This is a genomic window from Clostridium sp. Marseille-QA1073 (assembly GCF_054863625.1).
This window is the reverse complement of the sequence record NZ_JBSVQM010000013.1, coordinates 1-57,671: the sequence shown is the minus strand read 5'-3', so window position 1 is coordinate 57,671 and position 57,671 is coordinate 1. Positions and strand designations below refer to the sequence as shown.

Sequence of the window (57,671 nt, the reverse complement as noted above, 5' to 3'; positions counted from 1 at the left end):
GTAAGAACAACAAGAAATTATATAATAAAACAAAACAATCTAACTATACCAGTTAATAAGGTAGAATATTCTAGCTCTGCTGGACAATATGTAGCAACATTAACCACATCAGACTTCATTGAAGAAGGAGAATATAGTCTGCAATTACAAAATATAAAAGATGCTACAGGAGTCCCATTAAACTCTCCAGCAATACCAATATTTATAGAAGAAGGAACTTTAATAAGGCCAAATATTGATTATCCAATAAAGGTTGTTGATAAAAATACTATAAGTAATCAAAAACAAATAATTATAACTTTTGACAAAAGAATGAAGAGAGATACTATAATTAAAGATAATTTTAGTATAATAGGTAATGATAATAGTAAAGTTGTAGAGGTAGAAAGTGTTACTTATTCTGAAACTAGTAATGAGTATAGAGCTATTGTAAATACTAAGGACTTTTTAAACAATGGAAAGTACAGAATAACAATCAAAGACGTAAGAGATTATTCAGGAGTAAGAATTAAAGAAGTTAGTGAACCTTTTGAATTAAAGAATATTAAACCTACTATTGGGGAAGTTAGAGTTAGACCAGATGATTCAAAAGTAGATATTATATTTACTCAAGCTGTAGAAGAGAATATCGCTAAAAATATTAAGAATTATAATTTAGTACTTAATGGTAAAGGAAAAATGACTATAAGAGATGATATTGAAGTTAATAATAATAAAGTAACATTAACAATAGTGGAACCATTAGAAGAAGGTAAATACACTCTTGATGTTTATAATATTAAAGGGGAAAATGACCTTGGTATGCTTAAATCTAAATATAATTTTGAGTATAAAGATGGTAAAGTTGAGTTACTACCTTAATCTAAAATTTATATAAAAAAGCTTAAAAGCGTGATAAAATCACGCTTTTTTTATGCGTTTATTTCTTTTATGTATTTTTTACTAGCAAATTATATTGTTAGTTTTTATAGGAAGTTACCATGTAACTTGAAAAATAAATTAATTTTAAATTTCTCAGCTATTGCTGAGAAATATCCAAAATTGCGAATTTTGCATTGTGAACTGTGAATTAAGTTAGAAAGTTTTACTTACAAAAAAATAATATAACTAAGAGAAAATGTCACATTTGGATATAAATTTACATAGTATATATAGAAAAACTGAGTGTTTTTGTCAATTAATGTAAAAGCAGGGGGACAATAATATGAGTAACTATGATAACAATATCCATAATATAAACGATTATAGTAACAATATACAAAATTTAGATAGTAAAACTAGAAAAAAATTAGAAAGGTTAGCTGAGTTGCTAACTAAGTATGAAAATCAAAGTAATAAAAATATAAAACATCATAATCCTTGTAAAGATCCTTGTAAAGATCCTTGTAAAGATCCTTGTAGAGATCATTGTAAGGAGCATTGTGAAGATCATTGTTGTGATGATATATGCTGCATTCCAGGACCACAGGGACCAGAAGGTCCTGCAGGACCACAAGGTCCAATGGGGCCACAAGGATGCCCAGGACCGAGAGGATGTAAAGGAGAAAGGGGTCCAACAGGCCCAACAGGTCCAACAGGCCCAACAGGACCAACAGGACCAACAGGCCCAACAGGCCCAAGAGGAGCAACAGGTCCAACAGGAGCGACAGGAGCAACAGGCCCAACAGGACCGACAGGAGCAACAGGTCCAAGAGGAGCAACAGGAGCAACAGGGGCAACAGGGGCAACAGGCCCAACAGGACCAACAGGACCAACAGGACCAACAGGCCCAACAGGTCCAACAGGTCCACAAGGCCCAACAGGAGCAACAGGTCCACAAGGCCCAACAGGACCACAGGGAGCAACAGGCCCAACAGGCCCAAGAGGTCCAATGGGTCCACAAGGAGCAACAGGACCAACAGGAGCAACAGGTCCAACAGGACCACAAGGGGCAGTAGGACCACAGGGACCACAAGGAATAATGGGACCACAAGGTGAAACAGGAGCACAAGGTCCAGTAGGACCACAAGGCCCAGCAGGAGCACAAGGAGTAACGGGGCCACAAGGACCAGGTGGACCAGCAGGACCACAGGGTACAACAGGACCACAAGGGGCACAAGGACCAATAGGAGCACAAGGGCCACAGGGAGTGACAGGACCACAGGGACCAGCAGGACCACAGGGAGCAACAGGACAACAAGGACCGGCAGGACCAATGGGACCACAAGGACCAGGTGGACCAACAGGACCACAAGGGCCAGCAGGACCAGCAGGAGCACAAGGAGCAACAGGACAACAAGGACCAGTAGGACCACAGGGATGTCCTGGGGTAGCAGGGCCAACAGGACCACAGGGACCAGCAGGACCAGCAGGACCGCAAGGGGCAACAGGACAACAAGGACCAGTAGGACCAATGGGACCACAAGGACCAGTAGGACCAACAGGACCACAGGGACCAGTAGGTGCGCGAGGAGCAACAGGTCCACAAGGTCCACAAGGACCAATAGGCCCACAAGGACCGCAAGGTGTAACAGGACCACAAGGATTACAAGGCCCAGCAGGCCCAGTAGGCCCAGTAGGACCACAAGGAGTAGCAGGACCAGCAGGACCAATGGGACCACAAGGACCACAGGGAGTAACAGGAGTACAAGGAGCAACAGGTCCACAAGGACCACAAGGTCCACAAGGAATACAAGGACCAGTAGGTCCAACAGGCCCAACAGGAGCAACAGGAGCAGCACCAACAGGAGCGTTTATTGCGGTAGTTGCTAATTTACCTTCAACTACTGAAAGTATTGGACCAAATAATAATATAGTATTTAATGAAGACTTAATAATTTCTCAAGGAATGGCAATATCATTGCCAGATTCAGTAATTACTATATTTGAACCAGGGACTTATTATGCAAGCTGGAATATTATAAATGTATCATCAAGTAGACCAGTAACTGGACTATATATAAATGGAATACTTGTTGGATCAACTGCTTCAAATCAAAATGGAGCTTCTGTTGCTGGAACTACAATATTCCAGATATCAGCACCAAGTGTAGTAGAATTAAAAAATATTAATATAGAAACGCTAATTATAGGAAACGTGGCTACAAATGCTTTTGCAGCAACTTTAACAATTCAGAAGATATTAAGTTAGCAAGGATAATAATTAAAGAAAGTAGTTTTAAACTACTTTCTTTTATATTAGCGCTATATTTTAAGGTTTAAAAAGTAACATTTATACATTTAAATCATAGTATATATAGAGGATATAGTTAAATATTAATTATTTTATTAATATAGTAAACTAAATTCTTAAAGAAATTGATTAGATTATTTAATGTGGAATGAGGAAGGTTTCAATAGTAATTGCAAATATATATAAATTTATTTTAGTTAATTATAGATAATAGGATATCTGAAATAAAATACACTAACAGATTAGTTGGTGATTTTTTAGATACCTGAGCTGAATAAATAACAGATTTGATATAGATGGAAGTATACCTATGTATAAAAATATACTAGTAGTAATTAAGATGAAATTATAATAAATAATATTATTAATAAATATGAAATACAAAAGAATAGATTAGTAGAATCAGTATAGAATGAGTAAAAATCATTGAGAAACTAAATTTAGGCATTTAAAATAACTAGTTCAAGATGCTATGGATATTTTGTGCTAGATAAGAAAACATAATGGTTCATGGTAGGTTAGGTTATGAGTAAATTATGTTGGCTTAGTATTATGCACAATAGGTTAGCATACTGACTAGCTATTTCTAAAGATTCCTTATATAGTTTTCTAAAGGTTCCTCCTAAAATAGGATTATATCATGATAACCCTTGGATTTATGTTATAAGACTATATACAGGTTCTAGAATTGAGATACAGCTAAATATCTCTTTGAGAGAAACTATTTCCTTAGAAATGTATTTTAAAGGTTAGAAAGGTTTCTTTATATAGTATCAGAGAATATAAATATTGCTTATGAAATGTTGATTTGTGGTACTGGTAAAGCTGATATTGTTGTCATAATTTAAAAAGCAAATAACTATAGTCTATAAAATAGTTATATAGACTATATTGATCCTTTTAAGGTATTGACTTTAGTCAATACCTTTTTCAATTAACAATTGTGGATATTTTTTAGTAGAAGCGGAAAAATTTAGAATTGATTTACTGTAGCGGCGAACAGTGTTCGCCATAAGATCCAAATCTATTCCCATTTAATGTTTAACTTTTAATCTTTGAGAAGTAGTTATTTATAAAATTAAGAGAAATATAGTAGGTTATTATAGCAATAGATTTTAAGAAAAATTTAATAATATTTTAATTAGAACTTAAAAGTAACGTTTTTTATATTTATATCATAGTATATAGCAAGTATAAAATAAATTTAAAATATAAAATTAAGTTATTTATGAGAAATATGTTTAAAGAAAGAAATTTTCTGTAGATAGTTATCATAACTAACTTTAAAGATATAATTCACTTATTGAATAATTGTATATAAAGCAGCTTCAAAATAACTAGTTAATATACTAGTTTATTTTATGCACACTTTATGGTTAGAATATGGTGATATTAATTTATCAGAACTGCAAACCTGTTTGATATAAGATATTCTATATATTTTAACTAGTTATTTAAGAAGTATAAAAAATTTAAAATAACAGGGGGAATAGTTATGTGTAATAGTTGTAAACATCATCACAAGTGCTGTTGTGAATGGCGTCCTTGCTGTGAATGTCATAAATGCCATAAATGCTGTGAGCCTTGCTGTAAATGCTGCAAGCGCTGCTGTTGTAAATGCTGCCATTGCTGCAAATGCTGCAGATAATATAAATTATAAGAAAATAAAAAGAGGTATTGTTGTAAACAATACCTTTTTAAAATTTATGGAAATTTATTAGTTTCCATAAGATAGATTAAAAGTTATAATATTATTCATATAAGATTAATAATAATCATAAAAAATTTAATAAAATAGGATAAAATTAAGGAAAAATAAAGGATTTTTTGTGTTTATGTAATATTATATAAATTGTAGAAGGTAAACTTAAAAGGAGATGATTAGATGGTTAACAATAGAAAAGTTAAGGTGTTAGTTGCTTTAACTATAGGGACATTAATATCCACTACTTTATTAAATGGAGTTAGTGTTTATGCTAATAATATTGAAGGAAAAGCTACTTCAGTAATTACTAATAGATTACCAGCAGACAATAAAGGAGATAGATATGATACAGCTATAGCCATTTCTAAAAATGGATGGGCTAATGGTTCAAATACGATAGTATTAGTTACTGGTGCAGATTATCCTGATGCCCTTAGTGCTACACCTTTAGCTAAGAAATATAATGCTCCAATACTTTTAACAAAAACCAATGAAGTTCCAATAAATGTTTTAGAAGAAATTAAGAGATTAAAGGCAAATAAAATAATAATCGTTGGGGGAAATGGTGTTATTACAGATAAAGTAGAAGAAGAATTGAAATCTGTAGTTAAAAACGTTGAAAGAGTTAAAGGTGAGGATAGATATGACACAGCAGTTAATGTGGCTAAGATATTAGGTGTTGAAAATGGCGTGGCAGTAGCTTATGGATTAAATTACTCAGATGCATTATCTATAGCACCATTAGCAGCAGGGCTTTCTATGCCTATACTTTTAACAAAAACCAATGAAATGGATGAAAAGGTTCAGGAACTTATTAAAGATAAAAATATTCCAGTGAGTTATATAGTTGGTGGAGAAGGAGTTATAAGTAACTCTGTTATGAATAAATTTAAAAATCCTAAGAGAATTTCAGGTGCTAACAGATATGAAACAAATGTTGAAATATTAAAATATTTTGCTTCTAAGCTGAATTATGACAAAACTTATGTAGCAACAGGAATGAATTATCCTGATGCATTAGCTGGAAGTGCACTAGCAGCACAAACAAATTCACCTTTGATACTAACTAATAATAATGTTATCGAAAAACCTACACTAGAACATGCTAAGCTTCAAATGTCTAAAGAAATATATGCTTTAGGAGGTTCAAGTATAGTTGGAGATAATGTGCTTCAACAACTGAAGACAGATATGGGATATGGTAATATCAGTCACATAGATACTCAAACTGTAGAGGCAAAACATAAGTCTACATTTGAATTGCCTAAAACTGTAGTTGCAACTTTAGAGGATGGTAGAAAAAAAGAGGTTACGGTTAAGTGGACAAACAGTATAGCAGATACTTCTGTAGTTGGAGTTAAGAGCTATGAAGGGTTAGCAATGGATAAGCCTGTTGTACTAAATGTTAAGGTAGTTCCATACTTAGAAAAGGTTAATGATTTAACTGCTGTAATAGGAAGAGGAGATAAATATACGTTCACTACTACGGTACAAGGAATCATGAGTGATGGGACAACAAAAGATTTTAAAGTAAATTGGGATAATACCGATATAAACTCAAATACTCTTGGAAACTATAATTTTACCGGAATAGTTGAAGGAGAAAATAAGCAAGTTAAATTGACAGTAACTGTAAAAGAAGTTTTTAAAGTTATAGATATAAGATAGTGTAGTTATAGGGTTCCACAATGGAAGTTTAACTTATACATGATTTTAATTTCCACAACAAAAATTCTTTTTTCATCCTTAATTTGTAAGGAGTTAAGTTGTTTTTATAGAAAATATACTCTGGAACTCTATAATTATTTATCGATGTATTAAGTTAATTTGCTTATAAATAGTAATATGATTAAGTTATTTGAAACCATTAAAACATTACCTAAAGATTCTGTATCTTTAATAGAAGATAGAAAATTAGTAAAAGGATTTACTTTAATAGTTATAAAGGATTGTATTTCTAATATTGAAGGGTATAGCGAGTACTCGACTATAGCGTTTAGGGGCGCCTTTGTAAGTAATAATAAAGTTAAATCTCTATATCTTTTAATTAAAATTAGAGGAAAATATAAAGATGGTTATTATTCAGTTTGGTTTAATTATAATGATGCATACTCACTAAAAATTATGATTAACTTAACAAAGCAAAAGAAACTTTTAATATTACTAGTAGATAATGATAATACAATACAAAAGACAATTACTTTAGAAAATACATTAAAAGACTTCTTTAAAGAATATCTAGATAGATGTTCAAGTATAAAATGCAGATGGACTAAAAGAAATTTTGAAATTTTTCTTAATTCTGTAAGAAAACAATATCCTGATAATGTACTAATGTGGGAAAAATTAGAATGGGACATATAGAAGACGTGACAAAGTCACGTCTTTATTTAATTGAGATTTAATAATTAAGAATGAAGAATTTATAGATAATTTTCCCTTATAAGAGAAGTTTTTAATTGATTTATTTTTAAAGTGACATAATCACTTTTATTAAGAACCTATTTTAAGAAATTAGTTTGTTAAAACTAATTTCCTCCGCATTGTCAATTGTTCATCATCAATTCTCAATTGATTAAAGATATGGAGATAGATTATTTAAAAAAAAACTAATGAAGCGCTTACTACTTTTTTCATTCACAATTGAGAATATTTTTATTATAAACTAAAAATTAAAAATTAGTTGATTGTCTTTGAAGTCATTTAATAACTTCATATAAAAACTAGTAATTCTACTGTAAATAAAAAAGTCTAAGAAATTAACTTGTAAGGATTAATTTTAAGCATAATTGTGAATTTTGCATTATTTTAAGTTGTGAGTTGTTTTAAAATTTCAATTGATTAACTATTATTTCATAAAGATCATATTTTGTCGAAAAAAAATATTTGTTAAAAGTTAAATGATTTAGTTGTATTTAGAAGAATATATGAATATAATATTAAAGGTGCGAATTATAAAAATATTATTTGGAAATATTTATGTAAATTAAAATTTTACAAAAAACTATAATAAACTACAACATGTCGAATATGCTGTAAAAATTCAATTTATATTGTCGAGAATATAAGAGAAATTTATGAATAATTTATTAAATGTTAAAGTAAAATAAAATTTTCAGAAAATATGATTGATTTTTTAAATTATAAATAATATAATATAATACATAGGGTGGACATAATATGTTCACAAATTATTAAAAATTAAATATTGTTCGTAAATAGAGGAGCGAGTGAATGGTAGTATATATATGCTAAGGAAAGGAACTTCCGATGATATATGCGAAGGATTTACACGCCGAAAGGGTATACTTGTTCTTAAGTATATTACTTGGGGATAGGAAGCAAATTTTCTATCACTGTCATAAGATATTATGATGAGCTATTTATGTGATGAGGATGAGAAATTTTCGTTACATCTATAGTCCATTATATAATTAGGATTGTTTAAGGTACTGAAAGTTTCAGTACCTTTTATTTTTAAAAAAATTAACAGGGGGTACTAAAAATGAAATCAGTAATAAGATTAAGAATGAGTGCACATGACGCACATTATGGTGGAAACTTAGTTGATGGAGCTAGAATGTTACAATTATTTGGTGACGTAGCAACAGAATTACTAATATTGAACGATGGAGACGAAGGACTTTTTAAAGCTTATGAAAACATCGAATTCATGGCACCAGTTTATGCAGGAGACTATATAGAAGCAGTTGGAGAAATAGTACACGTAGGAAATACTTCAAGAAAAATGACTTTTGAAGCTAGAAAAGTTATAGCTCCAAGACCAGATATAAATGATTCAGCTTGTGATGTATTAGAAGAACCAATAGTTGTTTGTAGAGCAACAGGAATCTGTGTTGTTCCAAAAGATAAAAAAAGAAAATAGTAAAAGACTAAAAATTCTTTGTAATTAAAAAAATGCAGGGAATATTGCAAAAGATTTGTTAAAAAAATAACAATATTATCCAATGTGGGAGGAAAAGAAAATGGAAAAATTAATTATTGCTGCAGCAATATGTGGTGCTGAAGTGACAAAAGAACACAACAAGAATGTTCCTTACACTGTTGAAGAAATTGGAATTGAAGCTGAAAAGGCTTACAAAGCTGGAGCTAGTATAATTCACTTACATGTAAGAGAAGATGATGGAACTCCAACTCAAGATAAAGAAAGATTCAGAGCTTGTATCGAAGAAATTAGAAGAAGATGTCCAGATGCTATAATTCAACCTTCAACTGGTGGAGCAGTAGGAATGACTAATGAAGAAAGACTTCAACCAGTAGATTTGCGTCCAGAAATGGCAACATTAGATTGCGGAACTTGTAACTTTGGTGGAGACGAAATATTTGTTAATACTGAAAACACAATAAAAGAGTTTGGACAAAAAATGATAGAGCTAGATGTTAAGCCAGAAATCGAAGTTTTCGATAAGGGAATGATAGATATGGCTATAAGACTACACAAAAAAGGATACATAAAAGCACCAATGCATTTTAATTTTGTTATGGGTGTAAACGGTGGCATAAGTGCTGAAATGAGAGATTTTGTATTCATGAAAGAAAGTATTCCAGCTGGAAGTACTTATGTAGTTGCAGGGATAGGAAGAAATGAATTCCCATTAGCTACAATGGCGATATTAGATGGTGGACATGTTAGAGTAGGTTTTGAAGATAATGTTTACGTATCAAAAGGTGTTATGGCTGAGTCTAATGCAGAACTAGTTGAGAAAGTTGTAAGAATTGCTAAAGAACTTGGAAGAGAAGTAGCTACTCCAGCTGAAGCAAGAGAAATACTAGGACTTAAACCACTTAAATAGTTTGACATTAAAATTAACATAAATGTTATCGTTTTAAAGTAATGTTGAATCTTTAATTATTGTAATTTTATCATCAATAATTAAGAGAAAAGAATTTTGTATGAATTTAGCGTGCAAATTTCAAGTTGTGCTAACTATCTTGATTGTAAATTAAATTAGATAATTTAAGCTTCAACATATTTAAAACGTAATCTTAAGAAAAATACTACTTTACAATTTAAATTTTAAAATTTAGAGGAACATAGGGAAGGAGAGCTAAATTATGAAAAAAGGATGTAAATATGGAACTCACAGAGTTATAGAACCAAAAGGTGTTTTACCACAACCAGCGCTTAAAATAGACAATGACATGGAGATTTACGATAATGAAATACTTATCGACGTACAAGCTTTAAACGTTGACTCTGCAAGCTTTACTCAAATAGAAGAAGAAGCAGGTCATGATATAGAAAAAGTTAAAGCTAAAATACTTGAAATTGTTGCAGAAAGAGGAAAAATGCAAAACCCTGTAACAGGATCAGGCGGAATGTTAATAGGAAGAATAGAAAAAATTGGTGAAGCTTTACAAGGAACAACAGATTTAAAAGTTGGAGATAAAATAGCTACATTAGTTTCATTATCTTTAACTCCATTAAAAATAGAAGAAATAGTAGATGTTAAACCAGATATCGACAGAGTTGAAATAAAAGGAAAAGCTATATTATTTGAAAGTGGAATATATGCAAAACTTCCAGAAGATATGGAAGAAACATTAGCATTAGCAGCATTAGACGTTTGTGGAGCACCAGCTCAAGTTGCTAAACTTTGTAAACCAGGCGAAGCTGTATTAATTTTAGGTGGAGCAGGAAAATCAGGAATGCTTTGCTGCTACGAAGCTGTTAAGAGAGTTGGACCAACTGGAAGAGTTATAGCATTAGTAAGAAACGAAGAAGAAGCTTCAAGATTAAGAAAATTAGACTTCGGACCAAGACTACACATCGTTATAGGAGATGCTACTAAACCAGTAGAAGTTATGAATCATGCACTTGAAAACAACGAAGGAAAAGAAGTTGACGTTGCAATAAACTGCGTAAACGTTCAAAATACAGAAATGTCAACAATATTACCAGTTAGAGATGAAGGAACAGTTTACTTCTTCTCAATGGCTACAGGATTTGCTAAAGCAGCACTAGGAGCTGAAGGTGTAGGTAAAGACGTAACTATGATGGTAGGTAATGGATACACTAAAGGACATGCTGAGATAACATTAGAAGAATTAAGAGAAAACGCAAACTTAAGAAAAATGTTTGAAGAGCTATACGTTTAATTTAAATTTCAATTTAAATAAATTTTATATTATTTAATGATGGAGGGAATATCATGATAAATAGAAGATATGAATTATTTAAAGATGTTAGCGACGCAGATTGGAATGACTGGAGATGGCAAGTAAGAAACAGAATAGAAACTGTTGAAGAACTAAAAAAATACATACCATTAACAAAAGAAGAAGAAGAAGGAGTAGCTCAATGTGTAAAAACATTAAGAATGGCAATTACTCCATATTATCTATCATTAATCGATCCTAACGATCCTAATGATCCAGTAAGAAAACAAGCTATTCCAACAGCATTAGAGCTTAAGAAAGCTAATGCAGATCTTGAAGATCCATTACATGAAGATACAGATTCACCAGTACCTGGATTAACTCACAGATATCCAGACAGAGTATTATTATTAATAACTGATATGTGCTCAATGTACTGCAGACACTGTACAAGAAGAAGATTTGCAGGACAAAGTGATGACTCTATGCCAATGGAAAGAATAGATAAAGCAATTGAGTACATCAGAAATACTCCTCAAGTTAGAGACGTATTATTATCAGGTGGAGACGCACTTTTAGTATCTGATGAAACATTAGAATACATCATAGCTAAATTAAGAGAAATACCACACGTTGAAATAGTAAGAATAGGTTCAAGAACTCCAGTTGTTCTTCCACAAAGAATTACTCCAGAGTTCGCAAATATGCTTAAAAAATATCATCCAGTATGGTTAAACACTCACTTTAACCATCCAAATGAAATAACTGAAGAATCAACTAGAGCTTGTCAATTACTTGCTGATGCAGGAGTACCTCTAGGAAACCAATCAGTTTTATTAAGAGGAGTTAACGATTGCGTACACGTAATGAAAGACTTAGTTAACCAATTAGTAAAAATAAGAGTAAGACCTTACTACATCTATCAATGTGACTTATCATTAGGACTTGAGCACTTCAGAACTCCAGTTTCTAAAGGTATCGAAATCATTGAAGGATTAAGAGGACATACTTCAGGATACTGCGTACCAACATTTGTTGTTGACGCTCCAGGCGGTGGTGGAAAAACTCCAGTTATGCCAAACTACGTTATTTCACAAAGCCATGATAAAGTAATATTAAGAAACTTTGAAGGTGTTATAACAACTTATTCAGAGCCAACAAACTATACTCCAGGATGTAACTGTGATGTTTGCACTGGTAAGAAAGAAGTTCATAAGGTTGGAGTTGCTGGATTATTAAACGGAGAAGGCATGGCTCTAGAACCAGTAGGATTAGAGAGAAATCAAAGACATAGCCACTAATATTAACTATGAACAATATTTTAGATCTTATAAAAGACTATGATAGTGTTTCCATCATAGGAATGAATAAAAATGTAGGAAAAACTACTACATTAAATCATATATTGAAGGAGGCAAGGGGCAATAGGCTCCTTGGCCTGACTTCAATAGGTCGTGATGGAGAAGAGTTAGATAGGGTTACAGCAACGGAAAAACCAAAAATATATATAGAAAAAGACACAATAATAGCAACAGCTAAACAATGTTTATTCAATAGCGATATAACAAAAGAGATTCTTAAGACCACAGGAATACATACTCCTATGGGAGAAATTGTTATTTGTAGGGCTTTAAGTGATGGTTATGTAGATTTAGGAGGACCTTCTGTAAACTCTTATATGACTGAAATTCGTGATGAACTTTTAAGCTTAAACTGTGATCTTGTAATTGTTGATGGCGCACTAAGTAGAAAGACTTTTGCATCTCCCGCAACTACAAAAGCCACTATTCTATCAACAGGTGCAGCATTATCAAGAAGCATGAGAAAAGTAGTTGAAGAAACAGTTCACACTGTAAAACTGTTAAGCTTACCCCATGAGCAAAATCAGGAAATTTTACAAATGTGTGAGAATATAAATAAAAGTACACGAATTGGTATTATAAGTAATGAAAAAACTTTTAAAGGCTTAGAAGTAAAAACTTCCTTAGAGGCGTCAAAGGAAATAGTAGAAGCCTTAGATGAAAATACCTCCTATGTGGTAGTTAAAGGCGTAGTATCTGATAGTTTAATTGAGGATATTATGAAATCCACAAATCTTTATAAAAATATAACCTTCCTTGCAGAAGATGGAACAAAGGTTTTCTTATCAAAGGATACTCTTTATAAGTTCCAAAAGCAGGGGGGAATTCTTAAGGTTATAAACCCTATAAATGTATTATGTGTTACCACAAATCCTAAATCTCCTTATGGGTATGAGTTTGATAAAGTTAAGTTTATAGAAGAACTTAAAAAAGAACTTGATATACCAGTTTTTGATGTGGTTGGAGGGTTATAAAATGAAGTTTTTAGATGATGAGCAAAGAAGGCAAATAGGGTTTAGTTTTCTCATGGAAGAGTTAGATATAACTACTTTCTATGGCGCAGAGGAAAAGAAAAAGATTAAACCTTTTAAAGTACAGGAAAAAGCTCTTTTAATAGATGAATTTGATAATTTAGAAAAAGTTATAAATTCAATGAAAGAAAATGAAGATGCCTTTAAAGATATAGGAAGAATATTTTGTAAATTTAAAGACATTAGGAATTCCATAAAGAGAGCTATGGAAATGGAAGCCTTAGATGAGGTTGAGCTTTATGAGATAAAATATTTTTCAATGCTTATAGAAGAGCTTAAGACTATAGTAGATAAGATAAAACTTGATATTAAAGAAATAGAGTTTTTCTACCTTACAGAAGTTTTAGATCTTTTAGATCCAGAGAAGAAAAGAATACCAACCTTCCATGTGTATGATAAGTATTCTCAAGAGCTTAAAGCAATAAGAGAAAAGAAAAAAGCAGTAGAAAAAAAGATATACATTTCAGATGATGAAGATGAAATATCAAAGTTAAAACAACAACGTTTAGAAATTGTTATTTTAGAAGAAGCTGAAGAACTTAAGATAAGACAAGGCTTAAGTGAAGAAATATCTAAGTTTGGGCCAAAAATAAATAAAAATTTAAAATCCATAGGAAAGTTAGATCTTATCATTGCAAAAGGCAGGCTAGCATTGAAGCATAACGCAGTCAGACCTACGATAAGTGATAATATGAAAATTGAATTAGACAATGCCTTTAACCCTGAAATTAAAAGTATTCTAAGTAAAAAAACTAAAAAGTTCACACCTGTTAGTGTTAAGCTTAAAAATGGTACAACAGTAATTACTGGTGCCAATATGGGTGGAAAGAGTGTAACTCTTAAAACTATAGTATTAAATTTATTTTTAGGACAAATGGGCTTTTTTGTATTTGCTGAGAAAGCAACATTTCCTGTATTAGATTTTATACACTTTATATCAGATGATATGCAATCTATATCAAAAGGACTTAGTACTTTTGGAGCTGAGATTATTAAGCTTAAAGAAGTTGTTGAATGTGCTAAAAGGGCAGATGGTTTTATAGCATTAGATGAATTTGCTAGAGGAACTAATCCTAAAGAAGGATTTTATTTAGTAAAATCATTAGCAACTTATTTATCTAAATTTAACAGCGTAAGTTTAATATCTACTCATTATGATGGTGTAGTAGATGATACTATGGATCATTATCAGGTAATTGGGCTTAAAAATATGGATTTTGATAAATTAAAATATAAAATAGATTTAAATAAGACTCATTCTGTAGAGATAATTCAAGAACATATGGAATATAAGCTAGAGAAAGTTTCTAAAGAAAACAAGGTGCCAAAAGATGCACTAAATATCGCTATGTTATTAGGACTTGAAAGTGACATAGTGGATATAGCAAAAACTTATTATAACGAGGAGGATGGCAATGAATAGTAAGATAAATTTAGACTGGAATTTAGTAGATAAGGCTAGACAGTCAGCAAAAAATATCGCTAAGGACACTCAAGAATTTATAGATAGACATACTACAGTAGCAGTTGAAAGAACTGTATGTAGATTATTAGGAATAGACAACGTAGATGAGTTTGGAGTACCACTACCAAACGTTGTAGTTGACAACATTAAAAATGGAAATGGATTATCAATGGGTGCTTCTAAATTCATAGGAAACGCTATGATAGAAACAGGATTAACTGCACAAGAAGTAGCTGAAAAAGTTGCTAAAGGAGAATTAGATTTAACTAAAATTCCAATGCACGATGACTTTGAAATTAAAATGGTAATTGATAAAGTTGCTAAAGAAACTGTTGAAAGAATAAGAACAAATAGAGGAAAAAGAGAAAGCTATTTAGAAAAATTCGGCGATAAGAGCGGTCCATATCTATATGTTATAGTTGCAACAGGTAACATTTATGAAGATATAGTTCAAGCTAAAGCTGCTGCTAAACAAGGTGCTGACATTATAGCAGTTATAAGAACAACAGGACAAAGTCTTCTTGACTATGTACCATATGGAGAAACAACAGAAGGTTTCGGAGGAACTTTTGCAACTCAAGAAAACTTCAGACTTATGAGAGCTGCTCTTGATGAAGTAGGAGAAGAATTAGGAAGATACATAAGATTATGTAACTATTGCTCAGGACTTTGTATGCCAGAGATTGCTGCAATGGGAGCATTAGAAAGACTAGACGTAATGCTTAATGACGCATTATATGGAATATTATTCAGAGATATCAACATGCAAAGAACACTTGTTGACCAATATTTCTCAAGAATAATCAACGGATTTGCTGGAGTTATCATCAATACAGGAGAAGATAACTACTTAACAACAGCAGATGCTGTTGAGGAAGCACATACAGTTCTAGCTTCCCAATTTATCAATGAGCAATTTGCATTAACTGCTGGTCTTCCAGAAGAGCAAATGGGACTTGGACATGCATTTGAAATTAACCCAAATGTAGAAAATGGATTCTTATATGAGCTTGCACAAGCACAAATGGCAAGAGAAATATTCCCTAAAGCACCACTTAAATATATGCCACCAACTAAGTTTAAAACTGGTAATGTATTTAAAGGACATGTTCAAGACGCATTATTCAACATGGTAACAATAATGACAGGACAAAAACTTCATTTATTAGGAATGTTAACAGAAGCTATACACACTCCATTTATGAGTGATAGAGCGCTATCAATAGAAAACGCTCAATACATCTTCAGCACAATGAAAGACCTTGGAGATGAAATTACTTATAAAAAAGGCGGAATAATGGAAACAAGAGTAGACGAAGTTTTAGGAAAAGCTACAGATCTAATACAAGACATAGAAAAAGAAGGTTTATTTAAGACATTAGAACAAGGTAAATTTGGTGGAATCAAAAGACCATTTGACGGTGGAAAAGGCCTTGCTGGTGTTGTACAGAAAGAAGAAGGTTACTTCAACCCATTTATAGATTTAATGTTAGGAGGTAACAAATAATGAGTGGCGGATTATATTCAACAGACAATAAAGATTTCGATAAAAATTTAGATTTAACTAAACTTAAGCCTTATGGAGATACTATGAACGATGGTAAAGTTCAAGTGAGCTTTACTCTTCCAGTAGAAGATAATGAAAGAGGAGTAGAAGCAGCAGTACAACTTGCAAAGGCTATGGGAATTAAAGAGCCTAACGTTGCACATCATGAAGCATTAGATAAAGAATTTACTTTCTATGTTGTTTATGGTTCTTTAACTCACACTGTAAACTATGAAGAAATTCATGTTCAAACAGTAGAAGTTGATACAATGGATATGCAAGAAGTTGGTGAATACATTAAAGAGAACATTAAAAGAGAAGTAGTTATCATAGGTGCAAGTACAGGAACAGATGCTCATACAGTTGGTATAGATGCTATCATGAACATGAAAGGTTTTGCAGGACATTATGGTCTTGAAAGATACCCTATGATAGAAGCTTACAACTTAGGAAGCCAAGTTGAGAACGAAGAGTTCATTAAAAAGGCTATAGAACTTAAAGCAGACGTTTTACTAGTATCTCAAACAGTAACTCAAAAAGATGTTCATATTCAAAACTTAACTAACCTTGTTGAGCTTTTAGAAGCTGAAGGAATAAGAGATAAAGTTGTATTAATAGCTGGAGGTCCAAGAATAACTCACGAGCTTGCTAAAGAGCTTGGTTACGATGCTGGATTTGGACCAGGAAAATACGCAGATGATGTTGCTTCATTTGCAGTAACAGAAATAGTTGCAAGAAATTTAGCATAATATAAAAAAAGAAGTGCCAAGCACTTCTTTTTTTATTGATTTTTACTAGCCATGTATTGCTAGTTTTTTATTAGAGAGGAACAGCTTAATCAATGGAGAATTGAAAATGGAAGATTGACAATTATGGCTGAAATTAATTTTACAAATTAATTTCTTTAGAAGTTATTATGTAGCTTTAAAATAAATCAGTTAAATGCTTTTTCTGTAAAGGAAAAGTTTCCATAAATTCTTTATTTTTCGTTATTAATTATTAAGAGAAGTCATTGTATAACTTTGTGAATTTAAATACAAAAAAACAGATAATTATACAATTTTTATTAAGACATATTCATAGTAGCAAGACTACCTGAATTTCCTTATTTTAGATTAATTTCGATATTATTTACACATTAAATTTAAAAATAAAATAAATGATTAAAATCAGTGAACTTAATATATATTTAAGACTATAATAGAGTGTCAAGAGAAATCATATTGTAAATAAATTGTTAATACTATATTATTAAGATATGATTCAAAATATTTAAAATATACAGAGCAAATGGGTGATAAAATTGGTTTTTTGTAATAATTTTAACAATATATACGATGAATTGCTTCTGTTCTTAGGAAAAACTCCTAAGTTAAGTAAAAATAACGAAGATATAGTTAAAACGGATAAAAATTATGATTATAATCAAATGGAAAATGATATTAAGGAATTAGCTAAAAGATATAGCTTCATAGAGGTTAATACTGCTGGAAAGAGTTTGCTTGGAAAAGAACTCTATTATTTGAAAATTGGGAATGGCAGAAAAAAAGTATTTTATAACGGTAGCCATCATGGAGACGATTGGATTACTTCACTACTTTTATTAAAATTTATTGAGAGCTTTTCATATGCTTATTCAGAGAATAAACGTATTGGGGCATATAATATCAATAAAATCTTTAATACCTGCACAATATATATACTTCCTATGATAAACCCTGATGGAGTAGATTTAGTAATTAATGGGCTTAAAGAAGAGCATCCATATTATGAACAGTTAATAAAATATAATAATGGAAGCTTAGATTTTTCAGGGTGGAGTAGCAATGCTAGAGGAGTAGATATAAATAGAAATTACGATGGAAATTGGCATAAATGGAAAGCTAGTGAGGCAAGAGAAGGAGTTTTTGGACCTAAATTTAGATGGTATAGTGGAGAATTTCCAGAAAGTGAACCGGAAACTAAGGCAGTAGTAAACTTAATCTTGCAAGAAGATTTTGATATAGTAATTTCTTATCATTGTAATGGAAAGCAAATATACTACGGACACGATGATTATAATTATCAATATAAGCATATAGCAGTTAAAATGTCTAGATTATCAGGATATAAACTAATTGATAAAGAAGTAAATTATGAATATGCTTCATTAAAATATTGGTTTATAAAAGAATTTAATAAGCCTAGTTTTAGAATTAAAGTAGGAAAATCTAATGATATATTAAGTTTTGAAGAGGCGTATAAAGAAAATATAAGAGTATTATTTCATATACCACTATTAATCAATTAAGAATTAAAAATTTATAATTAACAATTATTGAAACTTCTCCTTTACGGGAGAAGTTTTAAATTTATTAAAGAAATTAATCTCTGCTATAAGTTCTTCATTTTTAACTCTTAATTCTGAATTATATAAAAAACCGTGAATACTCACGGTTTTTTATATATGGTTTTCCCATTCCTCATATAGTGATTCTAATTCTGTTTCAATATCGCTAATTTCTTTATTTACCCTTTGACTTTCTTCAGGATTTGAATAAATTTCTTCAATACACAGCTGATTTTGTAGCTTTGCAAGTTCATTCTCAAGGGTTGAAATTTTATCCTCAATAGATTTTATATAATTTTTCTTTTCTCTTTCTAATTTTTCCTGCTCTTTTTTCTTTTTTTTATCCAGCTTCATTTGGGTTTTAGTAACGCCATCATATTCTTCTTCTACTTCAAATCTTAGAGGATTTTTCTTTTTGTCAACATAGTAGGAGTAGTTTCCTAAATATTCTTTAATTCCATCTTCCTTAAGTTCGAAAATTTTGTTTATAACTTTATTTAAAAAATATCTATCGTGGGATATAACTAAAACTGTACCATCATAGCTAAGTATTGCATCCTCTAAAGCTTCTCTTGAAACTATATCTAAATGGTTAGTAGGTTCATCTAGAAGTAAGAAATTACACTTGGAAAGCATTAATTTTAAAAGGTTAATTCTACACTTTTCACCACCACTTAAAGTTTTAATTTTTTTAAATACATCATCACCTGTAAATAAGAATGCTGCTAATGCATTTCTTATTTCTGTAGTGGTCATCTTAGGGAAGTCATCCCATATTTCATCTAAAATAGTTTTATCTTCATTTAAATTGGACTGCTCTTGGTCGTAATAACCGAGATGGACGTTTTTACCCAGAACTTTAATACCGCTATCTGAAGGTAATTTATCCATAATTATTTTAAATAATGTAGTTTTACCTCTACCATTTTCACCTATAATTGCTATTTTAGATTCTCTCTTAATATCCATATTAACATTAGTGAAAAGTGTTTTTTCTCCAAAAGATTTACTTAAGTTTTCTACGTATAGAACATCATTACCACTTTTGATTTCTGTTTCAAATTCGATTCTAGAAGCCTTTTTTTCTTTAATAGGGGCATCTATCCTCTCAATCCTATCCAAGGCTTTCTGACGGCTTTCAGCAGCCCTTATGCTTTTTTCTCTATTAAAGGATTTATATCTAGCTATTATATCTTCTTGCCGTTTAATCTCTGCTTGTTGTAGAGAAAATGCTTTTAATGCTATTTCATAATTTTTCTTCTTTAAATCTATAAAAGTAGTATAATTACCGTTATAAATTTCAACTATTCCACCAATAAGTTCTAAAGTTTTAGTGGTTACAGCATCTAAGAAAAATCTGTCGTGTGAGATTATTACAATGCTGCCCTTATAAGATTTTAAATATTCTTCAAGCCATTCAATAGCGTCTAAATCTAAATGGTTAGTTGGCTCATCCAAAAGTAGAATATCAGGTTTTGTAAGTAGTAGTTTACAAAGGGCTACTCTAGTTTTCTGTCCACCACTTAAAATATTAATACATTTATCAAAATCCTCTTCATTAAAGCCTAATCCTTTTAGAACTCTACTAATTTCTCCTTTGTAGGTGTAACCACCATTGTTAGTATAAAGTTCTGTTAGTGTGGTATAATCTTTTATTATTTTGTTATGATACTCTTCTTTAGAAGCGTCATAAGGTTCATTCATCTTTTCTTCTAAAATTTTTAGTTTCTTTTCCATATTCAATAAATTTTCAAAAACCATTAAAAGTTCATCATATATAGTGTTATCTGATTCTAGAGCAAGGCTTTGAGACAAATAACCTAACTTTTTACTTTTATCTATGAAAAGCTCCCCGCTATCATATTCCATTTGTGAGGTTAATATTTTAAAAAGAGTAGATTTACCTGCACCATTAGCACCTATAAGACCTACTTTTTCTCCATCGTTAATATTAAAACTTATATTTTTTAAAATCACATCTATCCCAAAGCTTTTATGTATATTATTACAGCTTAAAACTATCATAATTTTCACCATCCTCGCTATATTATTGTACTATGAATAATTATCAAATGCCAACTTAATAAATGGACAATTGACAATTGAGGTGGAAATTATTTTTAGGTAAAATAATTTCTTTGATCTATTTATAACTAGCAATCATATTGCTAGTTATGTGGCGAACACTGTTCGCCGCTATAGAGTTAATCTAAAATTTATCAGTGATAACTGAGAAATATCCATAATTATGAATTGTGGATTAAATAAAGTTGTGAGTTGTAAATTCTGAATTTTCTAAAATAGGAATTCCCATAAATTGACCATTGTCAATAGCTAATTTTTGATTATATAATATATAGTATTGTTATATAATATATACTGTTGTTATATAATATCATATTGTCATATTAGTATTAAATAATTGATTTTTAATACGATAAATATCAATATATCAAAAAAATAGTTCATAAAACTTAAAAATATATGACGATAAAATGAATAATTTATATATAATTTACATAATTTATTTTTAAAATACATATAAACAAATTATAATTAATATGGTAAAATAATAACAAAGTGTAGAATGGATAGAGTATACAACAAATTATTAGCTTGAGCACACACGCTAAAGGTGATACTTAACTTTGCAATATATATAAACTAAATAGGAGTTGATTACTGTGGAAAGGAAAAAAAATATATCAATGGCAGTCATAAAAAGAATGCCAAAATACTATAGATACTTAAAAGAACTAGCTAATAATGATGTGGATAGAATTTCTTCTAAAGAATTAAGTGAAAAAATAGGTTTTACTGCGTCACAAATAAGACAGGATTTAAATTGCTTTGGTGACTTCGGTCAACAAGGATATGGATATAATGTTAAAGAACTTTTATCACAAATAGGATTAATATTAGGTCTAGATAAACAATATAATACAATAATTGTTGGAGCAGGTAATATAGGTCAAGCGATTGCTAATTACACCTATTTTCAAAAGATGTCTTTTGATCTAAAAGCAATATTTGATATAAATCCAAAACTTATTGGATTAAAGATAAGAGATGTAGCAATAGAAGATATAGATGATTTACAAAGTTATATAAAAGAACATGAAATAGATATAGCTATAATTTGTGTGCCTAAGGATAGAGCACAAGGGGTGTGCGATATAATAACTACTAGTGGCATAAAAGGTATATGGAACTTTGCGCCAATAGATTTAAAGGTACCTGATGATGTAATAGTAGAAAACGTTCATCTAAGTGAAAGTTTAATGACTTTAAGCTATTTATTAAATGAACATAATGAAGAATAATTTTAATTGATAATTGTGGAATCTTCTTAGAAAAATAAGAAATTAAAATAATATTTATAAAATATTATTGGAAATTAATTCTAAGGAATTAATTTCATCCACAATTTTTCATTTTATGGAGAGTTAATTTTTAAATTATCTAACTTTAAAGTTATTATGATTAATTAACAATCTAGAATAGAGTTTAATATGTAAGTAACAATTAGAGTACATATAAAATATAGGAATTTTGGAAAAAATACACAAAAATTCCTATTTTAAATTTATATAAATTTTTAATAAAATTCGAATACAAACTTAATAACCATTATGATTTTTAATATTTAGGAAAATTTCATAATTTATGTTGAAAAAGTTTGCAAGACATAATATAATAGTGATTGAGGCATAGAATGCTTCAATCATTTTGTTTTAATTTGTTAGAATATTAACAAATTATGCAAGAAATGAAAAGAAATAATTCATGGGGAGATGGAGTTATGGATTTTAAAAACATTATCCTTGAAAAAGAGGGTAACATTGCTTTTATTAAGCTTAACAGACCAAAAGCTTTAAATGCTTTAAATTCAGAAACTTTAAAAGAATTAGATAACGCTATTGAATTAATTGAAAATGACGCTGAAATTTATGCTGTTGTGTTAACAGGAGAAGGAAAAGCTTTCGTTGCAGGAGCAGATATTTCTGAAATGAAAGGATTAAATTCGCTTGAGGGAAGACAGTTTGGAATATTAGGAAATAAAGTTTTTAGAAGAATAGAAACTTTAGAAAAACCAATTATAGCTGCTGTTAACGGATTTGCATTAGGTGGAGGTTGTGAGCTTTCTATGGCCGCAGATATAAGAATAGCTTCATCAAAAGCTAAATTTGGACAACCGGAGGTTGGATTAGGAATAACTCCTGGATTTGGAGGGACTCAAAGACTAGCTAGACTTGTGGGAGAGGGCAAAGCTAAGGAATTGATTTTCACAGGAGACCTAATTAATGCAGAGGAAGCTTTAAGAATTGGATTAGTAAATAAAGTTGTTGAGCCAGAACAGTTACTTGAAGAAGCAACTAATATGGCTAAAAAAATTGCAAGCAATGCTCCAATAGCAGTTAAGCTTTGCAAAGATGCTATAAATAAAGGTATGCAAATGGACATAGATAACGCTCTTATGTATGAAGCTCAAGTATTTGGACTTTGTTTTAGTACAGAGGACCAAAAGGAAGGTATGGGAGCTTTCATAGAAAAAAGAGATAAAACCTTTAAAAATAAATAGAAATAAAATCCGTTGATATTTATAAATTATAGGAGGAATGGGAAATGAATTTTTCTTTAACTAAGGAACAAGAATTTGTAAAACAAATGGTAAGGGAATTCGCTGAAAATGAAGTGAAGCCTATTGCCGCTGAAATAGATGTAACTGAAAGATTTCCAATGGAAAATGTAGAAAAAATGGCTAGATACCATATGATGGGAATTCCTTTTTCTACTGAATTCGGTGGAGCAGGTGGAGATAGCATATCTTATGCTATAACAGTAGAAGAATTATCAAGAGTTTGTGGAACTACAGGAGTTATAGTTTCAGCTCATACTTCATTATGTGCTGCTCCAATAGATGCTTTTGGAACTCCAGCTCAAAAAGAAAAGTACTTAGTGCCATTAGCTAAAGGAGAAAAAATCGGTGCATTCGGTTTAACTGAGCCTAATGCAGGAACAGATGCTTCTGGACAACAAACAACAGCTTACTTAGATGGAGATAACTATATATTAAATGGTTCAAAAATATTCATCACTAACGGTGGAGTTGCTGATACTTTTGTAGTATTTGCTATGACTGATAAATCTAAAGGAACAAGAGGAATATCAGCATTTATAGTTGAAAAAGATTTCCCAGGATTCTCAATAGGTAAAGTTGAGGAAAAACTAGGAATAAGAGCTTCTTCAACAACTGAGCTTGTATTTGAAAACTGTGTAGTTCCAAAAGAGAACTTACTAGGAAAAGAAGGAAAAGGCTTTAGTATAGCAATGAAAACTCTTGATGGAGGAAGAATTGGTATAGCTGCTCAAGCATTAGGAATAGCTCAAGGTGCTTTAGATGAAGCTGTTGCCTATATGAAAGAAAGAAAACAATTTGGAAAACCACTTGCAGCATTCCAAGGATTACAATGGATGGTTGCTGAAATGGACGTTAAAGTTGAAGCTGCTAGACAATTAGTTTACAAAGCTGCTTACAGAAAAGATAATAAATTACCATATACAGTAGACGCTGCAAGAGCTAAATTATTTGCATCAGAAGTAGCTATGGAAGTTACTACTAAAGCTGTTCAAATATTTGGTGGGTATGGTTACACTAAAGAGTACCCAGTTGAAAGAATGATGAGAGATGCTAAGATAACTGAAATTTACGAAGGAACTTCTGAAGTTCAAAGAATGGTTATCGCAGGAAACATCTTAAAGTAGGAGGGAAATTACGATGAAAATAGTTGTTTGTATGAAACAAGTTCCAGATACAACTGAAGTTAAAATAGATCCAAAGACAGGAACTCTTATAAGAGATGGGGTTCCTTCAATAATAAACCCAGATGATAAAAATGCTTTAGAAGAAGCAATAAGATTAAAAGATGAAAAAGGTGCTCACGTTACAGTAGTAACAATGGGACCACCACAAGCTCAAAAAGCACTAGAAGAAGCATTAGCTATGGGTGCTGATGAAGCTATATTAGTTACAGATAGAGCTTTCGCAGGAGCAGATACACTAGCTACTTCTCATGCATTAGCTGCTACAATAAAACAATTAGATTATGATATAATCTTCGCTGGAAGACAAGCTATAGATGGAGATACAGCTCAAGTTGGACCAGAAATTGCTGAACACTTAAACTTACCACAAATAACTTACGTTGAAGAAGTTGAAGTAGAAGCTGATGGATTAAAAGTTAGAAGAGCTTGGGAAGATGGATATGAATATATAAAAGTTCAAACTCCAGTTCTATTAACTGCAATAGAAACTTTAAATCAACCAAGATACATGAACGTTAAAAACATATTTGCATTAAAAGATAAAGAAGTAAAAGTTTGGACTGTTAAAGATATAGATGTAGATGTAGCCCTTCTTGGATTAAAAGGTTCACCTACAAAGGTTAAGAGATCTTGGGCTAAAGAAGCTAAAGGACAAGGTGAAGTTATAAATGTATCACCAAAAGAAGCAGCTTCAATTGCACTAGCTAAACTAAAAGAAAATCACTTTATTTAGTAGGTAGGAGGGAATTACAATGAATATAGCAGATTACAAAGGTGTTTGGGTCTTTGCTGAGCAAAGAGACGGAGAATTACAAAAGGTTTCACTAGAACTTTTAGGAAAAGGTAGAGAAATCGCTGATAAATTAGGAGTAGAGCTTACAGCATTACTTATCGGACATAACGTAGAAGGAATGTCTAAAGAATTAGCAGCATACGGAGCTGATAAAATACTATTAGCTGATAGAGAAGAATTAGCACACTATTCAACTGATGGATATGCTAAAGTTATAGCTGATCTTGCTAATGCTCATAAACCAGAAATAATATTCATAGGAGCAACTTACATTGGAAGAGACTTAGGACCAAGAGTTGCAGCTAAACTTTCAACTGGATTAACTGCTGACTGTACAGCACTTGATATAGATCCAGAAAACAACAACTTAATGATGACAAGACCAGCATTTGGTGGAAACTTAATGGCTACAATCGTTTGTGGAGATCATAGACCACAAATGTCAACTGTAAGACCAGGAGTTTTTGAGAAACTTGCAAAAGACGATTCAAAAGCTGCTGTTGTTGAAAAAGCTAACTTTGAATTAACTGCTTCAGATATCAGAACTAAAGTTTTAGAAGTTAAGAAAATAGTTAAAGAAGTTGAAGATATAATCGAAGCTGATATTATAGTATCAGGTGGTAGAGGAGTAGGTTCAAAAGAAAACTTCGCTATACTAAAAGAACTTGCAGAAGCACTAGGTGGATCAGTTGCTGGTTCAAGAGCTGCTGTTGATAACGGTTGGGTAGATAAAGCAGTTCAAGTAGGTCAAACAGGAAAAACTGTAAGACCAACAGTATATGTTGCTTGTGGTATATCAGGAGCTATTCAACACTTAGCTGGTATGCAAGACAGTAACTATATAATAGCTATAAACAAAGATGCAGATGCTCCAATCATGAAAGCAGCTGACGTTGCATTAGTTGGAGATTTCCAAAAAATTGTTCCAGAAATGGTAGCTCAATTTAAAGCAATGGAAAAATAATAAATTCATTGATGAATTGATAGAGGACTAAGCTAAAGATTAAATATTTAATTATTATGCTTAGTTCTCTTAAATAAGATATAGGCATATTCAAGAAAATAATTAATCAGTATGCTTGTCTATTTCTCGTCATACTGTGTCGTCAGAACTCCATGATAGTCCAACTATTACGGAAACCTGCCTTCTTGTCTGATGAAAAATATACTACACATCTTTGACAAGTTATTTTCTTTCGTATGGCTTACAAGTATGATATAATATTATTAACTTATTGGTTTATGATGACACCGTATTTAAAATAAGTTTTTTACAGTACCCCAATGCAAAAGCATTGGGGTATGTGTGAATATATAACTTTGACAATGTTTTAAAATAGTATTAAATATTAATTTATAACTAATGAAGAATTAAGGATGATAACAAAGAATTAGAAAATTTCACATTTAATATGAGAAATTTATGATTAATTCTGTCCATAATTCTTCATTATTCACTAGTATTAAAATTATTTTAAAACATGGTCATAAAGTTAATACTTAGGAGGTATTTAGTATGAAAAAAATATGTGTTCTTGGTGCTGGAACTATGGGTTCTGGTATAGCTCAAGCTTTTGCTACAAAAGGCTATGAAGTTATAATAAGAGATATTAAGGATGAATTTGTGTCAAAAGGAATAGCTGGAATTAAAAAGAACTTAGACAAACTAGTTTCTAAAGAAAAAATAACTGCTGAAAAAGCTGAAGACATATTGTCAAGAATAAGTGGAACAACAGATATGAACTTATTAGATGATGTTGATTTAGTTGTTGAAGCTGCTGTAGAAAACATGGAAATTAAAAAACAAATATTTGGAGAATTAGATAAAATATGCAAGCCAGAAGCTATACTAGCTACTAACACTTCATCTCTTTCAATTACAGAGGTTGCTGTTGCAACAAATAGACCTGATAAAGTTATAGGAATGCACTTCTTTAACCCAGCTACAGTAATGAAGCTTGTTGAAATCATAAGAGGAATGGCAACTTCAGATGAAACTTTTAATGCTATAAAAGAATTAACTGTAGCAATGGGAAAAGAACCAGTTGAAGTAGCAGAAGCTCCAGGATTTGTTGTAAACAGAATATTAGTTCCAATGATTAACGAAGCAGTAGGAATATTTGCAGAAGGTATAGCAAATGCAGAAGATATAGATAAAGCTATGATGTTAGGAGCAAATCATCCAATGGGCCCACTAGCACTTGGAGATTTAATAGGTCTTGATGTTTGCTTAGCAATTATGGACGTATTATATAAAGAAACAGGAGATACTAAATACAGAGCTCATAGCCTACTTAGAAAGTATGTTAGAGCTGGATACCTTGGAAGAAAAACAGGAAGAGGATTCCATAACTATAGTAAATAATTTATAAAACATAAAAAAACTAGTTCATTATTAATGAACTAGTTTTTTTATGTTTTATAAATTACATTTAAGGTTTTTATAGAGGATAATGGTGAGAAAATGGATATTATTACTCCTCAGAAGAATTAAAAAATATGTAAAAATTACCATAATGTATTGAATAATTTTCTAAATTATGATAATATTACAGCAGTAAATGAAAATGATTTTCAATATCAAATTTTGAGATTGATATTGAAAATTTTATAAATTCTACTAATTTTCTGTATCTATTATAGTTTTTACATTGATAATTGAATTTTATTGTAATTATTAAGTAGAAATTTAGGGTTATAGATTTATGGAAAAATCATAAAATAAGCAATATGGAGGTGAAAAAATTACAAACGATAGTAAAGATCAAGCTGGAATCCTTTATAAAAGCTTTCATAATTTCTAAGAGAAGAGGGGATTAAAATATGAAAAGAAGCTCAAAAATTATTTTCACACTATTAGTTGGTGCTACACTTACCACAATGAGTAGCAAATTTTTTGCTGTTGAGAGTAAAGAGACAATAGAGAAAAAAATATTATCTGGTAAGGATAGATATGAAACAGCAATAAAGGTCAGCTCAAAATGGGACAAGGCTGATAATGTAATTCTAATTAATTCTATGGCAATTGCTGATGGACTATCCGCTGCACCTTTTGCAAAGCATAAAGATGCTCCAATACTTTTAACAGACTTAGATAAATTGTCAGAATCTACTAAGAAAAGAATAAAAGAATTAGGTGCTAAAAACATATTTATTGTTGGCGGAGAAGGGGTAATATCAAAAAAGGTTGTTAAAGAAATAGAAGCTTTAGGAACCAAAGTTGAAAGAATATCTGGAAAAAATAGATATGAAACTTCAGCAAAAATAGCTAAACAATTGAATTCTGAAAAAGTTGCAGTAGTAAATGGTATTACAGGATTGGCAGATGCGCTATCAGTTGCAGCACCAGCTGCTGCTAATGATATGGCAATATTACTTACAGATGGTAGTAGCCTAGGTGAAGTTGAAGGTATGGCTAAGGGAAAAGAAGCTTTTGTCATAGGGGGAGAAGCAGTTGTATCAGAAGCTTTAGTGAAAGAATTAAATGCTGAAAGATTGAGTGGAAAAAATAGAAGTGAAACGAATGTGAAAATTATGGAGAAGTTCTATGATAAAGAAGATGTTAAAGAACTTTATATTGCTAAAGATGGTTCAACAAAAGAAAATGAATTAATTGATGCATTAGCTTTAGGTTCTTTAGCTGGAAAAGAAGGTGCTCCAATAATATTAACAGGTAATGACTTAGATGAGGCACAAAAAAACTATTTAAGAACACAAAAAAACATTAGAACTATATATGAAATTGGTGGAAGTTTAAAGGAAAATGTTATTAGAAACATAGTCAATATTTTAAATGGTAAAGAGGAAACATCAACAAAACCAACAGAGAATAATGGAGCTTCAATAAAGCCAACAAAAGATAGTGAAAGTTCAACAAAGCCGACGAAAGGCAATGGAGGTTCAATGAAGCCTATAGAAGGTAATGAGGGCCCAGCAAAGCCAAGAGAAGACAATGGGGGAACGACAAAACCTACAGAAGGTAATGGAGAATCAACAAAGCCTAATGACAGTAAAGAAGAGAATAACAATAAAAATCTTATAGATAGAAATAAATCTTCAATAATGGAAGTACATTTTGTATATTATGCAGTTTTGAGCCTAAATGAAGGTAATATAGATAATTGCAAGGTTTATATTGATGGAGATTTAGTAAAGCCTGAAAAGGTAAATACCAGCGGTACTATATTAAAAGTAGAACTTAAAGATAGTAATAAGAAAAAAATAAAAGTTGTAAAAGGTGACTTAGAAGATAATGTTACTTTAGAACTTAAAATATAAAAAAGGCTGATATAAAAATAAATATATCAAGCCTCAAGTTAAGATGTCAAAATGGACATCTATGAAAAAATATGCGATTTCATTATATCATAAATAAGTATTGGAGGATAGATAAATGAATAAAAATTCAAAGATATTGTATGCTATAGTTTTTGCTGCATTTGCAAGTAGTATACATTCAAGTATAGCGTTAGCAGCTCCAAGTGAGATATATGGTTATAAAAAGATGGATTTATTTGAATTTCATAAAACCAATTATGATAAATATGGAAACATAAGATATTCACCAGAAACTACAACTTTTTCTATAGGAAATCATGAAAAAGTTGTAGATAATAGCACTTCAGCAAGTCCAAAGACTCATTCTTTAAAAAATATAAAAGCACATTCTCAAAAGGCAAAAGTGGATGCAGTAGCCCATGCTTCAAGTGGTGGAAGTAGTGATAAAGTAGATGCTGTGGGTAGTGCTAGTGGTGGAGTTGTTGGTGCAAATATAGTTTTTGATTTTGATATGTTATCTAATGCCTTAATATTAAAACAGCTAGGATATGATATTCCAGAAGTAAATAAGGTATTGGATATATTTAATACAACAACAAGAACTCATATAGGGAAAAGAGGAGGAATAGATTTCCTTGTTGATTATGAAGATTATATGGCTAAAGCGGGAGAAGCTTATTATAATGATAAATATTTAAGCTTTGAAGAATATATAAAGAGCGGAAATTATAAAGAGAATCTTAATCGTCCATACTATTTAAAATATGTACTTGAAGATGGACTTTATGGAGAACAAATGAAACCAGAAGAGGTTTATAAGAAAACTTCACCAAAAGTTGCAGTAGATTTCGAAAATAATATAAAAGATAATACTATTACTTTAAAATTTAAAGACAATAAGGAGTGGAGAGAATCTATAGAACTAATAGAGTTAGTAGAAAACTATAATAGAAAATCATTAACCAACTATATAGAAATTAAAGATAGTGAGATAAAAATCAATACTGAAATTTTTAAATATGGAAAAAATACTATATCCATAAAGTCAAAAAATTATAGAACAGTATTAATAGAACAACCTATATACAAGGGAAAAGTAAATTTAACAGTTGATAATAATAATGTTTTAGGAAATGATATTATAGTTAGAGGTGGAGATAAAAACTATATAGAATCACTAAAGACTATAATTGTAAATGGAAATAGTTTATTGAAAGATAAATGGAAGGTAAATGAAGATAATAATATAGTTATATCGAAAGATGTGTTTTCTCAAAGTGGCATATACAATATTATCTTAAAAGCAGATCCAGAATACGTTGATAGCAAATTAAGTATTAATGTTATAAGAAAAACTAGTGATAAAGTTATTTTACATGAAGATGTAATAAATAACTTTGAAGGAAATACAATAGAAATATTCATTGAAAATTATAGTGAACAATGGGAAAAAAATATTAATGAAATAGAAGTTGGAAAATATAAATATACAACTAAAGAGATAAGCATTGAAAATGGAAAAATTATTTTGCCATCTGAATTATTTAAAGGACAAAATGGAAAGGTTGATATAAAAGTTACCTTAAAAGATAGAACAGAGCATTTAGTAGTACAAAATATATATAAAAACAACGAAAGCTTAAAAGTGCCAGAATTGACTTCTAAAAGAGTTGAGTTGGGACAAGATATAATTATAAACTTTGATAAAAATACTAAATTCCAAAAATCTATTTATAAAATAGAAAAAGTATATTCACAAAACATACCATCTTTAAATACATCATTAGAATATATAGTTCAAAATGGGAAAATTATTTTAAAGCACAATTCTAGAACATTTAGTAATAATGGATTATACAAAGTAAGAGTTTTTGCAACAGGATATGAACCAAAGGATGTAACTATTGAATTAATTAAAAATCCTCCAACTGTTTTATTACCAGCACCGCCAACAATAGGAGAAGAGTTCATGATACAAGTAAGCAGAACTACTCCAGAATATAATTGGGGAGATAATGTTAAAGAGCTTTACGTAGATGGAGAAGCATTACAAAAAGATTTACATTATACATCAAATATTGGAGGAGTTTATTTTAAAGCAGGAGCGGTAAACTATCCAGGAGAACACCTAATAAAAATAATATCTACAGGGTATAAAGACTATGAAGTAGCTTTAAGATTTAAAGATTTAGATGGAAATCTTTCAGATAAAAATCAGGTGGAAAATGTTAAGTTTAATGAAAATCTAATTTTAGGAGAAAATTTAGAAATAATATCTACAGATAAAAATTGGATTAACGGTATATATGAAGTTAAAATAAATGATAATATAATAAATAAAAACAACTATAGGTTTGAAAATAATGAGCTAGTAATTGACAATCATATAGTTACGAACTTAGGTAAAAACAAAATATCTATAAAATCAATTAACTATAAAAAAATTGAATTCGAAGTAAATGTTATAAATGATCATAAGCTTTTAAATCCTCCAACACTTAAAGAGGATATAACAGACAATACAGCTTCAAAAGAAATTGAAATAAATTTTGAAGATAACAAGACTTGGAGAGAAGGTATTGAATATATTTTAATAGATGGAAATAAGTTTTCTAAAAATGATGTTCATTTAGAAAGCGGAAAAATAATCATACCTTCAGGAATATTGACAGAAGGAAGTCACAAGATAGTTATTATATCTAAAGGATATAATAATGCAACATTAACACAAAAAATAAGTAAAATTATACCTGAGAATATTAAATTAATGCCTTCAATTATAAAAGCTGGACAAAATGTTACGATAAATTATGCTTACAGGGAAGGCTATAGTGTGGAAGAAGTTTATATCAATGGTGAAAAAATAGACATGGAAAAATACTCTGAAAAAACTTTATTTGGAGATTTACGTTTAAAAGGAGAATTGTTTAGTAAAGCAGGGCAATATTCTATAGTTATAAAATCTTCAGAATTTGTAGATAAAGAATTTTCTTTAGAGGTTAAAGGAGGAAAAACAGAAGTAGAAGATGGATTAAAAAATCCAGGTAATATTAAATTAATGTCGGAAGTTATAAATTCTAATGATAAAGCTGATATATGGATAGGACATATGAGTGAATATGAACCTACGAAGATTTTAGTAAATGGAAAAGAAATAGATATGACTAAGGACTATGAAAAGCAACATATTGGAGGCATATTTATAAATAATGTATTTAGTAAAGCAGGAGAATATAAAATAGTACTAAAAGCAGATGGATATAGAGATGTAGAGCTTAACTTAACTGTAATTGGTAATAAAAATGAAGCAAATAAAGATAATCTAAATGACGATAAAAATAAAGAAGAAGTAGAAGAATCGACCAATGAAGATATAGAAAAAATTTTAAAAGATGTACCAAGCAATATAGAATTAATGGATTCAATTATAAATGTCAATGGTAACGCTACTATATATGTAGGATATATGAGCGAATATGAACCTATAAAAGTTTTAGTAGATGAAAAAGAAATAGATATGACCAAAGATTATGAAAAACAGCATATCGGGAATCTTTATGTTAAGAATGTATTTGATAAAGCAGGAGAATATAAGATAATTTTAAAAGCGGACGGCTATAAAGATAAGGAATTAAATTTAACTGTAAAATAAAATTAAATATATTTTCTAAGAAATTTAAAATAATATTTAGGCTATTGGCAAGTTATTTTGTCAATAGCCTTATATCTTTTCAAAAAAGAATTTATTTGTTTATGTAGAGTTATTATAGTAAGATATATATGTATATAGATATATTAGTTCTAGAACTAATATAATATGAAATAATTCATGTTTTTTAGTATTATAATTAGAACTATTGAATTCATAATGCACAGTTCACAATTCACAATTGTGGATATTTCTCATTAAAAACTGAGAAATTTAAAACTATTTATTTTTAGAAGTGATGCAATTATTTGCTATAAAATATTAGTAATAATAGATTGCTAGTAAAACATTAATTCTAATTATAATTATAAATTTTATATTGTAAATTATTCATTATTTTAAGTTGTTAAAAAAGATTAAAATTATTAACTACTTATAATCTCAATTGAGAAGCGAAAAGGTATAATTTTCTAAAAATCTCTTGAAAAACTATGTAAACAAGAGTACAATATACTTGTACAAATTGTTAATTTATTATCAATATTTAGAAAATTATGAATACTATCGAGGAACAGTTATCTTTGGATAGCTGTGAAAGGGGATTAATAATGAACAGATTTACATTACCAAGAGACATCTATTATGGTGAAAACTCATTAGAAGTTCTGAAATCTTTAAAAGGTAAAAGAGCTGTAATAGTTACAGGTGGTAGCTCAATGCAAAAATTTGGTTTCTTGGATAAAGTTAAAAATCTATTAAAAGAAGCTAATATGGAAGTTAAAATAATTGAAGGGGTAGAGCCAGATCCATCTATTGAAACAGTTATGAAAGGTGCAGAAGAAATGAGAAACTTTGAACCAGAGTGGATTGTTTCTATAGGAGGAGGATCACCAATAGATGCTGCAAAGGCTATGTGGGTATTTTACGAGCATCCTGAATTAACTTTTGAGGATATTAAGGATCCATTCTCTATTCCAACATTAAGAAATAAAGCTAGATTTGTAGCAATACCTTCAACTAGTGGTACAGCAACAGAAGTAACAGCATTTTCTGTTATCACTGACTATGAAAAGAAAATAAAATATCCATTAGCGGATTATAATATAACTCCAGATATAGCTATACTAGATACTGAACTTACTATGACTATGCCTAAGATCCTAGTAGCTCATACTGGAATGGATGCATTAACTCATGCTATAGAGGCTTATGTAGCATCTAATAAATCACATTTTTCTGATCCATTAGCTATGGAAGCAATAACGATGATAAAGAAAAATATAATTGAATCTTATGATGGATGTAAAAAAGCTAGAGAACAAATGCATATAGCGCAATGTTTAGCAGGAATGGCATTTACAAATGCACTACTAGGTATAACTCACTCAATGGCACATAAAACTGGTGCAGTATTTGATATTCCACATGGATGTGCCAATGCAATATTTTTACCTTATGTTATAGATTTTAATAAAACTGCTTGTAGTGAAAGATATGCTAATGTTGCTAGAAGTTTAGGTTTAAGTGGCGAAAATGACGAAGAATTAATAAATGCATTAACAGAATGTATAAGAGAATTAAATGATGTTATGGACATACCTTCTTCATTAAAAGAATATGGTGTAAAAGAAGAAGATTTTAATAAATGGGTAGATTATATTTCAGAAAATGCAGTACAAGATGCTTGCACTGGCTCTAACCCAAGAACTGTTTCTGTTGACGAAATGAAAAAAATATTTACTTGTACGTTTAATGGAGAAAAAGTAGATTTTTAATTTAAATATATGAAATTATAAGTTATAGAAATGTATTAAGGTGTCTGAAACAAAATAACTAGTCAAAAGTGCAAGATTCATTTTGTATAAGATAGGTTGATAATTTATCTATGATGTATGATATAAAATAGGATAGCATACTGACTAGTTATTTATTGATATTTTAATCTGCAAAATTATAAATATAAAGTGACTATTATATCCTTACTTATGAAATAAATAGTTTTTAAAATATAATAAGAATAAACACACAAATAGCATCATATTGTATATAATGTAAACGTTTGTTACAAAAAAATACAAATAGTAAAAAAATTCGAATAATATATACAATTAATATTGTCTATATAAAATATAGAATATAAAATATATATAAAGTTAATATTTTGGTGAATGAGGGTTATTGGAGATATTCCATTTTATTTAATAGGGATAACCGTAGAAGAAATGAATAGTATAGCTATGGGCTATTCAGAAGCTTTCAGGTGAAGTACAATAATCGGATACCACCCTGGAGAGATCCATTTTATGGGCATCGAAGAAGAAACTCAAAATTGTTTTAATTTGTAGTTTTGGGGAAACTTTCAGATAAAAGGACAGGTGTAAATAGCATTTATTTGTGTGCCTATTTACCTATTGTCCCTTTTTTGTTGCAAAAAACATAAAGAATGTATACTATAATTATAGTATGTGTATTTAGTATGGACAGGTTATCTTTAGGTATCTAAAATAGACTATCATATTAACTAGTTTTTATTTTCAAGATACTTATTAAAATGATTAGATTTGGAGGAACATGAATATGTATAAAATAGCTGAAAAAAGGGATTTAGCACCTCAAATTTTCTTAATGAATATTGAAGCACCTAGGGTAGCTAAATCAGCTAAACCAGGTCAATTTATAATCGTTAGAATGGATGAAAAGGGAGAAAGAGTTCCTTTAACTGTTTGCGACACTGATGCAGAAAAAGGAACAGTTACAATAGTTGTCCAAACTATTGGATGTTCAACTAAAGAAATGGCAAAATTAGAAGCTGGAGATATGGTGGCTGACTTTGTTGGACCATTAGGTAAAGAATCTGAATTATTACATGAAGATTTAGAAGAACTTAAAAATAAGAAGATATTATTTATATCTGGTGGTGTTGGAGCTGCTCCAGTTTATCCACAAGTTAAATGGCTAAATGAGCAAGGTATAAAAGCCGATGTTATAATGGGATATAAAACTAAGGAAATGGTAATTTTAGAAGAAGAAATGAAAGCTGTAGCTGGAGATGTTTTTGTATGTACAGATGATGGCAGTTATGGTTTCAAAGGAATGGTAACTAATAAATTACAAGATCTAGTACAAAATGAAGGAAAAAAATATGATTTAGTTGTATCAATAGGACCTATGATAATGATGAAATTTGTTTGTAAGCTAACAGAAGAGCTTGGAATAAAAACAATTGTAAGTTTAAATCCAATAATGGTTGATGGAACTGGAATGTGTGGAGCATGTAGAGTTACAGTTGGAGATGAAACTAAATTTGCTTGTGTTGATGGCCCAGAATTTGACGGACATAAGGTTAACTTTGATGAAGCATTAAAAAGAATATCAATGTATAAAACTGAAGAGTGTAAAAAAGATAGCATAAAAGAAGGCTGTGGTTTAGGAGGTAATAAATAATGGCTATAGATAGAATGAAAAGAACTCCAATAGCAGAGCAAGATGCTAAAGTAAGGGCTAAAAACTTTGAAGAAGTATGTTTAGGATATAATGAAGAAGAAGCTGTACAAGAAGCTTCAAGATGTCTAAATTGTAAAAATAAACCATGCGTTGGCAAATGTCCAGTTGCTATAGATATACCAGAATTTATAGCTCATGTTAAAAATAGAGAATTTGCAGAAGCTGCTAAAGCTTTAGATAGACATACAGCACTTCCAGCAGTTTGTGGAAGGGTTTGTCCTCAAGAATTACAATGTGAAAGTAAATGTGTTCTTGGAATAAAGGGAGAACCTGTGGCAATTGGTAAACTTGAAAGGTTTGTTGCTGACTGGTCAAGAGAACATAATGTAGATTTAAGTAAAGATATAGAAAAGAAGAATAAAAAAGTGGCTGTTATAGGTTCAGGCCCGGCAGGAATAACTTGTGCTGGAGACCTAGCTAAAATGGGATACGATGTAACTGTGTTTGAAGCATTACATGAACCAGGTGGGGTTTTAGTTTACGGAATTCCTGAGTTTAGATTACCAAAAGAGACAGTTGTTAAGCATGAAATAAATAATTTACTTAAGTTAGGTGTAAAAATAGAGACTAACGTAATTGTTGGAAGAACAGTTACAATAGATCAATTAATAAGTGAAGAAAAATTTGAAGCGGTATTTATAGGTTCAGGTGCAGGTCTTCCTAAATTTATGGGAATACCAGGAGAAAACTTGAATGGAGTATTCTCTGCAAATGAATTTTTAACAAGAAATAACCTAATGAAAGCTTTCAAAGAAGGATATTCAACTCCAATAAAAGCAGGTAATAAAGTTGCAGTTGTTGGTGGTGGAAACGTTGCTATGGACGCTGCTAGAACAGCTTTAAGATTAGGAGCAGAGACTCACATAGTTTATAGGAGAAGTGAAGCAGAACTTCCAGCAAGAGTTGAAGAAGTACATCATGCTAAAGAAGAAGGAATAATACTTGACCTTCTAGTTAATCCAATTGAAATCCTTGGAGATGAAAATGGATGGGTTAAAGGAATGAAATGTATAAGAATGGAACTAGGAGAAGCTGATGCTTCAGGAAGAAGAAGACCTGTTGAGGTTCCAGGTTCTGAGTTTGTAATTGACTGTGATACAGTTATAATGTCATTAGGAACATCACCAAACCCATTAATTCCATCTACAACAGAAGGATTAGAGATTAATAAGTGGAAGTGTATAGTAGCTGATGAAGAGACAGGAAAAACTTCTAAAGCTAAAGTTTATGCTGGTGGAGATGCTGTAACAGGTGCTGCAACAGTTATACTTGCGATGGAAGCTGGTAAAAAAGCTGCTAAAGCTATAGATGAAGATTTATCAAAAAATAATTAGAGTGTTTAAATAGCATATTTAATAAAAATATACAAGCTTATTGTTAAGCTTGTATATTTTTTTAGAAAGTTATGATTTAAATGTTTACATAAAGATTTATATTGAATATAAAACTATTTTATTGATAAAATCAGATATAAATAACGTTGTTACTTAAAAAATAGTTTAATATAAATAAAAAGTATTTATTGCTTCTTTATTCTTCATTTTCCATTCTTAACTTTTTATAGTCTTTTATTATTTTTTCGATAAACTCTATTTGTTCTTCTTTGCTAAGTTTCAATAATTCCTTGTAACCACAGTGATAAAAACAACCATGATATGATTTTATAGGTTTTTCCGATGGTTTATGTAATCTAAGATCTAAAGGACAAGGCTGATACTTAGTATCTCTTGCTTTTAATTGATCTCTATTTATAGGATGGCTGTTTATTTCATCTATTAGTGCAATATTACCAATCTCTTCACAAAGTCCAACAAGACTTTTACCTTCTTTAACATGGTTTAATAGTTTTTCAAGAGTATAGATATATTCTTTATCTGATAGCTCTTTATTTTCCAGTGCCTTCATTTTCTCTCTCCTTTTGCTTTCGTACCACCTTATTTAATTCATAATTCACAATGCAAAATTCATAATTATGGATATTTCTCAGCGATTACTGAGAAATTACAACTAATTTTTAAAAGTTACAAGCAACTTTTTTCTTAAACAAGTAGCAATGTAATTGCTAATCAAAGATAAATTTTAAAGAAATTATTTGTCTAAAAATAATTTCATCCTTAATTGTGCATTGTGAACTGTGAATTGTGAATTAATCTAATTATATTATTATCTATAATTTTAATGATTATTAAAATTAAATTTTATTGCTTTATATCATAATTAACGCCACTATATTATAATATTTTTAAAACTAAATTTCTATGATTAGAATAGAAATGGGAATATAGGGATACAATGTGAAAACTTAATATATGCTTTAGAAAATAAATTTCTTATAAAAATAGATTGACCCCTTAGAAATTAAGGATTAGTAATTAAAAATGAAAAATTTAGGATGAAATTCACCGTTAGTGAATTTCTAAAATGGAATTTATGACTAAAACTCCAAAGGCTTTGACGGTGGAGTTTTAATCATAATTCTTCATTATTCATTCTAAATTTTTAAAAAAAATTTAGATGTCTTATATAGGAGGAAAAGTATGAAAACATTAAAGATATTTCAAGTGGATGCTTTTACAGAAGAAAAATTTAAGGGTAACCCAGCAGCAGTATGTATTTTAGAAGATGAAATAGAAGACGAAAATTTACAAGCTATTGCTAAAGAAATGAATTTATCGGAAACTGCTTTTGTTAAGGTTATAGATGGAAAGGCTTTCAAAGATGGAAAAACTTTTTCATTAAGATGGTTTACACCAAATCAAGAAGTCCCGTTATGTGGACACGCTACTCTTGCAACTTCACAGGTTATATTTGAGCACTATAACAATTATAATGAAAAACTAAATTTCCAAACTAAAAGTGGTAATCTTGTGTGTGAAAAAACATTAAAAGGTATATCCTTAAATTTTCCTCTAGATAAGCCAACAAATGTAGTCCTTGAAAATCAGTTATTAGAAGCAATGGGAATTAAAGATTTTAAAGCTTGTATAATCGGTGAGAATACAAGGAAAGTAGTTATTGAACTTAATAGTATAAAAGAAGTATTAGAACTTAAACCTAATTATGAGAAAATGAAAACTATAGCCTTTAAAACAGATATTAAAGGAGTAGGGGTTACCTGTAAAGGTAATGAGAACTATGATTTTATTTCTCGTTATTTTAATCCATGGGCAGGTATAAATGAAGACTCTGTCACTGGGTCGGTTCATACTTTACTGGCTAATTATTGGAAGGAAATTTTTAATAAAAATACATTAAAAGCATATCAAGCCTCAGAGAGAGGTGGGGAAATACTACTTAACATTTTAAATGATGATAGAGTTGAGCTAATTGGTAAGGCTGTAATTATACTTAAAGGAGAAATTTATGCAATTGAGAATTGACGATTGACAATGGAGAATTGTTGATGTTTCTCTTTTATAAGAGAAACTTTGAATTGATTTCTTTTTGAAGTTACTCATTAACTTCTTATAAAAAGCTAGCAATGCAATTGCTAGTAAAAAAATTAGTTAAAGAAATTAGTTTGACTAAAACTAATTTCAACCATAATTGTCAATTTTCCATTGTCAATCCTCAATTGTCTAAGGTTTTCTTCTTTTTAATGTGGACAAGTGATATAATTTATTTAGTTATATTAGGCATCTTCAAAAAAATAATAGATCAGTATGGTTAGCCTATTTTATATCATACTGCGTTGTCAGAACCTGATCATAGCACCACTATGAGCAGAACCTGACGCCTTGTCTGATAAAAAATATGCTAACATCTTTGGTCTATTATTTTCTTTCAGATGCCTTAAAGAAATAGAGTTTTGGGAGGAAGATTTTATGTTGTTGGATAAGGTTAAAAAATTTTATGGTAGTGAGTATGATTTAAATTGTGCTGAAACTATAATTTATGCAGCAAATGAAGAGTATAATATGAATCTTAATAAGCAAACCTTAAAGGCAATGGCAGCCTTTGGTGGAGGAATGGCAGTAGAAAGTGTTTGTGGTGTTATAACAGGTGCTATATCTGTAATTGGAATATTATTTACTGAAGAAAGAGCTCATGAAAGTGATAGAGTAAAAAATTTAACGAAGGAATATTTTGAAGAATTTACCTCAAAGTTAGGAACTGATAATTGTGCAAAATTAAAAGAAAGTTACAGGAATGATGAAGTAAGATGCTTTAAAATGATAGAAATTGGTGCTGAGGTTTTAGATGAGATAGTTATGAGAGAACTTAGGTAATTCACAATACAAAATTCACAATTATGGATATTTCTCAGTAGTAACTGAGAAATTTAAAATTGATTCCGTAGCGGCGAACAGTGTTCACCACATAACTAGCAATTGTATTGCTAATCAAAAATTTATTAAAAGAAATTATTTTGTTTAAAAATAATTTTCACATTAATTGTGAATTGTGAACTGTGAATTGTGCATTATTTTAAGTTGTCCATTTTCAATTCTCAATCGTATAACTTGTTTATTTAGTGAAAGAATTATAATATCTTATATTTACTGAAGCAAATTTTATAACAAAAGGATGTGTTATGATGGATTTTAAAGAGATTTTAGAATTTGAAGATAGAATTGTACTAAAAGGAGTTAAGAACTTTGAATTACCTCATATTTTTGAATGTGGACAATGCTTTAGATGGAACAGATTAGAAAATGACAATTACATTATGGTAGCTTATAGAAGAGTTATAGAATTAGAAAAAAATAATGATGAGGTAATAATTTATAATACAACTAAGGAAGACTTTGATAACATATGGTGTGATTATTTTGATTTAAAAAGGGATTACGGTGCTATTAAAGAAGAATTAAGCAAGGACCCATTACTTAAAAAATCCGTAGAATTTGGACATGGAATTAGATTACTTCAGCAAGAGCCTTTTGAAATAGTACTATCTTTTATAACTTCTGCAAACAATAGAATTCCAATGATAAAAAGAGCAATAGAAAATATAAGTAAGAAATTTGGAGATGAACTTCATTATAAAGGTAAAACATATTATGCTTTCCCTACACCAGAGCAACTTATAAATGCTTCACCCGAGGAAGTTGAAAGTTTAGGAGTTGGGTTTAGAGCAAAATACATAACTGATGCTATAAACAAAGTTTATAATAATGTTTATAATTTGGAAGAAATAAAAGCATTGAGTGATGATGAATGTCATGAAGCGCTAAAACAATTTAATGGTATAGGCCCTAAAGTTTCAGATTGCATAATGCTTTTCTCAATGGAAAAATACTCTGCTTTTCCTGTGGATGTATGGGTAAAAAGAGCAATGCAATTTTTCTATTTAGCACCAGATGTATCTTTACCTAAGATAAGGATCTTTGCTCGTGATAAATTTGGAGAATTATCAGGTTTTGCGCAACAATATCTATTTTACTACGCTAGGGAGAATAATATAAAAATTGAGTAGTATGAACAAGTTAGTCGATTGAGAGTTGAAAATGGACAATTGACAATTGAGGTTGAAATTAGTTTTAATCAAACTAATTTCTTCTAATATATTTTTAATAAAAGTGACTGCGTCACTTTAAAAAAGAAATCAATTGAAAACTTCTCCTATAAAAGAGAAGTATCAATAATTGTCCATTGTCAATCGTCAATTCTCAATTGTAGAAGGGATATTTATGAATTATATAATTGATAAAATAAATAAGTATAAAGGATATATTATATTAGGAATTCTCATAATCATTGGTGGTTTTATTGGTTATGAGTATTTTTTTAAATATGCTCATTTATTTAAAAATCCAGAAAAGATAAAAGAAATTATCTTATCCTATGGAAGTTATAGCATATTGATCTTTATACTAATACAAATACTTCAAGTAGTATTTTTCTTTATTCCAGGAGAGGTTATACAAATTGCAGGAGGATATGTTTTTGGTAGCTTTTTAGGAGGAATAATTTCCGTTATTGGCATTTTTCTAGGAAGCGCTATTGGGTATCTAATTGCGAGATATTTAGCAAGAGATATGGTTCGAAAAATCATAGAAAAGAAAAATCTAAAATTTTTTAGAAAGATATTAACAAAAGGTAGTAATAAAATGGTCATATTGCTTGTATACTTAATTCCAGGGATACCTAAAGATATACTAGTCTATCTTTGTGGATTATCCGATGTAGATTTTTGGGATTTTATATTATATTCAAGTATAGGCAGATTTCCATGGATAATTATTTCAGCTATATTTGGAGATAGTATAGGTGATAGAAATTATGTAACTTTAGGAAGCTTAGCAGTAATATCTATTATATTCTTTTTAATAGGAGTACTAAAAGGAAATAAAGTACTTCAATATTTACATGAAAAAAGAAAAAAAGGGAATAAATATTAAAGCATATTTAAAAATACCAGTTAGTATGCTCATTTAATTTGTATCATACTGCGTGACTAGGATCTAATGATAGCTAGAGTATAACGAAAATTTGTCGAACTGTTTAATATAAAATAAATTTTGTGTCTTTAACTAGCTATTTTATTTCATATACCTAAAATAAAAGTTGATAAAAAAATACAATTAATAGAAATATTGAGAAAAGATAAGGAAAATAAAGTTATATTAAGGAAAATTGGAATAAAGGCTGTTTTTGAAGTGTAAAGCAAATTTGATATTAATCTAAGGTTTAATTATGATAATAATAGAATTAGCACTCAATGATATGGAGTGCTAACAAGTGAAAATAAATAATTTTTATTTCATATATTTAAGGAGGGCTAAACTATGGCAATAAAACCACTTGGTGACAGAGTAGTTATAAAAAGATTAGAGGCTGAGGAGAAAACTAAGAGCGGAATAGTTCTTACGTCAGCATCAAAGGAGAAACCACAAGAGGCTGAGGTTATTGCAGTAGGCTCAGGACTTGTAGTTGACGGAAAAGAAATAAAAATGGAAGTTAAAGTAGGGGATAAAATATTATTCTCTAAATACGCAGGTAATGAAATTAAACACGAAGGACAAGAATATATCATATTAAAGCAAGAAGATATATTAGCAGTTATAGAGTAGTATTATAGAACATAGTCGAAAAATAAGCTTATAATAGGAGGTTTTTATCATGGCTAAGACAATTTTATTCGGTGAAGAAGCAAGAAGAGCTATGCAAAGAGGAGTGGATACTTTAGCAGATACAGTTAAAGTGACTTTAGGACCAAAAGGAAGAAATGTTGTTTTAGATAAAAAATTCGGTTCTCCACTTATAACTAATGACGGAGTAACAATTGCTAGAGAAATAGAACTTGAAGATGCTTTTGAAAATATGGGAGCACAACTTGTTAAAGAAGTTGCTACAAAAACTAATGATGTAGCAGGGGATGGTACTACAACAGCTACAGTTTTAGCTCAAGCTATAATAAGAGAGGGCTTAAAAAACGTAACAGCTGGTGCTAATCCAATGTTAATAAGAAATGGAATAAGAATGGCAGTAGATAAGGCTGTTGAAGAAATAAAAAAATATTCTAAGCCAATAAACGGAAAAAGCGATATATCAAGAGTTGCAGCTGTATCAGCAGCAGATGAAGAAATCGGACAATTAATAGCAGATGCAATGGAAAAGGTAGGAAATGAAGGAGTTATCACTGTTGAAGAGTCTAGAACTATGGGAACAGAGTTTGACGTAGTTGAAGGAATGCAATTTGACAGAGGATATTTAAGTTCATATATGGTAACAGACCCAGATAAAATGGAAGCTATTTTAGATGATGCATATATCCTAATCACTGATAAGAAAATCAGTAACTTACAAGAAATTCTACCAGTACTTGAGCAAATAGTTCAGCAAGGAAAGAAATTATTAATAATTGCTGAAGACATAGAAGGAGAAGCATTAGCTACATTAGTAGTTAATAAATTAAGAGGAACATTTACTTGTGTTGCTGTTAAAGCTCCTGGATTTGGTGATAGAAGAAAAGAAATGCTTGAAGATATAGCAATACTTACAGGTGGAGTTGTAATTTCTGAAGAATTAGGATATGACCTAAAAGAAGCTACAGTAGAAATGCTTGGAAGAGCTGAAAGTGTTAAAATTTCTAAAGAAAACACAACTATTGTAAATGGAAAAGGCGACAAAGAAAAAATAGCTCAAAGAGTAAATCAAATAAAAGTTCAAATGGAAGAAACAACTTCTGAATTTGACAAAGAAAAATTAAATGAAAGACTTGCAAAACTTGCAGGTGGAGTAGCTGTAATAAAAGTTGGAGCTGCTACAGAAACAGAACTTAAAGAAAGAAAGTTAAGAATAGAAGACGCATTAGCTGCTACTAAAGCTGCTGTTGAAGAAGGAATAGTTGCTGGTGGTGGAACTGCATATGCAAATGCAATTCCTGAAGTTGAAAAATTAACTTCTGATATAGCTGATATTCAAGTTGGTATTAATATTGTGAAAAAAGCATTAGAAGAACCATTAAGACAAATAGTTACAAATGCTGGTTATGAAGGTTCTGTAATTATAGAAAAAGTTAAAGGAACTGGAGCCGAAATGGGTTACGATGCATTAAGAGGAGAATTCGTAGACATGATAAAAGCTGGTATAGTTGACCCAACTAAAGTTACAAGAAGCGCTCTTCAAAATGCTGCATCAGTAGCTGCAACATTCTTAACAACAGAATCTGCTGTAGTAGATCTTCCAGAGAAAAATCCTGTTGCACCTATGGCACCAGATATGGGAATGGGTGGAATGTATTAATAAAAAAATATGGAGTTATGACGAAAGTCATAACTCTTTTTTATATATAAGAAAGTATAAAAAAATTTGAAAGCTGAAGATAAAATATAGTAGATATTTTTTATAAGCTATATTACAATAAGAACATATGTTCTATGAAGTGGAGATAAAATAATGATAAATAAAATAGGAAAAATAACAATATACGTAAATGATCAAGAAGAAGCTAAAAAATTTTGGACTGAAAAAATAGGATTTGTAGTTAAGTTTGAACAAGAAATGATGCCAGGTATGAAATGGTTAGAAGTAGGTCCAAGTGAAGATGAATTTACAACATTTATATTATATAATAAGGAAGCAATGAAGACTCAAAATCCATCAGCTAATGTTACTCATCCGTCAATAATATTAAGCACAACTGATATTGATAAGGCATATGATGAGATGAAAGAAAATGAAGTTGATTTAGGAAAGCTAATGACTATGCCTTATGGAAAGATGTTTTCATTTAAAGACCAAGATGGAAATGAGTATTTATTAAGAGAAGATAAATAGGATATTTAAAAAGTGATAAAGTTATTCTTTATCACTTTTTTAAAAATATAAATTAACACATCTTCAAATTTCTATCACATTAAGTTATCAGAACCTTTTCATAGCATGACTCATAGATTAGATTTAATGCCTTATGTAATTCAAACTATATGGCTTATATTGACCTGATATTTTATTTTATGTTTTTAAGGCTTAAACTCATTCTTAATAAATCGCTTATAAAAAAAGTTGGAGTTAATATATAAAAAAGCAAACTTATTTTCAAATTTTCCATAAGAATAAAAAAGCATTCATAAATTTTTATTTCACAGTTATAATTTAAATTAAATATAGTTATATAATTACATGAACTTTTTATTAATTTTATTCTTTTTTTATGTTGACAAAATGTTAAATATTAAATAGAATAGTTTTAATAAGTTACGGAAATAACAAAGATAGCATTAAATATTAATATATTTAACTCATATATCCCTTGAATATGGCAAGGAGTATCTACCGGAAACCAAGAATTTCTGACTATGAGTAAAATTGGTATACTTATATTTGAGTTTTTATTAATGGAGCTTTTATTGAGTACTAATTTTACTTAGAGGGAATAAGTAGAGTTAGTATTTTTTATTTGCTATGAATTTTAAATTTAAGTGTTAAGTGTATTCAATTTAAAGGGTTTAATATTAGAAGAAATTACTAAAACTTTTTTAAAATTAGATTTAGTTAATTTCCTTCATACATGGACAAGTTATTTACTGTATAAGTATGTATTATTTGTGGAATACAACTTATGAGGGAATTTAAAAATTACAATTAGGAGTGAGGATATAATGGCAAGAATATTAAAACAAGCATACACATTTGATGATTTATTATTAGTTCCAAATAAATCTGAAGTTTTACCTAAGGATGTTTCTTTAGTTACTAATTTAACTAAAAAAATAAAGTTAAATATTCCATTAATGAGTGCAGGGATGGATACAGTAACTGAATCTAAAATGGCAATATCTATGGCAAGAGAAGGCGGAATTGGAATAATACATAAAAATATGAGTATTGAGGCTCAAGCTAATGAAGTTGATAGAGTTAAGAGACAAGAAAATGGTGTAATTACAAATCCTATATCATTACCTAAGGGTAAAATAGTTCAAGATGCATTAGACTTAATGGCTAAATACAGAATATCTGGTATACCTGTTACAGAGGGAAAAAAATTAGTAGGAATTATTACTAATAGAGACATTGTTTATGAAACAGATTATACTAAAAGTATTGAGGAAGTAATGACAAGTAAAAATTTAGTCACTGCACCTCAAGGTACTACTGTGGAAGCTGCTAAAGAAATATTAAAAAAATATAAAATAGAAAAATTGCCATTAGTAGATAGTGAAGGAAATTTAACAGGATTAATAACTGTAAAAGATATAGAAAAAACAGTTAAATTCCCAAATGCAGCTAAAGATGAAAGAGGAAGACTTCTTTGTGGTGCAGCAGTTGGTGTAACTAAAGATATGATGGAAAGAGTAGATGCCTTAGTTGCAGTAGATGTTGACGTTATAACTATAGATACAGCTCATGGACATTCTAAAGGAGTTTTAGATGCTGTAAAAACTGTTAAAGAAAAATATCCAGAACTTCAAGTTATTGCAGGAAACGTTGCTACAGCTGAAGCTACAAAAGATTTAATAGAAGTTGGTGCAGACTGTATTAAAGTTGGTATCGGACCAGGATCAATCTGTACAACAAGAGTTGTTGCAGGAGTTGGAGTACCTCAATTAACAGCAATTATGGATTGTGTAGAAGAAGCAAATAAATATGATATTCCAGTTATTGCTGACGGAGGACTTAAATATTCAGGAGACGTAGTTAAGGCACTTGCTGCTGGAGCTAAGATTTGTATGATGGGATCAATGTTTGCAGGTTGTGAAGAAGCACCAGGAGAAACTGAAATTTATCAAGGAAGAAGTTATAAAGTTTATAGAGGAATGGGTTCTTTAGGAGCTATGGCGGCAGGAAGCAAAGATAGATATTTCCAAGAAGATAATAAGAAACTTGTTCCAGAAGGTGTAGAAGGAAGACTTCCATATAAAGGACCAGTTGTTGATACAATTTATCAATTAATTGGTGGTATACGTTCAGGAATGGGATACTTAGGATCACCTACACTACCAATACTATATGAAACTGCTACTTTCGTAATTCAAACATCAGCGGGACTTAGAGAGAGTCATCCTCATGATATTTCAATCACAAAAGAAGCTCCAAACTATAGTGCTTAATCATCTTAGGATGATTAAGTTCTTTAAGTCAGCCTCAATAAGATAGCTAGGAAAGATACTAGCTACTTTATTAAAGACTGCTAAAGGAGAAATCAATTTTAAGGAGGAAGCTAAAATAATGAAAAGAGAACTTATATTAGTTGTTGACTTTGGCGGACAATACAATCAACTTATAGCAAGAAGAGTAAGAGAAAATCATGTTTATTGTGAAATAGTTCCTTATACAATTTCTGCTGAGAAAATTAAAGAAATGAGTCCAAAAGGAATAATATTTACTGGTGGACCAAACAGTGTTTATGGAGAGGATGCTCCACAAATAGATAAAGATATATTTGAACTTAATATTCCAATACTAGGAATATGCTATGGTGCTCAATTAATGGCACATATATTAGGTGGAAATGTTAAGACAGCAGCAGTTAGAGAATACGGTAAAACTGATGTAAATCTTCAAATGAATAATAAATTATTTGAGGGAATATCTGAAACACAATGCTGGATGAGTCATACTGATTTCATAGAAAGTGCACCTCAAGGCTTTGAAATTATAGGACACACTAGTGAATGTCCTATAGCAGCTTTTTCTAGTGAAGAAAGAATGTTATACGGAGTACAATTCCATCCAGAAGTTCAACATACACTATTTGGTGAAAAGATGATAACAAATTTCTTATATAACGTATGTAAAGTAGCTGGAGATTGGTCAATGGCTTCTTTTGCAGAAGAAAAAATAAAAGAAATAAAAGAAAAAGTTGGAGATAAAAAAGTATTATGCGCATTATCAGGTGGAGTAGACTCATCTGTTGCAGCGGTACTAGTACATAAAGCTGTTGGAAAACAGTTAACTTGTGTTTTTGTTGATCATGGTCTTTTAAGAAAAGATGAAGGAGATCAGGTTGAAGAGATATTTAGAAAAGGCTTTGACATGAATCTTATAAGAGTAAATGCACAAGATAGATTCCTTGGAAAACTTAAAGGTGTAAGTGATCCAGAGAGAAAGAGAAAGATTATAGGAGAAGAGTTTATTAGAGTATTTGAAGAAGAATCTAATAAACTTGGAGAAATAGATTTCTTAGTTCAAGGAACTATATATGCTGACGTTGTAGAAAGTGGAACAAATACATCTGCAACAATTAAAAGTCACCACAATGTAGGAGGACTTCCAGAAGATATAACTTTTGAACTTATTGAACCATTAAGAGAGTTATTTAAAGATGAAGTTAGAGCAGTTGGAGAAGAGCTTGGAATTCCACATCATTTAGTATGGAGACAGCCTTTCCCAGGACCAGGTCTTGCAATAAGAGTCCTTGGAGAAGTTACGGAAGGTAAATTAGAAATAGTTAGAGAAGCAGATGCTATCTTCAGAGAAGAAGTTGCATTAAACGGTTTAGAAAGTGAAATATGGCAATACTTTGCTTGTCTTCCAAACATTCAATCTGTTGGAGTTATGGGAGATGAAAGAACTTACTGCCATACAGTAGCATTAAGAGCAGTTACATCTTCAGACGGAATGACTTCAGATTGGGCAAGAGTACCATATGAAGTATTAGATAAAGTTTCAAGAAGAATTGTTAATGAAGTTAAAGGAGTAAATAGAATAGTTTACGACGTAACTTCTAAACCACCTGCAACAATTGAATGGGAATAGTTTCTATATATAAATAGATGGCATAAAGCCAAACATTATCGGGGTTAAATGTATTTACTGACTTACATTTGACCTCGTTTTATTTTTTAAATGTTCATTTATATTATTTGTAATATTAAATTTATATTTTAAGCAAATAAATAAAAGAGCTCTTAACAGGGCTCTTTTTTGATATATACAGATGTATAAATAAAGGATTATGCCTCTTAATGTAGAATCATATTAAGGTAGAGGGTTTATGAATAAGGAATTAGATACATTGGGGAAGTTATCACATAATTAGTAGCAAGCAAAGGTAGTATATTTTATTGTAGTAATTTTTATGAAGGTTATGGATAAGGGTTGAAAGAACATTTTTTAGAAAAATATAAAATTGTATAGTGAGTTTTAGGTTTCTTCCATAAAAGGGAGGAGAATTATAATGTATTTTGAGAATGAAATTTTACATCCGGGAGAGAAAATAAAAAAATTAAGGATAATGCTGCATGCAGCGCAAAAAGAACTTTCTAGCAAAAACATAAGCCGAAATTTTATTAGTGCAATTGAAAATAAGAGAGCTTTATTAAGTGTTAATGCAGCTAGGGTTATTGCTGATAATTTAAATAGAATAATAGATGATGGAGAATACAGGCTGCCACATATAACTTCAGAGGAACTACTTTTAAGTGAAGAAGAACAGGCTATAAGAATTGTAAAAAATGAAATAACAGAGCTGATTAAATATAAGAATGCATCAATAGAACAGTTTAAATTAAAAGTTGATAATATTGAAAAAATAATTAATTCATATAACATACCAGAAGATGTAATGTATAATTTTTTTGAAGTTGTTATTAAATTTTATTATAACAATTTCTGTTATGACATGGCTGAAGTTTATATATTAAAAAAGTTAGATTTATCATCAATAGAACAAAATAAAATAGAATATATTGAATCATTACTTACTAAAATGAAAATATATATAAAGTTAAACAAAGATTCTAGTATAGTACATCTAGGTGAATATATATTAGAATTTATGAGTAATAATAAAATAGATAATGAAATATATAGAAAAAGAATATATTTTAATATAGCTCTGTATTGTAAAAAATTGAATAAGAACAAAGAAGGATTGTACTATATAAATAAACTTAAATCAGAATTTAAGCTTACTGAAGGTCAGCGTAGTGATGTAGCACTTGTAGAAGGAAAGCTTTATCGACAAATTGGAAACTACAAACTTGCGAAAATAAAACTCCATGAATCTTTAGAATTAAGTAGAAAAACGAAATGTAGTGAAAGTATAGTAATTGCACATAACAGTTTAGCACATCATTATTTGCTGTTAAAGGATTATGGAAGAGCCAAGTTTTATGTTGACATGGCAATACAGGCTAGTAATGGTAATAATGTTGATGATGAGAGATTAGCACAAATCTTTCATGAGGCTTTTACTATTTATTTAAACTTCGATGAAGATAAAATGTTTTATTATTTTAATAAAACATTAGATAAGGCATTTTTAATAAGTAATAATGAGATAATACTAGACGCAATAAACAGAATATTTGATTATTTTGAAACAAAAAATAGTATAAATAAGAATTTAGAAATATTAAAAATTATAAATGAAAAAATTAAAAATTATGATAAAAAAAATGAGTTGGGAGAAATATACATAAGAGCATTTAATTATATAGATTTTTAAAAAAGTATTAAAGTTAGATTTTTAACTATAAATAAGTTATTAAAATAATAATTGATAGAGGAGTTAAAAATAAAAAAAGAATTGGTATTTAGTATTAATGAGGTTAGTAGCTGTTAATACACTTTATGGTGTTGTATCTGTAAAAGAATTAAAAACTATTAATAGGAATTTACACGATAAGCCCATTATGGTGTGCGTAGACGCAGATACTAAACCATGGTAAACTAATTGTAGAGTTTTTCTTTATAGGGATAGAAAATACCAAAAATAATGGGAATTTTGAAATAAAAGATAAATTTTTCATAGATATGGATAGTTATTTAAAAGTAAATAAAGAGATTAAAAAATTAAATTATTTTTTATATTTACTTAGAATTCATTATGATGACAATAAAATTCCTAAAGAAAGATTAAATATAGTAATAGATGCAGGTAAATTATTATACAGAACAGTGAATTAATTTACAAATATGTTAATTAATTTTATTATAATTAGTATAGGAGGAAATTTTTATGAGGAAGAAATTTATTTCCGTAGTACTTAGTGGAGTTCTTATGTTAGGATTTTTTAGTGCTAACATAACTACCAATAAGAATTTAGAAAGTGGTAAAATGCAAGATCAAATTCAATTAAGACTTTTAACTGAAACAGATCCTAATCCGTGGTAAAAATAAGAGCAGGTCATACATAACTTATGTATGGCCTGTTTTTATTTTGCCAAAGGGTAAGTAAGTTATGAAAATTTTACTTACTTTTTAGACATTTTTAGATATTGATTACACATGTTTAAATAAACTATAATTTATTTATAAAAAATTATTCTTTTTGTTAATTTTTGATCTATTTTCAAAGTTAGAAAATCATGATGCTTAATAGTGTGGGGATTTTGCAGTAGAAAATTAAAAGATGGCATATTATCCTTAGACGATACAATTATATTTCAGAATATTCTTGAAGTATAAGCTTGAAATAAATAAAAACTCTAGTCATCAGGATTGGCTAGAGTTTTCATTCTATTCGGCGATAATTTGGTAAATGAGAAAGGTTTGAACTCAATCCAATGGTAGAGAGAAATCATAATCAAAGCAATTGAAACAAATGTTTTAAGTTGAATTGGATAAGTTCTTCAGATTCTAGTTATAAGAACTTTATTATAATAAAAGTTATATCTGTATAAATGAAGTTCATAAGGGGGATTGGAAGTGAGGACAATGCTAATTTTGTTTTCTTTAAGCGTTACAGTTATAAGTGGGGCGGTTTATATAGCTTATGAAAAAATAAAATACGCTTATGAAAAAAGAAATGATGAAATTGAGATATTAAAAAGAAATCTTGATATAAATAATTCACTAATAGAGAAAAAGTTAAATGAAATAAATGAAATGTTGGACATAGATAATATAATATTTAACTCAACACTGAAAAAGGAATATGAAGCTACTAGAAATATAGTGAATACAAGTATTAATGCAGCAATATCATCGGTGCACGAAACACGTTAATTATATTTAGATTGGGGAATTTAGAAATGGGGAAATATATAAAGTTAAAAATGGAATTAGGTAAAAACTATAAGGAAATAGCAGCAATAATAGCAAAAGACTATGTAATATACGGTAGTTATTATAAATTGTCACTTATATACGGAACGGGTAAAGCAAACTTATGTAGATTGGTAAAAGATCATTCAGAGTATATACAAGAACACTATCCTGAAATCTATAAAGAGTATAGCTTAAAGATAGAAAAAAACAATAGAAAGAGAATTAAAACTATGAATAAGAAATGTTTAGAATCTAGAAGAAATCCAAGAGAGTATTTATTATGTTTTGATAATAAAGCTTTCGAAGAGTTGCCGAAACAAATAAAATATGAGGATTTTCTTAACTGGTGTGTGAAATTTAATACTGGTGACTTAACCGGTGTAGATCTTATAAGTATAGCAGCTAAAAATGGAATAAAAGTGATTAATTAGCTAGTTATTTATCATAAATTCATAAATAGTACTATGACAAAATATACATTATAGGAAAACATAATAGTGGAACTATGATAGAAATTAATTTAAGTGTTCATATATATAGTTTTAGGGGTATAAAAAACAGTGTAATTAAGTATATTCATAACACTTCATGTATACTTAAACTTAGATTTAATTACCAACTTGTGGTAATAACGGAGGAAATTATATGATCATAAATTTAATATCCATATACATGGCTATAATTTTTAGTTAAAATGCTGAGAATTATAGCCAACTTTTTTTATCAATGGAGAACTTAGGCAATGGAGAATTGACGATGGACAATTGAAAATTAAGGTTGAAATTAATTTTATAAATTAATTTCTTTAACTGTTTTTTACTAGCAATACAATTGCTAGTTTCTTAAATTGTGAATTGAGAATTGAATTAAGTTGTTACTATAAAATTTTGCTTTATCATAATGTTGTTTTAATATTTAAAATATTTCATCATCTAGTAGTAAAGTTATTTTTATTGTATACTTTATTTATTACATATAAAAAAGACTATTAAACTTTAGATAAAAATGTTCTGGAGGATATTAATGGAGATAAAGAATAAAACTAGAATAATGGCTTCTTATGATAAAGGATTAACAGAAAGAGAAGCTGCTATTCAAAAAGAAAAGGGGCTTTTAAATATTGCTCCTGAGAAGGTAACAAAAACTAATGGAGAAATCATTAGAGAAAATGTATTTACATTATTTAACTTATTGAACTTTTTAATTGGTATTTGTTTGGCTTTGGTTGGTGCCTACACAAATATGGCTTATTTACTAATTATCATAGTAAATATGAGTATTGGAATTTTTCAAGAAATTCATGCTAAAAATTTGGTTGAAAAACTTTCTCTGATTTCTGCTCTAAAAGCACATGTTATTCGTGATGGAGAACAAAAGGAAATCTTAGTTGAGGATTTGGTTCAAGATGATATTATCATGCTTGATATGGGAAGTCAGATAGCAGCAGATTCTATTGTTGTTCATGGTGAAATTGAGGTCAATGAATCACTACTTACAGGAGAATCTGATTCTATTATAAAAAAGCCTGGAGATATGCTTCTTTCAGGAAGTTTTGTAGTAAGTAGTAAATGTTACGCTCGAGTAGAACATGTAGGTGCCGAGAATTTTTCAGCACAATTGACTGAGGGGGCTAAAAAGCATAAGAAAGTAAACTCAGAATTGATGCGTTCTATGAGAAAAGTAACTAAATTTACAAGTTATTTTATTTTATTACTAGGTGTTATCTTATTCCTAGAAGCTTATTTGGTACGCTCAGATACAATGCAAGCTTCTGTTGTATCAACTTCAGCAGCTTTACTTGGTATGCTGCCAAAAGGGTTAGTGCTATTAATTAGTATTTCTCTTGCTACTGGTGTTATCAAATTATCTAAGAAAAGAATATTGGTTCAAGAGATGTTTTCTATCGAAACATTAGCTCATGTAGATACCATTTGTTTAGACAAAACAGGAACTATTACAGAGGGAAAGATGACAGTTTCTAAAGTAAATATTTTACGTGAAGATATAGTATCTGTGCCGATGGAAGAAGTAATTGGTGCATACTTGAATTCAACAGATGATAATAATGCTACTATGACGGCCTTAAGGGCATATTTTTCAAGTAATGACAATCAAGTAGCTGTTTCAAAAGTAGCTTTTTCTTCTGAACGAAAATGGGGGGCAGTTACTTTTGAGCAAATTGGTACTATTATTCTGGGAGCGCCAGAAATCTTATTAAAAGACCAACCATTACCTGAATTAGTGGCAGAAGCACAAGAGATGGGAAGACGTGTTTTATTATTAGCACATACTGAGGAGGTTGTAACAGAAGCTGGACTTCCGAATGCTACAGCTATTGTAGCAATTGAATTAGACGACCCAATTCGAAAAAATGCAAAAGAAACATTGGATTTCTTCAAAAATGAGGGTGTTCAAGTAAAAGTTATTTCTGGAGATAACCCAGTAACTGTTTCCAATATTGCTAGAAAAGCTGGTCTTGAAGATTATGCTTCTTATATTGATTTATCTCAGTTGAAGAGTGATGAAGAGGTTAGAAAAGCGGCTGATAAATACAGTATTTTTGGACGTGTGAGGCCAGAGCAAAAACAACTGCTTGTGAAAGCACTACAAGAAAATGGTCATACAGTAGCGATGACAGGCGATGGAGTAAATGATGTATTGGCGTTAAGAGAGGCAGATTGTAGCATTGCCATGGCTGAAGGAAATGATGCAGCAAAGCAAGTTTCTCAACTTGTATTATTAGATTCTGATTTTTCAGCTTTACCAGATGTACTTGCAGAAGGAAGACGTGTTGTTAATAATGTTACAAAAGTAGCTTCTATATTTTTTATTAAGACACTTTATTCATTAATGTTGTGTATTATCAATGTAATTACCATGACTGCATTCCCATTTATTCCAATACAGATTACGTTAATTGACTTAGCAATTGAGGGATATCCTTCCTTCTTCTTATCCTTTGAACCTGATAAGAAGAAGATAACAGGGACATTTTTAAATACTGTTATAAAAACTGCATTGCCAAATGCAATTTTAATTATTATAAATATTATTGCAGTTTATCTATTAGCTCCAAATCAGGGGTTATCTGAGTTAGATAAAGTGACATTAATGTATTATATGGTTGAATTTGTAAGTGTAATTGGTGTACTTAAAGCATGCTTACCATTTAATAAATTAAGAGTATTTTTATTCTCAACTGTAGTAGTAGGCTTTTATGCAGCAGCATATTTATTTAGAAATATTTTAAATATCGGTCTATTGACTAATAAAACACTTCCAATTTTCATCGTATTGGCGGTAGTAACCACTTTATTAAGATGGTTGATTTCAGTTTTTACAAAGAAAAAAGCAACCGCATAAATAAATCATAAAAATTATTAATTTATTATTTATATACATGGCTATGATTCATGCTAAGAATCATAGCCTATTTTTTTCACCTCTGGAGAACTTAAAAGAATGCACAATGCACAATTCACAATGCACAATTAAGGATGAAATTAATTCTTTACGAATTAATTTCTTTAATTGATTTTTTATTAGCAATTTTATATTGCTAGTAATTATGGCGAACACTGTTCGCTGCTACAGAATCAATTCTAAATTTCTCAGTTTCTGCTGAGAAATATCCATAATTGTGAATTTTGCATTTTGAATTGTGAATTGAAAATGTGTTAATCTCTACTTTTAATCAGTCCTTTATTTTTAAGTGATGCCTCGTATAATATTATAGTTGAGGCAACTCCAACATTTAAGGAATCACAGTCACCTAGCATTGGGATAGAAACACCAGTATAATCTGTGTTATACCAATCTTCTGATACACCATATTTTTCACTTCCCATTATTATAGCTACTCGTCCTTTATAATCTAAATCATAATAATTTGTATCTGCATCTGTATCTGTGATTATAGTTTTAAAGTTTTTCTTAATTAACCAATTTTTAATTTCATCGAAATTAGATTCTACAATAGGAACTTTAAAGCAAGATCCCATACTACTTCTTATTAGTTTAGGATGATTTAATCTTGTTTTTCTATTATTAATAATAATAGCATCTATATCAGTAGCATCAGCAGATCTAATAATAGTACCTACATTTCCAGGTATTTCTAGACCATCAAGTATTAATATTATTGAGTTATTGGTAACGTATATGTCATCTAAAGTTTTGTTTTGTAAATAGCATACAGCCATAACTCCTTGAGAATTCTCTTTTTCACTTATACTATTAAAAACCTTTTCAGATACTATACAGCACTCTTCAGCTAAATGTACATAATTCTCAATTAATTTTTGGGATTCTACAGAGTGGATTTTTTCTAAACATATCACAAAATATTTTATGGCTACATTGTATTTAAGTGCTAAATTTAAAGCCCAAATGCCCTCTATAACTGCTAGTTTTTCAGGATTAGGCTTACTATTCTTATTTAAGCTTATTATTCTATCAACTATTTTACTCTTCTTACCATAAAATTTAAATTTATCTTCGTACTTAGT

General features: G+C 29.9%; 44 protein-coding genes and 3 riboswitches (1 of these 47 running past the window's edge). Of the genes, 41 read left to right on the top strand and 3 right to left on the bottom strand.

Features of this window, described 5'->3' with window-relative positions:
* The 14 genes from ACY1IQ_RS12735 to ACY1IQ_RS12670 all read left to right on the top strand — a co-directional run.
* Positions 1-861: the 3' end of a cell wall-binding repeat-containing protein gene (locus ACY1IQ_RS12735; RefSeq protein ID WP_461614284.1), read on the top strand. It extends 2,037 nt beyond the left edge of the window; 861 of the gene's 2,898 nt are visible here — the last part of the coding sequence; its start codon lies beyond the left edge, outside the window; the stop codon is at positions 859-861.
* A 343-nt stretch (positions 862-1,204) separates the two neighbouring features.
* Entirely contained in the window at positions 1,205-3,130 is a 1,926-nt protein-coding gene (locus tag ACY1IQ_RS12730; RefSeq protein WP_461614283.1) for a hypothetical protein, read from the top strand.
* A 1,574-nt stretch (positions 3,131-4,704) separates the two neighbouring features.
* Positions 4,705-4,893 carry a hypothetical protein gene (locus tag ACY1IQ_RS12725; protein WP_461614282.1) on the top strand — a complete coding sequence of 63 codons (189 nt, stop codon included), beginning with the start codon at positions 4,705-4,707 and terminating at the stop codon, positions 4,891-4,893.
* Positions 4,894-5,057: 164 nt separating this feature from the next.
* Complete coding sequence (locus ACY1IQ_RS12720) at positions 5,058-6,545, top strand: cell wall-binding repeat-containing protein (RefSeq protein ID WP_461614281.1); 1,488 nt, start codon at positions 5,058-5,060, stop codon at positions 6,543-6,545.
* 177 nt (positions 6,546-6,722) lie between these two features.
* Positions 6,723-7,241: a hypothetical protein gene (locus ACY1IQ_RS12715; RefSeq protein ID WP_461614280.1), complete on the top strand. Its 519-nt coding sequence runs from the start codon at positions 6,723-6,725 to the stop codon at positions 7,239-7,241.
* A gap of 847 nt (positions 7,242-8,088) precedes the next feature.
* Positions 8,089-8,267, top strand: a riboswitch (Lysine riboswitch).
* Positions 8,268-8,382: 115 nt separating this feature from the next.
* On the top strand, positions 8,383-8,763 hold the full coding sequence (gene kal, locus ACY1IQ_RS12710) for a 3-aminobutyryl-CoA ammonia lyase (protein WP_039632811.1): 381 nt from the start codon (positions 8,383-8,385) through the stop codon (positions 8,761-8,763).
* 100 nt (positions 8,764-8,863) lie between these two features.
* The gene (gene kce / locus ACY1IQ_RS12705; RefSeq protein ID WP_461614279.1) at positions 8,864-9,691 is read left to right on the top strand and encodes a 3-keto-5-aminohexanoate cleavage enzyme; all 828 of its coding nucleotides are present in this window, start codon (positions 8,864-8,866) and stop codon (positions 9,689-9,691) included.
* A gap of 262 nt (positions 9,692-9,953) precedes the next feature.
* On the top strand, positions 9,954-10,997 hold the full coding sequence (gene kdd / locus ACY1IQ_RS12700) for an L-erythro-3,5-diaminohexanoate dehydrogenase (protein ID WP_461614278.1): 1,044 nt from the start codon (positions 9,954-9,956) through the stop codon (positions 10,995-10,997).
* 53 nt (positions 10,998-11,050) lie between these two features.
* Entirely contained in the window at positions 11,051-12,298 is a 1,248-nt protein-coding gene (gene kamA / locus ACY1IQ_RS12695) for a lysine 2,3-aminomutase (protein ID WP_461614277.1), read from the top strand.
* A gap of 8 nt (positions 12,299-12,306) precedes the next feature.
* Positions 12,307-13,332, top strand: a complete 1,026-nt coding sequence (gene kamB, locus ACY1IQ_RS12690; RefSeq protein WP_461614276.1) for a lysine 5,6-aminomutase reactivase subunit KamB — start codon at positions 12,307-12,309, stop codon at positions 13,330-13,332.
* A 1-nt stretch (position 13,333) separates the two neighbouring features.
* A complete protein-coding gene (gene kamC / locus ACY1IQ_RS12685; RefSeq protein WP_461614275.1) occupies positions 13,334-14,812 on the top strand; it encodes a lysine 5,6-aminomutase reactivase ATPase KamC in 1,479 nt (492 codons plus the stop codon).
* Positions 14,805-16,361, top strand: a complete 1,557-nt coding sequence (gene kamD / locus ACY1IQ_RS12680) for a lysine 5,6-aminomutase subunit alpha (protein ID WP_461614274.1) — start codon at positions 14,805-14,807, stop codon at positions 16,359-16,361. Before kamC ends, kamD begins: the two co-directional genes overlap by 8 nt.
* Positions 16,361-17,149, top strand: coding sequence for a lysine 5,6-aminomutase subunit beta (gene kamE / locus ACY1IQ_RS12675; RefSeq protein WP_461614273.1), 789 nt, complete (start codon positions 16,361-16,363; stop codon positions 17,147-17,149). The genes kamD and kamE overlap by 1 nt, the downstream gene beginning before the upstream one ends.
* Positions 17,150-17,703: 554 nt before the next feature.
* Positions 17,704-18,690, top strand: coding sequence for a M14 family zinc carboxypeptidase (locus ACY1IQ_RS12670; protein WP_461614272.1), 987 nt, complete (start codon positions 17,704-17,706; stop codon positions 18,688-18,690).
* 150 nt (positions 18,691-18,840) lie between these two features.
* Here ACY1IQ_RS12670 and abc-f read toward each other — a convergent pair whose 3' ends face one another.
* Positions 18,841-20,754 (bottom strand): ribosomal protection-like ABC-F family protein, encoded by a 1,914-nt coding sequence (abc-f, locus tag ACY1IQ_RS12665; RefSeq protein ID WP_461614271.1) that lies wholly within the window; start codon positions 20,752-20,754, stop codon positions 18,841-18,843.
* A gap of 659 nt (positions 20,755-21,413) precedes the next feature.
* Here abc-f and ACY1IQ_RS12660 point away from each other — a divergent pair.
* From ACY1IQ_RS12660 to gltA, 11 genes are all read left to right on the top strand, one after another.
* Complete coding sequence (locus tag ACY1IQ_RS12660; protein WP_461614270.1) at positions 21,414-22,052, top strand: redox-sensing transcriptional repressor Rex; 639 nt, start codon at positions 21,414-21,416, stop codon at positions 22,050-22,052.
* A 479-nt stretch (positions 22,053-22,531) separates the two neighbouring features.
* A complete protein-coding gene (locus ACY1IQ_RS12655; protein ID WP_461614269.1) occupies positions 22,532-23,311 on the top strand; it encodes a short-chain-enoyl-CoA hydratase in 780 nt (259 codons plus the stop codon).
* Between the two features lie 44 nt (positions 23,312-23,355).
* The gene (locus ACY1IQ_RS12650; protein WP_461614268.1) at positions 23,356-24,495 is read left to right on the top strand and encodes an acyl-CoA dehydrogenase; all 1,140 of its coding nucleotides are present in this window, start codon (positions 23,356-23,358) and stop codon (positions 24,493-24,495) included.
* A 13-nt stretch (positions 24,496-24,508) separates the two neighbouring features.
* A complete protein-coding gene (locus tag ACY1IQ_RS12645; RefSeq protein WP_461614267.1) occupies positions 24,509-25,288 on the top strand; it encodes an electron transfer flavoprotein subunit beta in 780 nt (259 codons plus the stop codon).
* 19 nt (positions 25,289-25,307) lie between these two features.
* Positions 25,308-26,312 carry an electron transfer flavoprotein subunit alpha/FixB family protein gene (locus ACY1IQ_RS12640; RefSeq protein ID WP_461614266.1) on the top strand — a complete coding sequence of 335 codons (1,005 nt, stop codon included), beginning with the start codon at positions 25,308-25,310 and terminating at the stop codon, positions 26,310-26,312.
* A 552-nt stretch (positions 26,313-26,864) separates the two neighbouring features.
* Entirely contained in the window at positions 26,865-27,713 is an 849-nt protein-coding gene (locus ACY1IQ_RS12635) for a 3-hydroxybutyryl-CoA dehydrogenase (protein ID WP_461614265.1), read from the top strand.
* Between the two features lie 458 nt (positions 27,714-28,171).
* Positions 28,172-29,626, top strand: coding sequence for a cell wall-binding repeat-containing protein (locus ACY1IQ_RS12630; RefSeq protein WP_461614264.1), 1,455 nt, complete (start codon positions 28,172-28,174; stop codon positions 29,624-29,626).
* Between the two features lie 115 nt (positions 29,627-29,741).
* Positions 29,742-33,278: a hemoblobin-interacting domain-containing protein gene (locus ACY1IQ_RS12625; protein ID WP_461614263.1), complete on the top strand. Its 3,537-nt coding sequence runs from the start codon at positions 29,742-29,744 to the stop codon at positions 33,276-33,278.
* A gap of 605 nt (positions 33,279-33,883) precedes the next feature.
* Positions 33,884-35,050, top strand: coding sequence for an iron-containing alcohol dehydrogenase (locus ACY1IQ_RS12620; protein ID WP_461614262.1), 1,167 nt, complete (start codon positions 33,884-33,886; stop codon positions 35,048-35,050).
* Positions 35,051-35,551: 501 nt separating this feature from the next.
* A riboswitch (glycine riboswitch) is annotated at positions 35,552-35,660 on the top strand.
* 192 nt (positions 35,661-35,852) lie between these two features.
* Positions 35,853-36,719, top strand: coding sequence for a sulfide/dihydroorotate dehydrogenase-like FAD/NAD-binding protein (locus tag ACY1IQ_RS12615; protein ID WP_461614261.1), 867 nt, complete (start codon positions 35,853-35,855; stop codon positions 36,717-36,719).
* Positions 36,720-36,724: 5 nt separating this feature from the next.
* Complete coding sequence (gltA, locus tag ACY1IQ_RS12610) at positions 36,725-38,113, top strand: NADPH-dependent glutamate synthase (protein WP_461614325.1); 1,389 nt, start codon at positions 36,725-36,727, stop codon at positions 38,111-38,113.
* A 196-nt stretch (positions 38,114-38,309) separates the two neighbouring features.
* Here gltA and ACY1IQ_RS12605 read toward each other — a convergent pair whose 3' ends face one another.
* Entirely contained in the window at positions 38,310-38,684 is a 375-nt protein-coding gene (locus ACY1IQ_RS12605; protein WP_461614260.1) for a hypothetical protein, read from the bottom strand.
* A 632-nt stretch (positions 38,685-39,316) separates the two neighbouring features.
* Between ACY1IQ_RS12605 and ACY1IQ_RS12600 the strand changes: the two genes are divergently transcribed.
* From ACY1IQ_RS12600 to ACY1IQ_RS12525, 16 genes are all read left to right on the top strand, one after another.
* Complete coding sequence (locus tag ACY1IQ_RS12600) at positions 39,317-40,159, top strand: PhzF family phenazine biosynthesis protein (RefSeq protein WP_461614259.1); 843 nt, start codon at positions 39,317-39,319, stop codon at positions 40,157-40,159.
* Positions 40,160-40,603: 444 nt separating this feature from the next.
* The gene (locus ACY1IQ_RS12595) at positions 40,604-41,008 is read left to right on the top strand and encodes a C-GCAxxG-C-C family (seleno)protein (RefSeq protein WP_461614258.1); all 405 of its coding nucleotides are present in this window, start codon (positions 40,604-40,606) and stop codon (positions 41,006-41,008) included.
* 308 nt (positions 41,009-41,316) lie between these two features.
* Positions 41,317-42,198: a DNA-3-methyladenine glycosylase family protein gene (locus ACY1IQ_RS12590; protein WP_461614257.1), complete on the top strand. Its 882-nt coding sequence runs from the start codon at positions 41,317-41,319 to the stop codon at positions 42,196-42,198.
* 214 nt (positions 42,199-42,412) lie between these two features.
* Positions 42,413-43,123 carry a TVP38/TMEM64 family protein gene (locus tag ACY1IQ_RS12585; RefSeq protein WP_461614256.1) on the top strand — a complete coding sequence of 237 codons (711 nt, stop codon included), beginning with the start codon at positions 42,413-42,415 and terminating at the stop codon, positions 43,121-43,123.
* A gap of 387 nt (positions 43,124-43,510) precedes the next feature.
* Positions 43,511-43,795, top strand: coding sequence for a co-chaperone GroES (groES, locus tag ACY1IQ_RS12580; RefSeq protein ID WP_039632861.1), 285 nt, complete (start codon positions 43,511-43,513; stop codon positions 43,793-43,795).
* A gap of 49 nt (positions 43,796-43,844) precedes the next feature.
* Positions 43,845-45,470, top strand: coding sequence for a chaperonin GroEL (gene groL, locus ACY1IQ_RS12575; protein WP_461614255.1), 1,626 nt, complete (start codon positions 43,845-43,847; stop codon positions 45,468-45,470).
* Between the two features lie 153 nt (positions 45,471-45,623).
* Positions 45,624-46,004, top strand: a complete 381-nt coding sequence (locus tag ACY1IQ_RS12570; RefSeq protein ID WP_461614254.1) for a VOC family protein — start codon at positions 45,624-45,626, stop codon at positions 46,002-46,004.
* Positions 46,005-46,448: 444 nt separating this feature from the next.
* Positions 46,449-46,546, top strand: a riboswitch (purine riboswitch).
* Positions 46,547-46,828: 282 nt separating this feature from the next.
* A complete protein-coding gene (gene guaB, locus ACY1IQ_RS12565; RefSeq protein ID WP_461614253.1) occupies positions 46,829-48,277 on the top strand; it encodes an IMP dehydrogenase in 1,449 nt (482 codons plus the stop codon).
* A gap of 118 nt (positions 48,278-48,395) precedes the next feature.
* Positions 48,396-49,925, top strand: a complete 1,530-nt coding sequence (gene guaA, locus ACY1IQ_RS12560; RefSeq protein WP_461614252.1) for a glutamine-hydrolyzing GMP synthase — start codon at positions 48,396-48,398, stop codon at positions 49,923-49,925.
* A 421-nt stretch (positions 49,926-50,346) separates the two neighbouring features.
* On the top strand, positions 50,347-51,618 hold the full coding sequence (locus ACY1IQ_RS12555) for a helix-turn-helix domain-containing protein (protein WP_461614251.1): 1,272 nt from the start codon (positions 50,347-50,349) through the stop codon (positions 51,616-51,618).
* Positions 51,619-51,715: 97 nt separating this feature from the next.
* Entirely contained in the window at positions 51,716-51,841 is a 126-nt protein-coding gene (locus ACY1IQ_RS12550; RefSeq protein WP_461614250.1) for a hypothetical protein, read from the top strand.
* A gap of 85 nt (positions 51,842-51,926) precedes the next feature.
* A complete protein-coding gene (locus tag ACY1IQ_RS12545; protein WP_461614249.1) occupies positions 51,927-52,079 on the top strand; it encodes a hypothetical protein in 153 nt (50 codons plus the stop codon).
* 52 nt (positions 52,080-52,131) lie between these two features.
* Positions 52,132-52,287: a hypothetical protein gene (locus ACY1IQ_RS12540; protein ID WP_461614248.1), complete on the top strand. Its 156-nt coding sequence runs from the start codon at positions 52,132-52,134 to the stop codon at positions 52,285-52,287.
* A gap of 534 nt (positions 52,288-52,821) precedes the next feature.
* The gene (locus ACY1IQ_RS12535; protein ID WP_461614247.1) at positions 52,822-53,121 is read left to right on the top strand and encodes a hypothetical protein; all 300 of its coding nucleotides are present in this window, start codon (positions 52,822-52,824) and stop codon (positions 53,119-53,121) included.
* A gap of 26 nt (positions 53,122-53,147) precedes the next feature.
* Positions 53,148-53,594 carry a hypothetical protein gene (locus ACY1IQ_RS12530; protein WP_461614246.1) on the top strand — a complete coding sequence of 149 codons (447 nt, stop codon included), beginning with the start codon at positions 53,148-53,150 and terminating at the stop codon, positions 53,592-53,594.
* Between the two features lie 592 nt (positions 53,595-54,186).
* Positions 54,187-56,526, top strand: coding sequence for a cation-translocating P-type ATPase (locus ACY1IQ_RS12525; RefSeq protein WP_461614245.1), 2,340 nt, complete (start codon positions 54,187-54,189; stop codon positions 56,524-56,526).
* A 314-nt stretch (positions 56,527-56,840) separates the two neighbouring features.
* Here ACY1IQ_RS12525 and ACY1IQ_RS12520 read toward each other — a convergent pair.
* Positions 56,841-57,671: TrmH family RNA methyltransferase (locus ACY1IQ_RS12520; protein ID WP_461614244.1), on the bottom strand; the 831-nt coding region annotated here is incomplete at its 5' end.

What these genes read in the sequence shown, in the direction of transcription:
- guaA (WP_461614252.1), top strand. Translation starts at nt 48,396, where the DNA reads ATGAAAAGAGAACTTATATTAGTTGTTGACTTTGGCGGACAATACAAT.
- ACY1IQ_RS12650 (WP_461614268.1), top strand. Translation starts at nt 23,356, where the DNA reads ATGAATTTTTCTTTAACTAAGGAACAAGAATTTGTAAAACAAATGGTA.
- ACY1IQ_RS12570 (WP_461614254.1), top strand. Translation starts at nt 45,624, where the DNA reads ATGATAAATAAAATAGGAAAAATAACAATATACGTAAATGATCAAGAA.
- ACY1IQ_RS12585 (WP_461614256.1), top strand. Translation starts at nt 42,413, where the DNA reads ATGAATTATATAATTGATAAAATAAATAAGTATAAAGGATATATTATA.
- kamC (WP_461614275.1), top strand. Translation starts at nt 13,334, where the DNA reads ATGAAGTTTTTAGATGATGAGCAAAGAAGGCAAATAGGGTTTAGTTTT.
- ACY1IQ_RS12715 (WP_461614280.1), top strand. Translation starts at nt 6,723, where the DNA reads ATGATTAAGTTATTTGAAACCATTAAAACATTACCTAAAGATTCTGTA.
- kamB (WP_461614276.1), top strand. Translation starts at nt 12,307, where the DNA reads ATGAACAATATTTTAGATCTTATAAAAGACTATGATAGTGTTTCCATC.
- ACY1IQ_RS12540 (WP_461614248.1), top strand. Translation starts at nt 52,132, where the DNA reads ATGAGGAAGAAATTTATTTCCGTAGTACTTAGTGGAGTTCTTATGTTA.
- kamD (WP_461614274.1), top strand. Translation starts at nt 14,805, where the DNA reads ATGAATAGTAAGATAAATTTAGACTGGAATTTAGTAGATAAGGCTAGA.
- ACY1IQ_RS12605 (WP_461614260.1), bottom strand. Translation starts at nt 38,684, where the DNA reads ATGAAGGCACTGGAAAATAAAGAGCTATCAGATAAAGAATATATCTAT.
- ACY1IQ_RS12620 (WP_461614262.1), top strand. Translation starts at nt 33,884, where the DNA reads ATGAACAGATTTACATTACCAAGAGACATCTATTATGGTGAAAACTCA.
- ACY1IQ_RS12655 (WP_461614269.1), top strand. Translation starts at nt 22,532, where the DNA reads ATGGATTTTAAAAACATTATCCTTGAAAAAGAGGGTAACATTGCTTTT.
- kal (WP_039632811.1), top strand. Translation starts at nt 8,383, where the DNA reads ATGAAATCAGTAATAAGATTAAGAATGAGTGCACATGACGCACATTAT.
- ACY1IQ_RS12640 (WP_461614266.1), top strand. Translation starts at nt 25,308, where the DNA reads ATGAATATAGCAGATTACAAAGGTGTTTGGGTCTTTGCTGAGCAAAGA.
- ACY1IQ_RS12720 (WP_461614281.1), top strand. Translation starts at nt 5,058, where the DNA reads ATGGTTAACAATAGAAAAGTTAAGGTGTTAGTTGCTTTAACTATAGGG.
- ACY1IQ_RS12555 (WP_461614251.1), top strand. Translation starts at nt 50,347, where the DNA reads ATGTATTTTGAGAATGAAATTTTACATCCGGGAGAGAAAATAAAAAAA.
- ACY1IQ_RS12550 (WP_461614250.1), top strand. Translation starts at nt 51,716, where the DNA reads ATGAGGTTAGTAGCTGTTAATACACTTTATGGTGTTGTATCTGTAAAA.
- kdd (WP_461614278.1), top strand. Translation starts at nt 9,954, where the DNA reads ATGAAAAAAGGATGTAAATATGGAACTCACAGAGTTATAGAACCAAAA.
- ACY1IQ_RS12595 (WP_461614258.1), top strand. Translation starts at nt 40,604, where the DNA reads ATGTTGTTGGATAAGGTTAAAAAATTTTATGGTAGTGAGTATGATTTA.
- kamE (WP_461614273.1), top strand. Translation starts at nt 16,361, where the DNA reads ATGAGTGGCGGATTATATTCAACAGACAATAAAGATTTCGATAAAAAT.
- ACY1IQ_RS12645 (WP_461614267.1), top strand. Translation starts at nt 24,509, where the DNA reads ATGAAAATAGTTGTTTGTATGAAACAAGTTCCAGATACAACTGAAGTT.
- ACY1IQ_RS12590 (WP_461614257.1), top strand. Translation starts at nt 41,317, where the DNA reads ATGGATTTTAAAGAGATTTTAGAATTTGAAGATAGAATTGTACTAAAA.
- ACY1IQ_RS12545 (WP_461614249.1), top strand. Translation starts at nt 51,927, where the DNA reads ATGGATAGTTATTTAAAAGTAAATAAAGAGATTAAAAAATTAAATTAT.
- ACY1IQ_RS12635 (WP_461614265.1), top strand. Translation starts at nt 26,865, where the DNA reads ATGAAAAAAATATGTGTTCTTGGTGCTGGAACTATGGGTTCTGGTATA.
- groL (WP_461614255.1), top strand. Translation starts at nt 43,845, where the DNA reads ATGGCTAAGACAATTTTATTCGGTGAAGAAGCAAGAAGAGCTATGCAA.
- kamA (WP_461614277.1), top strand. Translation starts at nt 11,051, where the DNA reads ATGATAAATAGAAGATATGAATTATTTAAAGATGTTAGCGACGCAGAT.
- ACY1IQ_RS12615 (WP_461614261.1), top strand. Translation starts at nt 35,853, where the DNA reads ATGTATAAAATAGCTGAAAAAAGGGATTTAGCACCTCAAATTTTCTTA.
- ACY1IQ_RS12525 (WP_461614245.1), top strand. Translation starts at nt 54,187, where the DNA reads ATGGAGATAAAGAATAAAACTAGAATAATGGCTTCTTATGATAAAGGA.
- ACY1IQ_RS12530 (WP_461614246.1), top strand. Translation starts at nt 53,148, where the DNA reads ATGGGGAAATATATAAAGTTAAAAATGGAATTAGGTAAAAACTATAAG.
- kce (WP_461614279.1), top strand. Translation starts at nt 8,864, where the DNA reads ATGGAAAAATTAATTATTGCTGCAGCAATATGTGGTGCTGAAGTGACA.
- abc-f (WP_461614271.1), bottom strand. Translation starts at nt 20,754, where the DNA reads ATGATAGTTTTAAGCTGTAATAATATACATAAAAGCTTTGGGATAGAT.
- groES (WP_039632861.1), top strand. Translation starts at nt 43,511, where the DNA reads ATGGCAATAAAACCACTTGGTGACAGAGTAGTTATAAAAAGATTAGAG.
- ACY1IQ_RS12730 (WP_461614283.1), top strand. Translation starts at nt 1,205, where the DNA reads ATGAGTAACTATGATAACAATATCCATAATATAAACGATTATAGTAAC.
- ACY1IQ_RS12600 (WP_461614259.1), top strand. Translation starts at nt 39,317, where the DNA reads ATGAAAACATTAAAGATATTTCAAGTGGATGCTTTTACAGAAGAAAAA.
- ACY1IQ_RS12625 (WP_461614263.1), top strand. Translation starts at nt 29,742, where the DNA reads ATGAATAAAAATTCAAAGATATTGTATGCTATAGTTTTTGCTGCATTT.
- guaB (WP_461614253.1), top strand. Translation starts at nt 46,829, where the DNA reads ATGGCAAGAATATTAAAACAAGCATACACATTTGATGATTTATTATTA.
- ACY1IQ_RS12630 (WP_461614264.1), top strand. Translation starts at nt 28,172, where the DNA reads ATGAAAAGAAGCTCAAAAATTATTTTCACACTATTAGTTGGTGCTACA.